The sequence below is a fragment of the Natronomonas sp. CBA1123 genome (assembly GCF_009741925.1).
Taxonomy (GTDB): Archaea; Halobacteriota; Halobacteria; order Halobacteriales; family Haloarculaceae; genus Natronomonas.
Genome location: NZ_WPCC01000024.1, coordinates 1 through 50,620, shown reverse-complemented (window position 1 = coordinate 50,620; position 50,620 = coordinate 1). Strand labels below are relative to the sequence as shown.

General features: G+C 65.2%; 56 protein-coding genes, 2 tRNA genes and 3 pseudogenes. 38 read left to right on the top strand and 23 right to left on the bottom strand.

The features are described 5' to 3' along the window. Positions 1–117: 117 nt before the first annotated feature. Both GJ631_RS11685 and GJ631_RS19260 read left to right on the top strand, forming a co-directional pair. The gene (locus GJ631_RS11685; protein ID WP_156709323.1) at positions 118–3,267 is read left to right on the top strand and encodes an adenosylcobalamin-dependent ribonucleoside-diphosphate reductase; all 3,150 of its coding nucleotides are present in this window, start codon (positions 118–120) and stop codon (positions 3,265–3,267) included. Between the two features lie 47 nt (positions 3,268–3,314). Then, entirely contained in the window at positions 3,315–3,440 is a 126-nt protein-coding gene (locus GJ631_RS19260; RefSeq protein WP_255453945.1) for an HVO_2523 family zinc finger protein, read from the top strand. Here GJ631_RS19260 and GJ631_RS11680 read toward each other — a convergent pair. Next, complete coding sequence (locus tag GJ631_RS11680; RefSeq protein WP_370518649.1) at positions 3,437–4,090, bottom strand: TVP38/TMEM64 family protein; 654 nt, start codon at positions 4,088–4,090, stop codon at positions 3,437–3,439. The genes GJ631_RS19260 and GJ631_RS11680 overlap by 4 nt on opposite strands. Before the next feature lie 84 nt (positions 4,091–4,174). Here GJ631_RS11680 and GJ631_RS11675 point away from each other — a divergent pair, with 84 nt between their 5' ends. Beyond that, positions 4,175–4,537: a DUF5830 family protein gene (locus tag GJ631_RS11675; protein ID WP_370518648.1), complete on the top strand. Its 363-nt coding sequence runs from the start codon at positions 4,175–4,177 to the stop codon at positions 4,535–4,537. A gap of 44 nt (positions 4,538–4,581) precedes the next feature. Further along, the gene (locus GJ631_RS11670) at positions 4,582–4,986 is read left to right on the top strand and encodes a hypothetical protein (protein ID WP_156709322.1); all 405 of its coding nucleotides are present in this window, start codon (positions 4,582–4,584) and stop codon (positions 4,984–4,986) included. 33 nt (positions 4,987–5,019) lie between these two features. Here the strand turns inward: GJ631_RS11670 and GJ631_RS11665 are convergent, their stop codons facing one another. Next, positions 5,020–5,991 carry a hypothetical protein gene (locus GJ631_RS11665; protein ID WP_156709321.1) on the bottom strand — a complete coding sequence of 324 codons (972 nt, stop codon included), beginning with the start codon at positions 5,989–5,991 and terminating at the stop codon, positions 5,020–5,022. A gap of 117 nt (positions 5,992–6,108) precedes the next feature. Here GJ631_RS11665 and GJ631_RS11660 point away from each other — a divergent pair. From GJ631_RS11660 to GJ631_RS11650, 3 genes are all read left to right on the top strand, one after another. Then, positions 6,109–6,241: transfer RNA gene (locus tag GJ631_RS11660), tRNA-Met, on the top strand. Between the two features lie 212 nt (positions 6,242–6,453). Then, positions 6,454–6,885, top strand: a complete 432-nt coding sequence (locus GJ631_RS11655) for a DoxX-like family protein (RefSeq protein WP_231753965.1) — start codon at positions 6,454–6,456, stop codon at positions 6,883–6,885. Positions 6,886–6,973: 88 nt separating this feature from the next. Then, positions 6,974–7,744 (top strand): hypothetical protein, encoded by a 771-nt coding sequence (locus tag GJ631_RS11650; RefSeq protein ID WP_156709320.1) that lies wholly within the window; start codon positions 6,974–6,976, stop codon positions 7,742–7,744. Between the two features lie 14 nt (positions 7,745–7,758). Here GJ631_RS11650 and GJ631_RS11645 read toward each other — a convergent pair whose 3' ends face one another. Continuing rightward, positions 7,759–7,974, bottom strand: coding sequence for a hypothetical protein (locus GJ631_RS11645; protein WP_156709319.1), 216 nt, complete (start codon positions 7,972–7,974; stop codon positions 7,759–7,761). A gap of 85 nt (positions 7,975–8,059) precedes the next feature. Between GJ631_RS11645 and GJ631_RS11640 the strand changes: the two genes are divergently transcribed. Continuing rightward, a complete protein-coding gene (locus GJ631_RS11640) occupies positions 8,060–8,470 on the top strand; it encodes a thioesterase family protein (RefSeq protein WP_156709318.1) in 411 nt (136 codons plus the stop codon). Positions 8,471–8,476: 6 nt separating this feature from the next. Here GJ631_RS11640 and GJ631_RS11635 read toward each other — a convergent pair whose 3' ends face one another. Next, on the bottom strand, positions 8,477–9,076 hold the full coding sequence (locus tag GJ631_RS11635) for a hypothetical protein (protein ID WP_156709317.1): 600 nt from the start codon (positions 9,074–9,076) through the stop codon (positions 8,477–8,479). Between the two features lie 96 nt (positions 9,077–9,172). On the opposite strand from GJ631_RS11635, the gene GJ631_RS11630 reads away from it, so the two are divergent. Continuing rightward, positions 9,173–9,577: a hypothetical protein gene (locus tag GJ631_RS11630; protein WP_156709316.1), complete on the top strand. Its 405-nt coding sequence runs from the start codon at positions 9,173–9,175 to the stop codon at positions 9,575–9,577. On the opposite strand, the gene GJ631_RS11625 is transcribed toward GJ631_RS11630, so the two are convergent. Beyond that, positions 9,569–9,781 carry a hypothetical protein gene (locus GJ631_RS11625; RefSeq protein WP_156709315.1) on the bottom strand — a complete coding sequence of 71 codons (213 nt, stop codon included), beginning with the start codon at positions 9,779–9,781 and terminating at the stop codon, positions 9,569–9,571. The two genes, GJ631_RS11630 and GJ631_RS11625, sit on opposite strands and share 9 nt — an antisense overlap. Before the next feature lie 71 nt (positions 9,782–9,852). Here GJ631_RS11625 and GJ631_RS11620 point away from each other — a divergent pair, with 71 nt between their 5' ends. Both GJ631_RS11620 and GJ631_RS11615 read left to right on the top strand, forming a co-directional pair. After that, the gene (locus tag GJ631_RS11620) at positions 9,853–10,278 is read left to right on the top strand and encodes a hypothetical protein (protein ID WP_197425006.1); all 426 of its coding nucleotides are present in this window, start codon (positions 9,853–9,855) and stop codon (positions 10,276–10,278) included. Positions 10,279–10,425: 147 nt separating this feature from the next. Beyond that, entirely contained in the window at positions 10,426–10,659 is a 234-nt protein-coding gene (locus GJ631_RS11615; protein WP_156709314.1) for a hypothetical protein, read from the top strand. Positions 10,660–10,674: 15 nt separating this feature from the next. Here the strand turns inward: GJ631_RS11615 and GJ631_RS11610 are convergent, their stop codons facing one another. Further along, positions 10,675–11,592 (bottom strand): DMT family transporter, encoded by a 918-nt coding sequence (locus GJ631_RS11610; RefSeq protein WP_370518647.1) that lies wholly within the window; start codon positions 11,590–11,592, stop codon positions 10,675–10,677. A gap of 78 nt (positions 11,593–11,670) precedes the next feature. On the opposite strand from GJ631_RS11610, the gene GJ631_RS11605 reads away from it, so the two are divergent. Next, positions 11,671–12,087: a type IV pilin gene (locus GJ631_RS11605; protein ID WP_156709313.1), complete on the top strand. Its 417-nt coding sequence runs from the start codon at positions 11,671–11,673 to the stop codon at positions 12,085–12,087. On the opposite strand, the gene GJ631_RS11600 is transcribed toward GJ631_RS11605, so the two are convergent. From GJ631_RS11600 to GJ631_RS11580, 5 genes and pseudogenes are all read right to left on the bottom strand, one after another. Continuing rightward, entirely contained in the window at positions 12,074–12,274 is a 201-nt protein-coding gene (locus GJ631_RS11600) for a hypothetical protein (protein ID WP_156709312.1), read from the bottom strand. The genes GJ631_RS11605 and GJ631_RS11600 overlap by 14 nt on opposite strands. A gap of 7 nt (positions 12,275–12,281) precedes the next feature. Further along, positions 12,282–12,773 (bottom strand): HPP family protein, encoded by a 492-nt coding sequence (locus GJ631_RS11595; protein WP_156709311.1) that lies wholly within the window; start codon positions 12,771–12,773, stop codon positions 12,282–12,284. A 48-nt stretch (positions 12,774–12,821) separates the two neighbouring features. Then, a complete protein-coding gene (locus tag GJ631_RS11590; protein WP_156709310.1) occupies positions 12,822–13,847 on the bottom strand; it encodes a metal ABC transporter permease in 1,026 nt (341 codons plus the stop codon). Next, the gene (locus tag GJ631_RS11585) at positions 13,844–14,590 is read right to left on the bottom strand and encodes a metal ABC transporter ATP-binding protein (RefSeq protein ID WP_156709309.1); all 747 of its coding nucleotides are present in this window, start codon (positions 14,588–14,590) and stop codon (positions 13,844–13,846) included. Before GJ631_RS11585 ends, GJ631_RS11590 begins: the two co-directional genes overlap by 4 nt. Continuing rightward, positions 14,587–15,652, bottom strand: a pseudogene (locus tag GJ631_RS11580) (metal ABC transporter substrate-binding protein). Before GJ631_RS11580 ends, GJ631_RS11585 begins: the two are co-directional and overlap by 4 nt. A gap of 121 nt (positions 15,653–15,773) precedes the next feature. Between GJ631_RS11580 and GJ631_RS11575 the strand changes: the two are divergent. Continuing rightward, positions 15,774–16,439: a ribonuclease HI gene (locus tag GJ631_RS11575; RefSeq protein WP_156709308.1), complete on the top strand. Its 666-nt coding sequence runs from the start codon at positions 15,774–15,776 to the stop codon at positions 16,437–16,439. A 378-nt stretch (positions 16,440–16,817) separates the two neighbouring features. Here GJ631_RS11575 and hemA read toward each other — a convergent pair whose 3' ends face one another. The 3 genes from hemA to GJ631_RS11560 are packed head-to-tail and all read right to left on the bottom strand — an operon-like array spanning position 16,818 to position 19,882. Continuing rightward, entirely contained in the window at positions 16,818–18,170 is a 1,353-nt protein-coding gene (hemA, locus tag GJ631_RS11570; protein WP_370518646.1) for a glutamyl-tRNA reductase, read from the bottom strand. Then, on the bottom strand, positions 18,167–18,814 hold the full coding sequence (locus tag GJ631_RS11565) for a bifunctional precorrin-2 dehydrogenase/sirohydrochlorin ferrochelatase (RefSeq protein ID WP_156709307.1): 648 nt from the start codon (positions 18,812–18,814) through the stop codon (positions 18,167–18,169). The genes hemA and GJ631_RS11565 overlap by 4 nt, the downstream gene beginning before the upstream one ends. A gap of 9 nt (positions 18,815–18,823) precedes the next feature. Next, positions 18,824–19,882, bottom strand: a complete 1,059-nt coding sequence (locus GJ631_RS11560) for an Lrp/AsnC family transcriptional regulator (RefSeq protein WP_156709306.1) — start codon at positions 19,880–19,882, stop codon at positions 18,824–18,826. Between the two features lie 126 nt (positions 19,883–20,008). Here GJ631_RS11560 and GJ631_RS11555 point away from each other — a divergent pair, with 126 nt between their 5' ends. The 5 genes from GJ631_RS11555 (at position 20,009) to cofG (ending at position 24,781) form a co-directional block, all read left to right on the top strand. Beyond that, positions 20,009–21,022: a complex I NDUFA9 subunit family protein gene (locus tag GJ631_RS11555; protein WP_156709305.1), complete on the top strand. Its 1,014-nt coding sequence runs from the start codon at positions 20,009–20,011 to the stop codon at positions 21,020–21,022. A gap of 92 nt (positions 21,023–21,114) precedes the next feature. Then, on the top strand, positions 21,115–22,284 hold the full coding sequence (locus GJ631_RS11550; RefSeq protein WP_156709304.1) for a tubulin/FtsZ family protein: 1,170 nt from the start codon (positions 21,115–21,117) through the stop codon (positions 22,282–22,284). After that, a complete protein-coding gene (locus tag GJ631_RS11545) occupies positions 22,274–23,032 on the top strand; it encodes a hypothetical protein (protein WP_156709303.1) in 759 nt (252 codons plus the stop codon). The genes GJ631_RS11550 and GJ631_RS11545 overlap by 11 nt, the downstream gene beginning before the upstream one ends. Beyond that, positions 23,033–23,638, top strand: coding sequence for a 2-phospho-L-lactate guanylyltransferase (gene cofC, locus GJ631_RS11540; RefSeq protein ID WP_156709302.1), 606 nt, complete (start codon positions 23,033–23,035; stop codon positions 23,636–23,638). Positions 23,639–23,698: 60 nt separating this feature from the next. Continuing rightward, positions 23,699–24,781, top strand: coding sequence for a 7,8-didemethyl-8-hydroxy-5-deazariboflavin synthase subunit CofG (gene cofG / locus GJ631_RS11535; protein ID WP_370518645.1), 1,083 nt, complete (start codon positions 23,699–23,701; stop codon positions 24,779–24,781). On the opposite strand, the gene cofH is transcribed toward cofG, so the two are convergent. Next, the gene (gene cofH, locus GJ631_RS11530) at positions 24,778–26,133 is read right to left on the bottom strand and encodes a 7,8-didemethyl-8-hydroxy-5-deazariboflavin synthase subunit CofH (RefSeq protein ID WP_156709301.1); all 1,356 of its coding nucleotides are present in this window, start codon (positions 26,131–26,133) and stop codon (positions 24,778–24,780) included. The genes cofG and cofH overlap by 4 nt on opposite strands. A 120-nt stretch (positions 26,134–26,253) precedes the next feature. Between cofH and tmk the strand changes: the two genes are divergently transcribed. Then, entirely contained in the window at positions 26,254–26,835 is a 582-nt protein-coding gene (gene tmk / locus GJ631_RS11525) for a dTMP kinase (RefSeq protein WP_156709300.1), read from the top strand. Here the strand turns inward: tmk and GJ631_RS11520 are convergent. Both GJ631_RS11520 and GJ631_RS11515 read right to left on the bottom strand, forming a co-directional pair. Next, a complete protein-coding gene (locus tag GJ631_RS11520; protein ID WP_156709299.1) occupies positions 26,832–27,143 on the bottom strand; it encodes a hypothetical protein in 312 nt (103 codons plus the stop codon). The genes tmk and GJ631_RS11520 overlap by 4 nt on opposite strands. A gap of 171 nt (positions 27,144–27,314) precedes the next feature. Then, the gene (locus GJ631_RS11515; protein ID WP_156709298.1) at positions 27,315–27,545 is read right to left on the bottom strand and encodes an Lrp/AsnC family transcriptional regulator; all 231 of its coding nucleotides are present in this window, start codon (positions 27,543–27,545) and stop codon (positions 27,315–27,317) included. A 116-nt stretch (positions 27,546–27,661) separates the two neighbouring features. On the opposite strand from GJ631_RS11515, the gene GJ631_RS11510 reads away from it, so the two are divergent. The 3 genes from GJ631_RS11510 (at position 27,662) to GJ631_RS11500 (ending at position 28,992) form a co-directional block, all read left to right on the top strand. After that, positions 27,662–28,348, top strand: coding sequence for a TrkA family potassium uptake protein (locus GJ631_RS11510; RefSeq protein ID WP_156709297.1), 687 nt, complete (start codon positions 27,662–27,664; stop codon positions 28,346–28,348). 2 nt (positions 28,349–28,350) lie between these two features. After that, complete coding sequence (locus GJ631_RS11505) at positions 28,351–28,581, top strand: Lrp/AsnC family transcriptional regulator (RefSeq protein ID WP_156709296.1); 231 nt, start codon at positions 28,351–28,353, stop codon at positions 28,579–28,581. Positions 28,582–28,644: 63 nt separating this feature from the next. Further along, positions 28,645–28,992, top strand: a complete 348-nt coding sequence (locus GJ631_RS11500; protein ID WP_156709295.1) for a hypothetical protein — start codon at positions 28,645–28,647, stop codon at positions 28,990–28,992. Here the strand turns inward: GJ631_RS11500 and GJ631_RS11495 are convergent. Together GJ631_RS11495 and GJ631_RS11490 are read right to left on the bottom strand one after the other, a co-directional pair. Next, a complete protein-coding gene (locus tag GJ631_RS11495) occupies positions 28,989–30,233 on the bottom strand; it encodes a DNA double-strand break repair nuclease NurA (protein WP_156709294.1) in 1,245 nt (414 codons plus the stop codon). The genes GJ631_RS11500 and GJ631_RS11495 overlap by 4 nt on opposite strands. Positions 30,234–30,284: 51 nt before the next feature. Beyond that, on the bottom strand, positions 30,285–31,454 hold the full coding sequence (locus GJ631_RS11490) for an NAD-binding protein (protein WP_156709293.1): 1,170 nt from the start codon (positions 31,452–31,454) through the stop codon (positions 30,285–30,287). Positions 31,455–31,561: 107 nt separating this feature from the next. Between GJ631_RS11490 and GJ631_RS11485 the strand changes: the two genes are divergently transcribed. The 14 genes from GJ631_RS11485 to GJ631_RS11415 all read left to right on the top strand — a co-directional run bounded on the left by GJ631_RS11485 (position 31,562) and on the right by GJ631_RS11415 (position 44,903). Next, positions 31,562–32,764 (top strand): TrkA C-terminal domain-containing protein, encoded by a 1,203-nt coding sequence (locus GJ631_RS11485; protein ID WP_156709292.1) that lies wholly within the window; start codon positions 31,562–31,564, stop codon positions 32,762–32,764. Then, positions 32,761–33,924, top strand: a complete 1,164-nt coding sequence (locus GJ631_RS11480; protein WP_156709291.1) for a potassium transporter TrkA — start codon at positions 32,761–32,763, stop codon at positions 33,922–33,924. Before GJ631_RS11485 ends, GJ631_RS11480 begins: the two co-directional genes overlap by 4 nt. Before the next feature lie 37 nt (positions 33,925–33,961). Continuing rightward, positions 33,962–34,297, top strand: coding sequence for a ferredoxin (locus GJ631_RS11475; RefSeq protein WP_156709290.1), 336 nt, complete (start codon positions 33,962–33,964; stop codon positions 34,295–34,297). A gap of 197 nt (positions 34,298–34,494) precedes the next feature. Then, complete coding sequence (locus GJ631_RS11465; protein ID WP_156709289.1) at positions 34,495–36,252, top strand: ABC transporter substrate-binding protein; 1,758 nt, start codon at positions 34,495–34,497, stop codon at positions 36,250–36,252. A gap of 27 nt (positions 36,253–36,279) precedes the next feature. Continuing rightward, complete coding sequence (locus GJ631_RS11460; RefSeq protein WP_156709288.1) at positions 36,280–37,230, top strand: ABC transporter permease; 951 nt, start codon at positions 36,280–36,282, stop codon at positions 37,228–37,230. Positions 37,231–37,233: 3 nt separating this feature from the next. Next, complete coding sequence (locus GJ631_RS11455) at positions 37,234–38,268, top strand: ABC transporter permease (RefSeq protein ID WP_156709287.1); 1,035 nt, start codon at positions 37,234–37,236, stop codon at positions 38,266–38,268. Then, a complete protein-coding gene (locus GJ631_RS11450) occupies positions 38,268–39,635 on the top strand; it encodes an ABC transporter ATP-binding protein (RefSeq protein WP_156709286.1) in 1,368 nt (455 codons plus the stop codon). Before GJ631_RS11455 ends, GJ631_RS11450 begins: the two co-directional genes overlap by 1 nt. After that, positions 39,632–40,978 (top strand): ABC transporter ATP-binding protein, encoded by a 1,347-nt coding sequence (locus GJ631_RS11445; RefSeq protein ID WP_156709285.1) that lies wholly within the window; start codon positions 39,632–39,634, stop codon positions 40,976–40,978. The genes GJ631_RS11450 and GJ631_RS11445 overlap by 4 nt, the downstream gene beginning before the upstream one ends. Positions 40,979–41,023: 45 nt before the next feature. Next, positions 41,024–41,674, top strand: a complete 651-nt coding sequence (locus GJ631_RS11440; RefSeq protein WP_197425004.1) for a hypothetical protein — start codon at positions 41,024–41,026, stop codon at positions 41,672–41,674. Next, positions 41,636–41,720 (top strand) — tRNA-Leu (locus tag GJ631_RS11435). Before GJ631_RS11440 ends, GJ631_RS11435 begins: the two co-directional genes overlap by 39 nt. A gap of 117 nt (positions 41,721–41,837) precedes the next feature. Then, positions 41,838–41,987: a hypothetical protein gene (locus GJ631_RS11430; protein WP_156709284.1), complete on the top strand. Its 150-nt coding sequence runs from the start codon at positions 41,838–41,840 to the stop codon at positions 41,985–41,987. Between the two features lie 85 nt (positions 41,988–42,072). Further along, complete coding sequence (locus tag GJ631_RS11425) at positions 42,073–42,594, top strand: DUF5813 family protein (RefSeq protein ID WP_156709283.1); 522 nt, start codon at positions 42,073–42,075, stop codon at positions 42,592–42,594. A gap of 81 nt (positions 42,595–42,675) precedes the next feature. Continuing rightward, a complete protein-coding gene (locus tag GJ631_RS11420) occupies positions 42,676–44,454 on the top strand; it encodes an ATP-binding protein (RefSeq protein WP_156709282.1) in 1,779 nt (592 codons plus the stop codon). Positions 44,455–44,486: 32 nt separating this feature from the next. Further along, entirely contained in the window at positions 44,487–44,903 is a 417-nt protein-coding gene (locus tag GJ631_RS11415; protein ID WP_156709281.1) for a universal stress protein, read from the top strand. A gap of 153 nt (positions 44,904–45,056) precedes the next feature. On the opposite strand, the gene GJ631_RS11410 is transcribed toward GJ631_RS11415, so the two are convergent. Next, on the bottom strand, positions 45,057–45,890 hold the full coding sequence (locus tag GJ631_RS11410) for a KaiC domain-containing protein (RefSeq protein ID WP_156709280.1): 834 nt from the start codon (positions 45,888–45,890) through the stop codon (positions 45,057–45,059). Between the two features lie 114 nt (positions 45,891–46,004). Between GJ631_RS11410 and GJ631_RS11405 the strand changes: the two are divergent. Together GJ631_RS11405 and mptA are read left to right on the top strand one after the other, a co-directional pair. Beyond that, positions 46,005–46,818: pseudogene (locus GJ631_RS11405) on the top strand (NAD(+)/NADH kinase). A 62-nt stretch (positions 46,819–46,880) separates the two neighbouring features. After that, positions 46,881–47,813, top strand: a complete 933-nt coding sequence (gene mptA / locus GJ631_RS11400; RefSeq protein ID WP_156709279.1) for a GTP cyclohydrolase MptA — start codon at positions 46,881–46,883, stop codon at positions 47,811–47,813. 2 nt (positions 47,814–47,815) lie between these two features. Here mptA and GJ631_RS11395 read toward each other — a convergent pair whose 3' ends face one another. The 3 genes and pseudogenes from GJ631_RS11395 to GJ631_RS18600 all read right to left on the bottom strand — a co-directional run. Beyond that, positions 47,816–49,210: a PAS domain S-box protein gene (locus tag GJ631_RS11395; RefSeq protein ID WP_156709278.1), complete on the bottom strand. Its 1,395-nt coding sequence runs from the start codon at positions 49,208–49,210 to the stop codon at positions 47,816–47,818. Positions 49,211–49,295: 85 nt separating this feature from the next. Beyond that, complete coding sequence (locus GJ631_RS11390; RefSeq protein WP_156709277.1) at positions 49,296–50,102, bottom strand: TrmB family transcriptional regulator; 807 nt, start codon at positions 50,100–50,102, stop codon at positions 49,296–49,298. A gap of 97 nt (positions 50,103–50,199) precedes the next feature. Further along, positions 50,200–50,620 (bottom strand): annotated as a pseudogene (locus GJ631_RS18600) (thioredoxin domain-containing protein); the annotation flags it as partial.

The following is a 50,620-nucleotide window of genomic DNA, read 5'->3' as shown; positions in this document are numbered from 1 at the left end:
CGCCGGGTCATATGGCATTCAGCACGAACACGCTACCATGACGATTTGCACCACCCATCTCGCTGCTGACGGAACTGTAAGGGGAACCGACCTACTTTCACCACGGGGGGCCGAGTGATGTCCGGGGCGGGACCTCTCTCCGCGGACGAACTGACGCTTCCGGTGAAGCGAACCGAAGGCGACACGCTCGAGGAGCGCCTCACCGGCAACGCCTATCACAACATCCTGCCGGCGCGCTATCTCCGGAAGGACGCCAACGGCGACCCCGTCGAACAGCAGGAGGACCTCTTCGAGCGGGTCGGCAAGAACATCGCCCTCGCCGAGGCCGTCTTCGAGGCCGAGAAACGCGATGTCGAGGTGACGGTCACGCCGGAGCAACTCAAACCCGACCACCCGCGCCGCGACGAACTCGCCGAGGAAGTGTTCGGCAAGGGCGTTTCGGTCGGTGACGAAGCCGAGACGGAGCTCTCCATCTACAACGTCAACAAGTTCGCCTACGAGACGCTGGTCCCCGAACTCCCCGAAGACATCCGGAGCCACGTCGAGGAGAAAGCCGCGGAGTTCCAAGAGGCCATGGAGATGCTCTCCTTCATGCCGAACTCCCCGACCCTGATGAACGCCGGCGACGAACTCCAGCAGCTCTCGGCGTGTTTCGTCGACTCCCCGGAGGACGACATCGACGATATCCACCAGACCGCAAAGGAGGCCGCACAGGTGTTCCAGAGCGGCGGTGGCATGGGGTATGCCTTCTGGCGGCTTCGACCCTACGGCGACGCCGTCGGCTCCACTGGCGGCATCGCCAGCGGCCCGATTACGTTCATGCGAACGTACGACCAGATGTGTGAGACCATCGCGCAGGGTGGTGCCCGCCGAGGCGCCCAGATGGGCGTCATGCGCGTCTCACACCCCGACGTAATTCAGTTCCTCCACGCGAAGAACAAGGACGTCTCCCTCGCCGAGACGCTCCGGCTCAACGACCCCGACGACTTCACGCACAACTCCTTCGCCGAAGCGCTCGAAGAGGCCCGCGAACTCATCGACGACGAGGGTCGTGTCCCCAAACACCTCCGCAACGCCGTCGAAGGCCACCTCTCGAACTTCAACATCTCCGTCGGCATCACCGACGAGTTCATGGACTGTGTGAAAAACGGCGAGGAGTTCACGTTCACGAACCCCCGAACCGGCGAACCCCACGTCGCCACCCCCGAGACGAAGGAACTGTACGACATGTTCGGTCTGGGCGAACACGTCGAGGTCGGCGAGGTGCTGTCGGTCCCCGCCGAGAAACTGTGGAACCACATCGTCGAGGGTGCCCACGAGAACGGTGAACCGGGCGTCATCTACCTCGAACGGGTGAACAAACAGCACTCCTTCGACGTGGAGAAACACCCCGACCACCGCATCCTCGCGACGAACCCCTGTGGCGAACAGCCGCTCGAGGAGTACGAGGCCTGTAACCTCGGTCACATCAACCTCTCGACGCTAGCGGACCTCGAGACGCCCGACTGGCGCGTCTGGCACGCCGAACACGCCGACGAGTACGACTCGACGGAGGCCGCCGTCGAGGCGTTCCTCGAGGAGGCCATCGACTTCGAGGAGTTCGACCGGCGCATCGAACTCGGGACGCGGTTCCTCGAGAACGTCGTCACGATGTCGGACTTCCCGGTGCCGAAAATCGAGGAGAAAGTCCGCGAGATGCGGAAAATCGGCCTCGGCATCATGGGGCTGGCGCAGTTGTACATCCAACTCGGCATCCGCTACGGGAGCGAGGAGGGCAACGAGGTCGCCCGCCAGTTGATGACTCACATCAACCACGGCTCGAAGTGGGCCTCCCACGAACTGGCCGAACAGCGCGGTGCCTTCGACGAGTGGGACAACTCCAAGTACGCCAACCCCACCGAGTACCGCGAGTGGTTCGAGAAACAGACCGGGCTCGACGCCGACGAGTGGGAAGACGGCTTCGCCATCCGCAACCACAACACGACGACCATCGCGCCGACCGGCACGACGTCGATGATTGGCAACACGACCGGCGGCTGTGAGCCGATTTACAACGTCGCCTTCTACAAGAACGTCTCCGACGACGTCCAGGGCGACGAGATGCTCGTGGAGTTCGACGACTACTTCCTCCGCGTGCTGGAGGAGAACGACATCGACGTCGACGCCGTCAAGCAGGAGGCCCAAGAGCAGATGGCGAACAACGCCTTCGACGGCGTCGACGGGCTCTCGACGGTTCCCGACGCGGTCGGCGAACTGTTCGTGACGACCGGCGCCCTCTCGGCGAAGGAACACGCCGGCGTGCAGGTCGCCTGTCAGAAGGGCGTCGACTCGGCCATCTCGAAGACGGTCAACGCGCCCAACGACTCCACGGTCGAGGACGCGAAGGAAGTGTTCGAGTACATCTACGAACACGGCGGGAAGGGCGTCACCTACTACCGCGACGGCACCCGCTCGAAGCAGGTGTTGACGACCCGTGCGAAGAACGCCGAGTTCTCCGACTTGAACGAAGACGAGGCCGCGGCGGCCATCGTCGAGAACATCGAGGAACTGTTCGGCGGCATCGAGGGCTTCCTCGACAACGAAGAGGTCCGTACGGCACTCGAGTCCGACGTGGAGTCGCTAATCGACATCGAGTCGGGCGAGTTCGGCGAGAAACAGCCGCGTCCCGACGTGCTCCACGGCGTCACCCAGCGCATCGACACCGGTTACGGCAAACTGTACGTCAACATCAACGAGGACCCCGCTCGCGAGCGGCCGTTCGAACTGTTCGCCAACATCGGCAACTCCGGTGGCTTCACCGCCTCCTTCACCGAGGCGCTGGCGAAGACCATCTCGACGGCGCTGCGCTCGGGCGTCGACCCCGAAGAAATCGCCGACGAACTGCAGGGCATTCGGTCGCCGAAGGTCGCCTGGGACAAAGGCGAGCAGATTAACTCCATCCCCGACGCCATCGGGACGGCGATGCGCCGGTATCTCGACGGCGACGTGGACAAGGCCTATCCCGACCAGGCCACGCTCGACCAGACGGCCCAGCAGGCCGAAGAGCAGGCCGAGCGAGAACCGCGCGAAGCGCCGGAAACCGACGGCGGTGCGGCGAGTGCCGCCCCCGAGATGGAGTCGAAGGCCTCGCCGAACGACGACGCCTCCGACACGCAGTCGCTCATCGACGCCGGAGAATCCCCCGAGTGTCCCGAGTGCAGCAGTATGACGCTGTACTACTCCGAGGGCTGCAAGACGTGTGAGTCCTGTGGCTGGTCGGAGTGCTGACGTAGACGCTACGGAGCCTTTTTGAGGATATCGCTCCCCGTCCTCGTATGGACGGGGAGCGAAGCGGTCGACGGTGTCCGATGTGTGAGACGCCGATGTACAAGCGTCACTGCAAGTACGTCTGCCCGCAACACGGCGTCGTCGTCGACTGCTCGGACCCCTTCACGTTCTAGAACGCCGTTCCGTCCGAGAGGCGCCTGTAGGCCGGCCCGGAAAGCGCGAGCAGTGCCGCAAGCGCGACGGCGGTGACGACGACGAGCGGGTCGGCGGCGCTTCCGGCGGCGGTTAACTCGCCGGCGGAAGCGCCGAGCAAGACGGCGGCGACGACCCACGGCGCCTCGCCGATGGCCGTTCCCAGAATGTAGGGGCGCAGCGGCACCTCGGCCAGTCCCGCGCCGTAGGAGACGGGGTCGGTCGGCAGCGGCGCGAGTCGAACCGCGATGACGCCGCGGAGGTCGCCGGCGGTCTTCCGGACGGCGCCGCCGGCGTCGCCGACGCGGGCCAGCAGGCCGGCGTCGTGGCCGAGATACCCCGCCAGTCCGTAGGCGGGTAGCGTCGTCACGACCGCACCGGCGAGGGCGACCGGAATCGCCGTCGGCCCGTAGAGGTAGCCGAGGAGTATCGACAGCGCGCTGATGGGCCACGCCAACAGCGGTCGAACGAGATACAGCACGAGGAGCGCGACGCCGAGAACCACGGGTCGTGAGGCGAGCGCCTCGGCGTGGACGAACAGCCGTTCCGGGGGAACCGTCAGCGCGGCGGTGGCGGCGACGACACAGACGACGGCGATGCCAGCCACCTGACGGGCGGTCGCGCGCTTCACGTCGGCGGGAAGCCACCGGGTGGACAAACCTCTTGTGGTCGGATTACCCGGTCGTTTTTATTCCGACGCCGCTGAGGGGTCTCCGTGAGCCGCGACGACGACCCCGTCGAACTCGGGGTGCAGTTGCTCGCCCGCCTCGAACACGAGGAGTTGTCGCTGGCCGAACTCATCGACCGCATCGAGACGATTACCACCCATCCCGAGACGACGCGGGCCATCCTCGAGGAGGCCGAAACGCGGGGCCACATCACCCGCGACGGCGACACGGTGAAACCCACCGCCGGCCGGTTCCTCAGTTTCGAGAGCGAAGTCGTCTCTCGGGAGGGCGACTTCGACTGCCAGCGCTGTGGGGCGTCCATCTCGACAGGCTACTTCATGAAGTTACAGGCCGGCGAACACGGCCCGTTCGGGTCGTCGTGCATCCGGAAAGTGACCGGCCGGGAGTGACGCCGACCCCAATTGATTCGACGCTGGGACTGCTATCCCCTGTTATGTCCGCCCTCCCCTTCCAGCGCAACTCGTGGCTCGGTGCGACCGTCGACGTACTGCTCGCGAGCGCTACCCTCGGTGTGCTGTGGTATCCGGCGATTTCGGTCGGCAACGAGGTACTCGGGTCACCACTCACGGCCTCGAGTGTGACGCTGTTCGCCGGAACGCTCGCCATCGGAAGCGCCTACCCGTTCGTGGCGGGGCCGTGGTCGCTGGGGCGGCTCGGCGAGTTCTGCTTCGTCTTCGTCATCGCAGTTTTCGCTCTCGGTGTCGTCGGTGCGGCAGTCGTCGTCGTCTCGGGCTTGGAGCTTTCGGGCAGCAACCCCCTCCCGAGTGCGGTGCTGTTGGCGGCCGCTTACCTCGTCGCTCTCGTGGCCGATATCTGGGGACCGCAGTTGCTCGAGTAACCGAACGTCTCGGAGACCGGTTGAACCGACCGCTCACCGCCCACGTCGGAGTTCGTCGACGAGCTGTTCGATGGTTTCCCCCTGAGCTTCGAGCAGTTCCGTCTGGTACTCGACGGTCTCCCTGAGCGCCTCGACCTCGTCTGCGAGTTCCTCGGTATCGACTTCGGTTGTCTCCGGCTGGGTGTCGTCGGGCGAGTCGTCCTCGTTGCCCGATTCTGCGGTATCCATCCCTCGACTGCCGGTCACGTCCTGGTCGGCCGGTGGCGACCAGTCGGCGGAGACGAAGCCACCTTCCGACGCGTCGTCGGCTCCCTCGTCTTCGTTCGGGTCGGTCGCTTCGTCGCGGTCGGTCTCGTCGTCGGCTCCGTCCTCGAGGGCGGCCCGAAGCCCGCCGAGCGAGGAGACGCCGTGGAACTCGAAGACGGCGCTCTGTACGTCCTCGCGGACGCGGCCGGCGTGTTCGTTCGGCACCTTGACCCGCTGTTTTCGGCCATCGGCCTCGACGACGACTTGCGTGGCGACGCTTCCTTCCTCGAAGTCGAGGTCGGCGAGGTTCTCGTAGCGGAACGCCTCGAACTCCTCGTCCCAGACCGCGCTGCCGACGTGTTTCAGCAGTTGTCTGTCGGTGACGACGAGGGTGAGTTCGCTGAATCGGAACGTCGCGTCGACGGTTTCCGCTTCGGCGACGACGCCGGTCGCTCTGAGAACGCCTTCGAGGACGGCCTCGATGACGCCGTCGGCGACGCTTCCCGGGACGGTGAAGCTTCGCTCGCCGTCGATGCCGTCGAGTCGAATCGTCGATTTGCGCCGGCCGGCGTCGACGGCGAAGCGTTCGACGTCGTGGTCGTAGCCCTCGAGTGATTCGTCGGACAGCAGTCCCTCGGAACGATACACGTGCGTCGCCTCGGGGGTGACGACGACGGCGTCTCCACCGCCGACGTCGACGGTTTCGATGACCGCCGCATCGCCGACGGCCTCGGTTACCAGTGCCGGAAGCTCGTCCATGCGTGTGGTGTCCCCGCACGGTAGCTTAAAACCGCTGGCTGACTACGCCACTGACCCGCACAACCACCCGACGGAGATAGGAAGGTTGAAGGGCGAAAGCGGGCAACGAGGAAGTGAGCCCGGGTGGCTTAGCTGGACATAGCGCCGCACTCATAGGGTTACGAGGCGGTACCCGCGATGTCCTGAGACGGTGCCTACGTCTCGTTCCTGGGACATGCGGAGATCGAGGGTTCGGAGCCCTCCCCGGGCACTTTCCAAGGAGTCACGACCGATAGGGAGTGGCGACGCCGTGAAATGCCCCGGGGCTCCGAAGTAGACGAGGCGCGCACAGCGAAGCGAGCACGTCTCGGCGTAGTTCGAGCCCTCCCCGGGCACTCCTATCTCGAGAGCTCACGTCGAACAGCCGCCGCTTTGCGCACCGAGACGGTAGCGTTAACTCGACAACCCGATTACATACGCGGAATGAGCGACGGACGCGATTTGTTAGGTGCGCTTCGGCGACTGAAACGGCCGCTTCTGTACGTGATGGGCCCTGCCTACATCGTCGCGGGGATACTGCACTTCGTCGTTCCGGAGTTGTACGTCCAAATCGTGCCGCCCTTCCTCCCGTTTCGGCTCGAACTCGTCTATCTCTCCGGCGTCGCCGAAATCCTCGTCGGCGTCGGTGTGTTGGTTCCACGAACGCGCCGCATCGCGGCGTGGGGGACCGTCGCGCTACTCGTGGCAATCTTCCCCGCGAACATCTATATGGCGACCCACGGCGTGGTCATCGAGGGTGCACCCGGCGGCGGCGACCCCTCCCAACTCGTCCGATGGGGTCGACTCCCGTTGCAGGCCGTCCTCATCGCGTGGGCGTGGTGGTACACGCAGTCGCCGCCAGAGGAAGCGTTATAGGACTCGTCACGGGCTGCCGAAGTCCATACCGAACCGGATTCGGTGACCGGCGATTTTTTTTAGGTAAGCAATAGTGAATAGTTAGTGTATGAAACGCACTGCCCTCCTCGTCGTGCTGTGTCTATCGGTCTCCATCTCGGGGTGTTCGATAATTCCTGGGGAACGGTCGGACACGGAGTCGGCGCAAGTCGCTCCGGGCGTCACCGAGTCCGGAATCGAGGACAGCGACGCAATGATACGGGCTCACGGTGACTACCTCGAAAACCACTCGTTCACCGTCCGTCGGACCGAAACGGTTACCACCGAAAACGGGACGGTCATCGAAGAGCGACGGACCCGAACCGCGGTGGCAGAGGGATTCAGTGCGTACCGCTTCGAACTGAACCACTCGCGTGGAAACGAATCCCTACTCGATGTCACATACTACTTCGACGGGGAGCGCGGATGGCAAGCCAGTTGGACCGACAACGGGCGGGAGGTAGAGTCGTTCTCCGCGGAGAATCGGCTCAGTGAGTTCGTGACTCGGTCGACACAGACCGATAGGCTCCGTCCGATTCTGGAGTCCTTCACCACGACTGTCAGCGGCAGTACCGAACTGAACGGGAAGACGCTCTACTACGTTCGGTCGACGGATTTCCACAACCGATACGGGTTCCTTGGCCCGAGACAACCCGTGGCGGAACTCCAGTACGCCGAATTCAGTGCCTCCGTCGATTCTGAGAGGTTCGTCCACGAGTATCGTCTCCTCCAGCGTGGACCCGGAAACGCGACGGGTGAGACGCTGACCGTCGAACGACGGGTTCGATACACCGACGTCGGCGAGACGACCGTCGAACGGCCGGAATGGGCCGAGGAATGATATCGATGTGTGGGTTAGATGAGCGCCCGCATCACCAACAGTAGGAACATGACGCCGAGGATGGTGAGGGCGGCGGTGGCGACTATCCAGAGGTTGCTGCCCGCGGCGGCGGCCGCAAACGGCGCCGGGAGAACCGTGGGCGCGACGAAGGCGACGGCCGCCAGTAGCGTCGCCACGACGCAGGCGACGATGAGGAGGCCGTACAGCGAATCCCGCAGAAGCCGGGCCATAGACGTGTTGGTCGGTCGAACACAATGAGCGTACCGGCGCCGGCGGAAGCGAAACGCCCTTCGGCGACACGGACGGGGCGTGCGTATGGACCAGGAGTTCCCGTTTCACGTCGAGTTGCCCGTCAGATACAGAGACCTCGACACGCTCGAACACGTCAACAACGCCGTCTACGGGACGTACCTCGAACAGGCGCGCATCGAGTACTTCGAGGCGGTTCTCGGCGTCGCCTTCGACGAGTTGGGGATGGTGTTGGCGTCCATCGAGATGGATTTTCGGCGGGCAATCGTCCTCGACGACGAGTCGGTTCGCATCGACTGTGGCGTCACCGACATCGGGGAGTCCAGTTTCCGGATGGGCTATCGGGTGTACGCCAGCGGAGCCGACGACCCCGCGGCGACCGGCGAGACGACGCTTGTGGTCGTCGACGAGGCGGGGACGAAACCGGTTCCCGAGTCCTGGCGAGAAGCGTTCCGCGAGTTCGAACCCGAACTCTGAGGTGTCTCAGCGACGCTTGACTTCCCAACCCGAATCGGTGTGGCGGGCAATCGCCTGAAACGTCGAGGTAATGGTCGAGACGGTCTGTTTGTCCTGGGTGTCGGGGTCGAGATGGAAGTGTGCGCGGGCGTCAGCACCGGAGATGCGTGTCGTGATGAGGTGGAGAAACCGGTAGATGCTGTGGGTCTCGCCGTACTGCAACAGCGTCGTCAGCGAGTCGAAACAGACGGCCATCTCCCGGTCAGCTTCGTGCCAGCGTTCGAGGTACTTACTGACGACCATCCCGATTCCCGTGAGGTCGCCGGGACTGGAGAGGTACTCGACGGTCACGGGGTCGGGGAGGTCGTCTTCGGTCTCTCCCGGTTGGGTGAAGGCGTCGCTCGTCGTGACGACGACGAGTTCCTCGGGGAGGTCGCCGACGCGTTCGACCCAGCCATCGACCCACTGTTTGGGTGACAGCATGAAACTCACGACGAGTACCGCCTCCTCATCGCCGGCCGTCAGGAGGCGCTTACAGCCCGTATCGACGGATTCGTCGACGCTCGGCCCGAGAACGAGCACGTTCGACACGTCGCCGATGTCGTCGAGTGCTCCCGCTGATGACATGCTGGCCCTCGGTCGCCATCGAATAAAAACGATTGGGCCGACACGGATGCGGGTCGTCAACCAACCGTTTTAGTCGGTCGCTATCGAGTGGCACCCATGGCACTGACGGGCGATTCGGAGTTGGCGGAGTTCGACGCCGTGGCCGCACTCCAACGGGCGCGAGACGTCTGTGGCGACGGCGTCCAGTCGTTTATGGAGTTCTCACAGAACGAGTACAACATCCTCTACGTCCACGACGACATCGTCGAGATGTATCGCGACGAAGAGCACCTCCGGGAGCACTACGCACGCGTGTTGGACCACCTGCACATGGACTTCATGGAGCGTGACACCTACGAGAACACGCTGTTGCCGAACGCCGGCCACGTCACCTCGCTGGTGACACACACCGAGGAGTTGACCCTGCTCAGACTGCTTGGCGAGACGACCGGGCTGTACATCGCCTTGGACCCCGACTGCTCTGCGGAGGCTGTCTCCGAGGCCATCGGGCCGCTACGCTGAGCGCCACTCCTCGGCTTGACGCTCGGCCGCCTCCCGTTCCTCGAAGGTCTCGTGGCGGTACGTCTCCCCGTCGGGGGCCTGCTCCAGTCGGTCGAGGGTCACCGCCCACCGGTCGTCGGCGGTGTGCCGAAGGCGGACGAAGGCGTTGCGGTCGCTTCGACTCCAGACGGCGCCGTCGTCTCGCTCCTCGTGCGTCCAGTCCATGCGACCGAATCGACCGCCGGCGGAGAAAAGTCCGCCGACACGCTCATTGGCGCCCGGGTCCGTTCTCCGCCGTGGCGACTGACGACCCGACATCGATACGTACGCTCGCGGTGACGACCGACGACGTGGTGGCCGCACTCGAGGCCAACGAGCGCCGCGACGCCGGAGCGGTTCTCCGGGTGACGCCGCCGTTCAGCGGTCGGATGCGCGCCCGACTGCACCTCGCGGGCGCCGAACGGGAGTACGACGACCCGGCGCCGCTTCACTTGCCGCCGGAGATGTTCGTCGACTCCGTACCCGCGTTCCCGACGGCCGACCGAACCGAAGACGCCCTCCGCTCACACCCCGAGCGAACGTACGCCCCCGAGATACACCGCGAGTACCACGAACGGGCGGTGGCGGCGTGGCGACGCGCCGTCCGCGATCGCCTCCGCGAGGCGACGACCATCCGAACACCGGAGGGCCCCCACGAGGTCGACCTCGCGATGCTCGGATAGCGGACCGGACGGTCCGTGACCGCTTCAGCAGCGCGGATAAAATCTCTCGCCCGCGCTGGCGTGTCCGTGAAAGGTCACGGAGGCTGTGAAACGTGTGAAATGTTCGCGTGGTTATTAGTGGGTTTCGCGTGTGTTGTCGGATAGACGATGAGTCCCTCCACGTTCCCCGACGACTCCCTGATTGGGGTGGTCAAGTCGGCACGGTCGTACCTCGGTGGGCCACTGGAGGCCCTCGCCTTCTGGAGTGCGGTGTTCCTGCCGTTCTGTCTGCTCGGGCTCTTCGCCAGCGGATTCGACGGCCCGACGGATTATTTCGTGTTCACTGCCTTGGTCGTCGCCAACGTCGCCGCGGTCGTCATCGGCCACGACTACCGACAGTAACGGGTCGTTGCCCGGTCACAGATGTCGGTTCAGTTCGGCACGGATTTCCCGCCGTTTGATGAGCAGAAAGCCGACGAGGATGACGAGGAAGCCGAGGACCGTCGGCCCGTCGATGACCTCCTGGAGGAAGAGGAAGCCGGCGACGGCGGCGAAGACGGGGGCGACGTAGGAGACGAGGTTGATTTCGATGGGGCCGAGGCGTTCGAGCAAGTCGAAGTAGATGAGAAAGCCCGCCGCACTGGCGACGACGGCGAGATACACCAGCGCGACTGTCGCACGTAGCGGTGGGAGTCCCGAAACGGATTCGCCGAGGCCGACGCTGAGGGCGTGCATCAACGCGGCACCGCCGACCATCGACCACGCCTCCATCGTCTCGATGGGAAGGTCGGTGTCGAGTCGGCGCGTGAGGACGCTCCCGAGGGCGAAACACAGCGTGGCACCGAAGACGAGCGCCTCAAACCGCGACCCGACGAGGTTCGCCGGGTCGGGCCGGGCGAGAATCGCGACGCCGACGAGACCGAGGACCATCCCCACCAACCCGACGACGGTGAGTCGTTCCTGAGGGAGGAGGGCGCGGGCGAAGGCCGTCGTGAGGACGGGCGACAGCGAGACGATGACGGCCGCCGCGGCGCTCGTCGTCCCGCGTTCGCCGATGAACAACAGCGCGTGATACCCGGCGATGAGAAACACCGCCCCGACGGCGACGAGGAGCCACTCCGAGCGGCCGCGCGGCCGCCAGCGGTCGACGGCCCACGCGGCGTACCCGAGCATCAGAATGCCGGCGATGTCGTAGCGAACGGCGGCGAACAGCACCGGCGCGTCGAAAAAGTACGCCGGGTTCCCGGGTTCGCCCAGCCCCGCTTTGATGGCCATGAACGCCGACCCCCACGCGGCGGCGAGCGCACAGAACAACAGGAGGTTTCGATAGCGCACGACGGAACGGCGTCGGCCGTCGGCCTCAAGTTTTCGGGATGGAGTAAGAGGTAAGTTCGTCGCCCGACGGGAAGTGATATGGAGAGGGAGGTGGGCGGTGGGACCCCGAAAATACGACTCGTTGCCGCTGGCGCCATGGTCGTCCTCATCGTGGTGGTCGGTGCCTACGCTGGTTCGATGCTCGTCGGCGATTTGACCGACCCGATGCCGAACGCGTCGTTCACCCACGAGTACGACGACGGCACCGTGACGGTGACACACGCCGGCGGCGATTCGTTCACGACCGCGGAGACCGCACGACTCGAGGTGTCGTCGCCAGAGGCCGAAGTGACGACGACGTGGGCCGCTGCCGACGAGGCGTTCCCCGTCGAGGAGGGAGACACCGTCCGCTTGACGGGCGTCGAACCGGGCGTGACGGTCCGCATCATCTGGACCGGTACCGGCGAGGAGCCGTCGTTTCGGGTGCTCGAAGCCTTCGAAATCAGCGACGAGTGAGGGTCACGAGCAGGACGGCCCCCAGCAGCAATCCCAGCGCACCGACGACCGGCGACCCGGCTTCGACGCCGACGGCGAGTAGCCCGAACACCGCGAGGACGGCGATGGCCACACCGAGCAGTTCCAATCCACGGGTGATACGGCGTTGCCAGTCGGTCGGCTCTCGGCTCCCGCCGGTCGAATCCATCGCTTTCTCAGGCGTCCCGTTCGTCCCGGAGCGCCCGAAGCAAGTCCTCCCGGGTGACGACACCGAGGAGGGCGTTGGCCTCGTCGACGACCGGGAGCCGGTTGATGTCGCGGTCCTCGTCTGCGAGGAGGGCGAGCAGTTCGTCGAGGTCGGCCTTCGGGCCGACGGTTACGACCTCGGTCGTCATAACCTCGCTAATCGGGCGACCGGCGTTCCGAAGCATGTCGACGCCGACGTCGAAGTCGTCCCACGAGATGTCGATAGCGTAGGTGAGCGATTCGAGAAACGGCGGGAAGCCGACGGGAATCCACAGCGTCCGGTCGGAGGGCTGGAACAAATCGACCAAATCGCCCTGCGTGACGATGCCGACGACGATGCCGTCCTCGGTGACGGGGAAGCCGTTGAAATCGGCGCGAGCGAGTCGCGTCAACACCTCGCTCACGTCGTCCTCCGGGGAGACCGTCTCCACGTCACGCGTCATGATGTCGCGGGCCTGCATGTGCCGACGTACAGCCCCCCCGTCCGATGTGTGTTCCGGTCGTCGGAGTCAGTCGGTCGTCGGTTCGGCCTTCGAGTCGGCGCCGCTGGCGTCGATGCGTGCGGTCTCCGCCGCCGACTCCTCTCCGAGCGCGGTTCGAAGGCGTCCGAGAACGATACAGGCGACGTAGATGGCGACGGCGACGAGGACGATGACGCCGCCTGCGGTCGCCTCGCCGTAGTACGACAGCCCGATACCGACGACGACGGCCAACTCCGCGAGGACGACCGACGAGAGCAGCGACCCGGTGAAACTCCGGGAGACCTGTGCGGCCCCCGCGACGGGGACGACCAGCATCGCCGCGACGAGGATGACGCCCATTATCTGCATCGCGCCGACGACGACGAGCGCCGTGAGGACGACCATCGTCCGGTTGTACCAGTTGACGGGAATGCCCGCCACTTCGGCTGCGGTTTCGTCGAAGGTGACGTACAGCAGTTGATTTCGGGTGAGTGCGATGGTGCCGACGATGACGGCGAACAACACGAGCAGTATCGCCGCGTTCTCACGGGAGACGGTCGCGAGGTTGCCGAAGAGGTACTGGTCGATGCCGACCGACAGGCCGCCGGCGTTGAGGCTGATGAGCGTCGTCCCCAGCGCGAACCCCGTCGAGAGGACGATGGCCATCGACACGTCGTTGTAGGCGTCGGTCACCTCCGAGATGAGTTCGATACTCAACGCCGCTATCATCGCGACGATGATGGCAGTGAGGTACGGGGAGACGCCGAAATCCAACACGGCGTTCAGGAACAGACCGACGGCGACGCCGGCGAAGGCGGTGTGGGCCAGGGCGTCACCGATGAGCGCCAGTTGACGGTGGACGAGGAACGTCCCGATGAGCGGCGCCATTACGCCGATACACAGTCCGACGAGTACCGCCCGGTGCATGTACTGGTACTGCAGGAGTCCCAGTCCGGTCCACCGGGCCACATCGAACATGAACTCCGACCACTGCGCCAACAGCCAGTAGACGGGCGCGAGGACGGCGTCGAGTGGGCTCGACTGTGCGACGATGAACGCGAGACTCTTCGTCATCCGCTCTCACCAACGGCGCTGACGGCCGTTCCGAACGTCTCCGCGAGGGCGTCGCTGTCGACGAACTCCTCGGTCGGGCCGTCGAAGCGGAGCCGGCGGTTCAGACAGACCACCCGTTCGGCGTGGTCGGTGACCGCACGCAGGTCGTGTTCGACCAACAGGACGGTGATGCCGTCGTCGTTGAGCGTTTCGAGCAGTGCGTAGAAGGCGTCGACGGATTCGGCGTCGACGCCGACGGTCGGTTCGTCGAGGACGAGCAGGTCGGCTTCACCGGCCAGCGCTCGTGCGATGAAGGCGCGCTGTCGCTGGCCGCCGGAGAGTTGGGTCACGGGGCGGTCGGCGAAGGCACTCATTCCGACGACGTCGAGCGCGCGGTCGACGACCTCCCAGTCCGACGCCGACAGCAGGCCGTAGCCGACGTGGGGGAACCGGCCCATCTTCACGACTTCTCGGACGGTGATGGGCATCTCCTTGGAGGCGCTGGCCTGCTGGGCGACGTAGCCCACTCGGGACCCCTCGTCGAAGCGATGGGCGGGTTCGCCGAACAGCCGGGCCGAACCGCTGTCTGGTTCGAGCAGGCCGAGGATGAGACGCATCAGCGTCGACTTCCCGGAGCCGTTCGGTCCGACGATTGCGGCGTACTCGCCCTGTTCGATGCGAAGGGAGATGTCCTCAACGACCGGCGTCGTGGTGTAGCCGAACGTCACGTCGTCGAGTTCAGCGACGGGTCCCTCGGTCGTCATTCGAAGTTCCTCCACTCCTCGGCCCAGCCGTCGGGGCCGGCGTCTTCGGGCGCTTTGTTTCCGAGGACGACTTCGAACGTCGGCATGTTGATGTTGTACGCGATTTCCTCGTAGCCCCAGTCGTTTTCGACCCACTCCTCGCGGACGCCGGCGTAGGGCGTCACCGGGAAGTACGCCGATACGTCCGTCTCGGCGATGAGCTGTTTGGCGGGTCGACGGGTCTCGAAGACGCCGGCGCCGACGTACTCGATGTCGTTTTCCTCGATAACGCGTTTGGCCTCCCTGATGTCGGTGGGTTTCACGTCGCCGCTGGCTGCGAGATTGACGACGAGCGGCCGCATCTCGACGCCGTAGCGCGTCCCGATGTACTGGAAGGCGTTGTGTGCGGCCAACTGGACCACGTCCCGGGTCGCGGCGTCGAATATCGCCTCGTAGTCGCCGTCGATGCGGTCGAGTACGTCGCTCTTGTAGGTCTCGGCGTTGTCGCGAAGCGTCGCCTCGTGGTCGGGAGCGAGTTCGACGAACCCCTCGGTGATGTTGTCGACGGACTGCTTGGCTCGCTGGGGGTCGAGCCAGAAGTGGGGGTCCTTGCCGCGGTTCTCGCCGACGCCTTCCTCGTCGCGGTCGAGACTCGCCGCGAGGTCGACCAACTCGACGCCCTCCCGGACGTTGATGAGCTGCGTGTCGATGCCGTCGTCTTTCAGCGTCTGAATCGTCCGGTCGGCCCACGGCTGGAACTCCTCTCCGACGTGGACGAACGCGTCCGCCTCGATGACCTCTCGGGTGATACTGGAGTTCGGCTGCCAGCCGTGGCCGTGGAGGCCGGTCGGAATCAGGTTGCGGACCTCTATCGGCGTCTCGCGGGCGATTTTCCGGCCGAAATCGTAGAAACTGAAGAACGACGCGACCGCGACCGGCCCGTCGTCGCTGGTGCCCCCCCGGTGCGCTCGCCTCGCCGAGGCAGCCGGCGAGGCCGGCGGCTAACAGTCCGCCGCCGCCGGCGACCGCCTGCCGACGGGTGAGGACCGGCCGGTCGCTGTCGCCGGTTTCGTGATACGTCATTACGAGGACTTAGTCACCAGTTCATATTTAGGACTTATGGTCTAATATAGAATTTAGACTAGTCTAAACATCGGTGCTGGGCGCCCGTGGATTTATGTACTGTGCGGGGCGAAACTCCTGTATGGCCGCGCACTGCCGGCCGGTATTGCGGAACCTGTTCGACGACTCACCGACCCCCCACATCGCGCATCCGCCGCGCACCCATCGCCGAGACTTCTACCTCGCTACCGACGGGTCCTACCGCGCGGACGGTGCTGGCGGGTTGGGTGTCGTCATCGAAACGCGCGACGGCGAGCGTGTCGCTCGCCTCTCGGTGCCCGACGCGGTACCGGACAACAACGTCGCCGAGTATCGGGCCCTCCATCTCGGTCTCGACGTGTTGGCGGCACGAGCGCCCCGAAACGCCCGCGTGGGTGTCCTCATCGACCACGACGACCTCGCGGCGAACGTCAACCGAGCGACGCTCGCCACGCGGGGCCCCGACGGCCGGCCACCGCATCCGTTCCGCGTTCCCACCGAAAGCGCCACCCACTGGCGGGGCATCCGCGCCCGTGTCGCCGGCTTCGGCGAACTCCGTGCCGCCCGCATCGACAGCGGCGACAACCCCGCTCATCCGCTCGCGAACACACCCGACCAGTACGCCCACGTCAACCGCGAACCCGACCGCTGTGTCCTCCCGCGCGACGAGCGCTGGCGAGCGCCCGACGACGACCGGTACCCGCCGCCGTCCCGTGCCGACCGCGACCGCTCCAACAACTTCGTCGGCGGCGGGTCGGCTAGCGATTAAGAACCCAGCTTTCTACACCCACTTTTTACACGAGAACGCGGGTCGCGCGCCGAACGGCGCGCGACACCGGTTCTCGGCAAAAACTTGGGGAAAAATAGCACGTACTCCTTCCGCTCGCTTCGCTCGCGTCAGTCCGTGCGCGCTACCGATGCCTCACGCCTTCGGCGTTCGGCATCGGGGAAACGCCTCGCTTCGCTCGGCGTACACTACCCAGTCCTGTGCGTCCAGCATCCGTGAGCGACCATAGGGAGCGAGCGGTTCGCCGACGCCGAGCGTAGCGAGGCGTCGGGTCGTTTTTCCCCAAGTTTTTGCGACTGAGTGGTGCCCGTAGCGAGCGAAGCGAGCGAGGACACCCGAGGGAGTAAAAAGTGGGTGTTTCTAGTCGTCGTCGACCGTCAACTGCTCTAGGACGGCGTCGGGCATCTGTCGCCGCATCTCGTCGGGAATCCCGTCGGGGGCCTCCGGAACCTCGGCGGGTTCGGGTTTCAGCCCGGGGCCGAACAACTGGAGGGCGGTGTTGATGGTCGTCCAGTCGTCGTTCTCGGCGGCGTCCCGGAGGCTCTGTGTCGGCGCGGAGAGAATCTGTCCGACGAGCGCGTCGGCCATCGATTCGAGGATTTCCTGCTGTTCGTCGGTGAGGCCGTCGTCTGATTCGGCTTCGAGTTTCGAGACGGCGGTTCGGAGTTCACGGGCCTTGATGCGTTCGGCGCCCTCGTACATCGCCCCGATGACCTGGTCGGCGCGCTTGCGCTTGTACTGGGCGATAAGGTGGTCGAACTCCTCGTCTATCATCGCCTCGACGGTTTCGGCGGCTTCGCGCCGCTGACTCCGGGTCTCGTCGGTGACCGACTGCAGCGAATCGAGGTCGTGGAGTTCGACCTCATCGACGGTTCGCGCCGCCGGCGTCACGTCACGCGGCTGGGCGATGTCGATGATGAGCGTCTCGCCGACCTCCTCGAGCGTATCGCTGTCGAGGACGTGGTTGTCGCTGCCCGTCGCCGTGACGACGATGTCGGCCTCTTCGACGGCAATCGGGAGGGCAGCGAGACCGACGGCGGCGGCATCGGTGTCGAGTTCCTCGACGATGTGTTCGGCGTGTGGGAGCGTCCTGTTGGCGACGACGACGCGGTCGACGGCGTCGTCGAGTGCGCGGGCCGCCAGCGTCGCCATCTTCCCGGCACCGACGACGAGCGCGGTCGCGTCGGCGATGTCCCGCTCGCTTTCGGCGAGTTCGACGGCGGCCGACCCCAGCGAGACGACGCCCTCGTTGATTGCGGTCTCGCTGCGGGCGCGCTCGCCGACGTGGAGCGCCTTGAGGACGGCATCGTCGAGCGTCGACCCGATGCCGCCGGCGCCCCGAGCGGCCTCATAGGCTTCACGCACCTGTCCGATAATCTGGTCTTCGCCGATGACGAGCGATTCGAGGCCACAGGCGACCCGCATCAGGTGTCGGAGACTCTCTTCGTGGCCCAACTCGCGGGTCGCATCCGGGTCGACGCCGACGAGGTACTCGTCGAGCGCCTCGCGGGCGGTTTCGGCCTCGTCGGCGACGACGTACGCCTCCGCGCGATTGCACGTCTGGAGGACGAACGCCTCCGAGACGCCGGGACGCTTCAGAAGCGCCTCGACGGCCTCGCGTTCGGAGGTCTCGCAGGCGGCTTCGATTTGCTCGACGCTCGCGTGGCTGTATGAGACGCTGACCCCAGCGATGATTCCGGTTCCGATGTTCACTCCTTGTCACCCAACGCCGATTCGACGACGGCGTCTACTGTTCGTCGTGGCTTAGCCCCGCCTGTACCTAAAACCTTCCAAACACGCGGCGATTGCACGACGGCTCGGACCGCGTCCCGACGAGCACTCGCGTCGATACCCCGTTGTTTCAGTTCCTCGCGCACCTCGCCGGTCAGTCTCGCCAACTCACCCGCGCCGTCGATGTCCGATTGGATGCGCGTTCGGAGTTCCTTCGACAGCGCGGGACTCGCTCCACTGGTCGAGATAGAGACGACCACGTCGCCGTCCCGAACCGTCGCTGGGACGACCACGCTGCCCACGTCGCGGTCCCCGGAGCGGTCGGCGCGGTTGAGGAGCACCGACCGCTCCCGTGCGGCCGCCTCGACGGCGTCGTTGACCGCCTCGTCGTCTGTCGCCGCCACCACGAGCGCCGGGTCGACTCGGTCGACCCACGCCGACACGTCCTCGGCGGTCGGCGCCGCTCGCACGTGTTCGGCCCCGCCGTAGTCGTCGGCCGGGAACTCGGGGCTGACGACGACGACGCGTGCCTCGCGGGCGAACCGTCTGGCCTTCCGGGCCCCGACCGGCCCGCCGCCGACGACGAGCACCGTTTCGTCCGTAAAGTCGTGATACAGCGGTATCATCGGGTTTGGCTACTCCGTGTTCGCGTCTGCGCGTTCGTCCAGTCGGATACCGGTCTTTTTCAGTATTTGTGTCGAGAACAGCGTGTCCCAGTCGTCGTCTGCGACGTCCCAGAAGGACTCCATCGTCTCTTTGACCTGCTGGATGCGCTGTTGGCTCTCTGCTTCGCTTCGGCCGTGTGTCATCGCGAAGAAGTTGTACGGCCAGACGCCCTCGTGACGGGGTCGGCGGTAGCAGTGCGTGACGAAATCCAACGAGGCGACTTCGGGGCCGACCTCCGAGACGAGGTCGTCGGGGACGTTCCAGACGGTCATCCCGTTTTCCGTGTAGCCGAGACTGTAGTGGTTCGGAATCACGCCGACGCGGCGGACTTTCCCTTCCTCGTTGAATCGCTTGATGGTGCTCGTGACCCACTCGGTGTCGACGCCGAGTTCCGCGGCCACGTCGGCGTACGGCGTCGCGGTGACAGGTAGGCCACCCTGAATCTCGACGACGAGGTCCCGCTCTTGAGGGGTGAGCGTGTCCCGCTCGACGGGGTCGATGGCTGGACCGAGGTCCGAGCAATCGAGGTCGCCGTCGGGAATCGGGCCGTCGAGGAGGAACTTCGCCTCGACGCGGAACTCCTCGCGCTTCGGGAGGTTGTACGTCTCCTGTCCGGTTTCGGATTCGATGTTGCCGAGGACGTCCTCGACGGCGTCGGGGTCGGCCACCGAGACGACGAACCACATGTTGAGATGGGGGTGTTCCCGTTCGTAGTTGTGGGCGACCTCTCTGTGGGCGTTGACCTGCTCGGCCACCTCCTCGAAGCGCTCCTCGGGGGCGTGCATCGCCACGAGCGTCGCCGCACCACCGATTTCCTGGGCGTTGATGAGCGCGCCGAAGCGCGTCAACACGCCGTCGTCGTCGAGCCGTTGGACCCGTTCGAGGAGTTCCGCTCCGGTCACGTCGATGCCGCGCGCTCGAAGCGCCTCGGCGGCCGGCTCGAAGGGCTCCTCGACGACGGGGAAGCCGCCCTGGAAGGCGTTGATGACGGCCCGGTCGATGCGGTCCAGTCCGGCGGTAGCGCTCATTATCGGTACTCGGGGTTTCGGCGCAATAACGGCGTCGGCTAGCGACGGTTTCGGGGGCGTTCGGGAACCTGCGGTGGTTGCCTCGCCACGACCCTTTATACGGTCTCCGCGAGTACGAAACAGTGTATGCGCATCCTTGTCGTCGGCGGTACGGGCTTCATCGGCGAGAACCTGTGTCGAGAGTTGCACCGGCGGGGACACGACGTGACGGCGCTGTCACGCTCCCCGAACGAGGCCGACCTGCCGAACGGCGTCGAAACCGCCATGGGCGACGTGGCGGCGTACGACTCCATCGAAGCCGCCTTCGAGGGGCAGGACGCCGTCATCAATCTCGTCGCGTTGTCGCCGCTGTTCCGCCCGAAGGGCGGCAACGACAAACACTTCGAAGTCCATCGGGACGGCACCGAAAACGTCGTCCGCGCGGCCGAGGAACACGGCGTCGGAAAACTGGTCCAGATGAGCGCCCTCGGCGCCGACCCCGACGGGAACACGGCCTACATCCAATCGAAGGGCCTCGCCGAGGCCATCGTCAAGGAGTCCGACCTCGATTGGGTCATCTTCCGACCCTCCGTCGTCTTCGGCGACGGCGGCGAGTTCGTCTCCTTTACGAAGAAACTCGCCCCGCCGTATCTCACCCCGCTTCCGGGCGGTGGGAAGACACGGTTTCAGCCCATCTGGGTCGGCGACGTCGTCCCGATGCTCGCCGATGCACTGGAGGGCGTCGAACCCACCGACGAAGCCGAGAGCGATGACGAAAGCGACGAAGACGGACCGACGCCGGCCATCCGTCGTGTCGACGACACCGAGGACGGGGATGCCGAAGGCCAAGAGCCACACGTCGGCGAGACCTACGACATCGGCGGTCCGGAGGTGTTGACGCTGGCGGAAGTCGCGAAGTTGGCCCACGCGGCCGACGACAAGCCCGTCGACGTGGTGCCGGTTCCGATGGCGCTGACGAAAATCGGGTTGCGACTCGCCGATTTCGTCCCCGGCGCCCCGATGGGGTCGGACCAGTACCGCTCGCTGCAGTTCGACAACACCACCGACGACAACGACATCGACGCATTCGGTCTCACCACCGAAGACCTGACGACGCTGGCCGACTATCTCGGCGTCGACCCCGAGACGTTGGACGACTGATACGTAGCGGGCGACCGAATCGTCATCTCAGCGTCTGACTCTGGCCGAAAGCTTATCCTTCCCGTGGGACGCTATCCGGGACAAGTGACGTTATGAAACTCGCAATGATCGGCTTCGGGCAGGCCGGCGGGAAAGTTCTCGACCGGTTCCTCGAATACGACTCTACCCGTGGGACGGGTATCATCGGCCACGCCGTCGCCGTCAACACGGCGAAGGCGGACTTGATGGGCCTGGACTACGTACCGAACGAGAACCGGGTACTCATCGGCCAATCGGTCGTGAAAGGCCACGGCGCCGGCACCGAACCGGAGCTGGGCGAGCGGTGTGCTCGCGAGGACATGGAGGAGATTCAGACGGCCATCGACACCATGACGAGCAGCGAAATCGACGCGTTCCTCATCATGGCCGGTCTCGGCGGCGGCACCGGCAGCGGCGGTGCGCCCATCCTGGCCGAACACCTCCAGCGACTGTACGTCGAACCCGTCTACGGGCTCGGTATTCTCCCCGCCCGCGACGAGGGGGGCATCTACAATCGCAACGCCGCCCGGTCGTTCCAAGAGTTCGCCGAGAGCGTCGACAATCTGCTCACCTTCGACAACGACGCGTTCAAAACCGGCGGCGAGAGTCTCGGCGAGGGCTACGCCGAAATCAATCAGGAAATCGTCGCTCGCTTCGGCGCGCTGTTCTCCGCGGGCGAGGTCGAGGCGATGGGCGACGACGTGGCCGAAAGCGTCGTCGACGCCTCCGAAATCATCAACACGCTCGGCGACCACGGCATCACGTCCATCGGCTACGCCAGCGAGGAGGTCGAATCGGAGAACAAGGGACTGCTCGACAGGTTCCGCGGCAACAACGACGGCGACGGCCTCGAAAGCTCCGGCGACGCGACGAACCGCATCACCTCTCTCGTCCGCCGAGCGACGCTCGGGAAACTCACCCTGCAGTGTGAAGTCGACAGCACCGAGCGGGCGCTGTTGCTCGTCTCCGGGCCGCCGAAGGCGCTCAATCGGAAGGGCATAGACAAAGCGCGGAAGTGGCTCGAGGAGACCACCGGCTGTATGGAGGTGCGGGCCGGCGACTACCCGCTCCCCAACGAGAGCCGGGTGGCGGCAATCGTCGTCCTCTCGGGGGTGACCGACGTTCCGCGCGTCAAGGAGATGCAGCGGATGGCCATCGAGGCCGAGGAGAACGTCGAACAGCTCCGAGCGAAGAGCAAGGAGGACCTAGACGACCTCATAGAGTACGGCGACGATGAGGAGTAGCCAGTTCATCGCGGGCCTGTTCGCCTGCCTGCTCGTCGGTGCGCTTTTCGTCGCACCGGCGGCGGCCGTCGACAGCAGCAGCGACGACATGCCCGAGGAGGCCGAAGTCGGAACCACCGTCGAGGCGACCGTCGAACTCACGCAGTTGTTCGACGAGTTCGAACAGTGGACGCTGCGCGGTGAGACGAACATGACGAACGTGACGTGGACGGTCCGGCAGTTCGACCAGGCGGGCAATCAGGTCGACCAGACGTCCGCCGACGGCCAGTCCGTCGAGACGCAGGTCGACATCGAGGACGGAACGAACCGAATCGAGGTCGAAATTCGTGGGACTGCGCCCGAAATCGAGAACCTGAGCTACGACCCGCCACAGCAGTTCCGGTTCGCCGAGTTCACGCAGGTCCGCGAGGGCGGCACGACCAACGCCATCGACAGCTACGAGGTCCACCACTACACGACCGACAGCAAGGAGGCCCGCGAGGCCATCGACAGCGCCCGCGAGGCCACCGGAAGTTCGGGCTCCGGCGACGCCCAAGAATCTCTCGACAGCGCTATCGACGCCTACGAGGCCGGGAACTTCGACAACGCGATTCGAAACGCCGAGCGCGCCGAGAACGAGGCCTCCCAGAGCGCGACGCTCCGGACCGGTCTCATCGTCGGTGCGGTCGTCGTCGTCGCATTGCTTCTGGTCGGCGGGGGCTACTACCTGTATAAGTCCCGCCAGCAGGGTCCGAGCAGACTGCGGTAGATGAACGTCTACGTCCCGTTCGCGGCGCGGGAGCCGAAGACGCGACTCGCCGACGCCTTCGAACCGGACGAACGGGCCGCCTTCGCCCGCGCGTTGCTTCTCGACGTGTGCGATGCGATTTCTCGAACCGGCCGAGAGCCGACCGTTCTAGCGACCGACTCGGTCGACTGCCCGTACCCGGTCGTCGTCGACGACCGGCCGCTCACCGACGCGGTGAACGCGCGTCTCGACCCGCCGGTCGCCGTCGTGATGGCCGACCTCGGGTTGGCGAACGCCGTGGCGCTGGAACGGCTCTTCGAGGCCGACGGCGACGTCGTCATCGCCCCGGGACTCGGCGGCGGGACGAACGCCCTCGTCGTCCGACACCCCGACTTCGAAGTCGACTACCACGGCGCCTCGGTTCGGGACCACCGTCGTATCGCCCGCCGAATCGGCACGGAGGCGACGATGGTCGACTCCTTCCGGCTGGCCGTCGACATCGACGAACCACGCGACCTCGTCGAACTGCTCCTCCACGGCGAGGGACGGGCCCGCGAGTGGCTCGAAGACGCCGGGTTCGCCGTCCAGCGCCGCGACGGGCGGGTGGGTATCGGCCGGGGCGCCTGAGGCCGACGCCGTCCCGCCGCAGGCGAGCCTTTTAATGTGCTCTCCCTCCGACCGAGGAGTGTGTTCGGCGCAGGCGACTACGGCATCGAGGTAACCGTCGAGGAGGCGGCCGTCGAGCGACTGCTCGATACCACGCCCGCCGACGTTTCGGCCGCCCCGGAGTTGACCTTCGCGCGCAACGTGTTCGTCCCGCTGACGACCGCCTGCCGCTATACCTGTACCTACTGCACCTACTACGACCCGCCGGGACAGGCGTCGCTGCTCTCGCCCGAGGAAATCCGCGACATCTGCGAGCGCGGTGCCGACGCGGGGTGTACGGAGGCGCTGTTCACCTTCGGCGACGACCCCGACGACCGGTATACGGCGATTCACGACCAACTCGAGGAGTGGGGCCACGACTCGATTCACGCCTACCTCCGGGAGGCCTGCGAAATCGCCCTCGACGAGGGACTCCTCCCCCACGCCAACCCCGGCGACCAGACTCGCGAGCAGATGGAACTGGTCGCCGACGTGAACGCCTCGATGGGCGTGATGTTGGAGACCACCGCCGAGGTGCAGGCTCACGGCGGCCCACGGGCGAAAGAGCCGGGACAGCGACTCGCCACCCTCGCTACCGCGGGGGAACTCGGCGTCCCGTTCACCACCGGCATCCTCGTCGGTATCGGCGAGTCCTGGCAGGACCGCGCCGAGAGCATCCTCGCGATTCGGGACCTCCAGGAGCGCTACGGCCACATCCAGGAGGTCATCGTTCAACCCGTCGTGAACAACGAACGCTGGCAGAGCGGGTCCCCGGACGTCGAAACGATGCGCCGGGTGACGGCGATGGCTCGCGTCGGCCTCCCGGAGGAGGTGAGCGTCCAGTCGCCGCCGAACCTCGCACCCGTCCGCGAGCTGCTCGACTGCGGCATCGACGATTTGGGCGGGGTCTCGCCGGTCACCGACGACCACATCAACCCCGAGTACGCCTGGCCGCAGCTGCGGGAACTGGAGTCGATTGCCGAGGAGGCGGGCGTTCCGCTGAACGAGCGCCTGCCCGTCTACGAGCGGTACGTCGAGGAGGGATGGCTCTCCGAGCGCATCGAGTCGGCCATCGAGGCCGAAAGCGACGCCGGGGAACGTTACCGAGCGTTGCTGGCGGATTAACGCGGCACCAGCGGCGTGCCGTCGGCTTTCGGTCCCAACTCCGGCCCGTGTGGGCCGTCGTCGGGGTCGATACGGCGGCGTTTCTCGTAGTCCGTCGAGCGCTCGACGGGAACGCGTCCGATGGCCGAAATCATGTCGACGTACTCCTGGAACGAGCGGAACTCCCCGTACTCGCCGCCGGCCCGTTTCGTGATTTCCTCGGAGAGGATGGTGCCCATAAAATCGTCGGCGCCACAGGAGAGCATCTTCAGCCCCTGTGTGTCGCCGTACTTCACCCACGACGATTGGATGTGCTCGACGTTGTCGAGATACAGTCTGGAGACCGCTATCATCAGTTCGTCCTCGTGGACTGTCGCCCCCGAATCCACCATCCCGCGTTCGGCCAGTGGGGTGTCGCGGTGGACGAAGGACAGCGGGACGAACTCGGTGATGTTCCCGGTTCGGTCCTGTAGCTCCCGGATTCGGTCGAGGTGCAGCGCGCGGTGGGCCTCGTTGTCGACGTGGCCGTACATGATGGTCGCGGTGGTGTCCAACCCGACTTCGGCGGCGGCTTCCATCGCGTCGAGCCACTCGCCGGTGTCGATTTTCGCCGGGCAGATGACGTCCCGAACTTCGTCGACGAGGATTTCGGCGGCGGTCCCCGGCACGGAGTCGAGGCCGGCATCTTTCAGGCGGCGGAACACCTCCTCGTAGGACCAGTCGGTGCCGCGGCGGGCGTGGTAGGCCTCTTCGGGCGTCATCGAGTGGACGTGGACGCCGTCGACGGCCATCGCCCGAATCTGTTCGACGTACGTTCGGGGGTCGACCTCGTACTCTTCGGGTGGGCGGTAGTTGAGGTCGCCGCGGTCGCTCGATTCGAGCAGCTCGCGGTGTTCGTCGTCGAGCGCGAAGGCGGGATGAAGGCCGGATACCGAGGTCACCTCGTAGATGCCGCGCTCGACGGCGCCACGGACGATTTCGCGGGACTCGTCGGGCGTTTTTGTGAAGCCGCCGTGGTCGTCTTGGTACGTCGTGCGGAACTGCTCGGAGCGGTCCTTGAAGTTACAGAACAGACACCCCGTGTTGCAGGCGGTCGTGACGTTGTTGTTGAGGTTGGCGACGAACGTGACTTCCTCGCCGACGACCTCGGCGCGACGGCGGTCGGCGGCCTCCAGCACTCGCTCTTTGCGTTCGAGGTCGATGCCGTCCCGCTCGCTTCCAGTGGTTAGCAACTCGATGGCGTCGTCGACGTTGAGTCGGTCGCCGCTCCGTGCCTTCGCGAGGGCGTTCTCGAAGGATTGCTCCGTTTCGGGGCGGTGTTCGAACTCGAAGGAACCCCGCGGGACGTTCGCCGACGCCTCGAACGCGTCCATACCCCACCTCTCCACTCGAACGTCAAAACCCCACCGGGTAGCGGCAGTCCGGTCAGTTGTCGGCGAGCCGTCGTCGGAGAGACCGCCCAACTGATATGCGCCGGCGCCGACGGGCCGGGTATGCTCATCACGCTCGAAGGTATCGACGGCAGCGGGAAGACGACCGTCCGGGAGGCGCTGGCCGACAGCCACCCCGAGGCGGTGTTCACCCGCGAACCGACCGAGTCGTGGTACGGCGAGGCCGTCAATCGCTCCATCAACGACGACGCCGCCGACCCGATGGCGGAGTTGTTCCTCTACACCGCCGACCACGCCGACCACCTCTCCCGTGTTGTTCGCCCGGCGCTGAACGAGGGGAAAACAGTCATTTCCGACCGGTACTCGGACTCCCGGTACGCCTATCAGGGGGCGACGCTGTCGGGCATCGTCAAACAGCCGATGGCGTACATCAAGGGCGTCCACGAGCCGTTCACCCGGAAACCCGACGCGACGCTGTACTTCGACGTGCCGCCGAAGACGGGTGCCGAGCGCGCGGGCGCGACGAACAAGTTCGAGGCCGCCGACTACCTCGAACGGGTCCAGCAGAACTACGAACGGCTCATCGACGCCGAACCGAACCGGTTCGTCCGCATCGACGCCACCCAGTCCCCAGAGGAGGTCATCGCGTCGGCGGAGGGCGTCGTCGCCGACCTCCTCGATTAGAGCGTATCCGGAACCTCGACCTCGTCGGGCGAGGGCATCCAGAAGTAATCGAAGGCGACGCCGAGCGTGAGCGGCAGGAGGATGGCGACGCCGACGACCGTCGTCGTCGACCCGAGGTTCGGGCCGAGGGCCTGCCCCAACACGAGCGTGAGGACGACCAACGCCAGCGGCGTTAGCAACAGCGTGTACAGCGCTCCGCCCCACCGGGTGTTCAGTCGGACGCGGAACACGCGTGTGAGGACGGCGGCGACGAGCGTGTTGACGCCGATGAGGACGAGCAATCCCACGGCTTCGAACACCGAGACCATACCATCGGTAGGCGGTCGAGCCTCTTCCCTCTGTCTCTCCGTCGTTACCTCTTTGCTCGCCGCCCGCGGAGGGGGCCGGTCAGATTTGACACAGAGCGCGGTGACCCGAGCGCGTGGCTCGACGCCCACGGCGCCCCCGACGAGAACGAGTAACCGACGGCGAGTGGGTCGTCACTCCAGACAGACGTAGGTCTTCGTGTCGTCGACGTTGTCGAGTTCTCGAACCTTCGTCGCCACGCCGTTGATGACGTCGTACACTTCCTCGGCCTCGGCCTCGACGATGAGGTCGAAATCGCCGGCCACGACGTTCGCGTCGGCGACGTGGTTCAGTCCGCGAATCGTCCCCAAGAGCGACTCGGCGTGTCCCGAACCTGCCTTCACCATGATGAACGCACGGACCATGGTACCGATTCGCAGGGACTGGCGAAAAATCTTTCCCGCCGCTGTGTTCCACGAGCGGTGAGTCACCTCCGTGGTACGGAGTAACATTATTGGGGCCGGTCGGCGTACGGTACGCCATGAGATTCGTTATCGTTGGTGCCGGTCGGGTCGGAATGCGGACCGCCCGGGTGCTGCGCGAGGAAGACCACGACGTCGTCATCATCGAACCCGACGAGACGAAGGTGAGCAGACTCGACGACGAGGGGTTCGACGTCGTGCAGGGCGACGGCAGCGACGAGGAGACGCTGTTGGCGGTCGGCCTCGAGGACGCCGACGGCATTGCCGGCCTCTCCGGTGACCTCGTCGTCAACTTCGTCGCCTGCATGATAGGGAAGGCCCACGACTGTCGGACGGTCCTCCGGGTCGACGACGACTACCGCGAGTACGTCGTCCAGAAGTACGCCTCCGACGTCGACGAGGTCATCTACCCCGAGCGACTCGGCGCCATCGCCGCGAAGAACGCCCTCGTCGGCGGCAACATCCGTGCTGTCGCCGACATCGCCCAGAACCTCCAGTTGGTCCAGTTGACCATCACGCCGGAGTCGCCGATGCGTGGCTACTCGTTGACGGAACTCGAACTGCCGGCCGACTCCCGACTGCTCGCCTTCGGGAAAGCCGACGGCAGGCTCGAACTCCCCGGCCCCGACGACTCACTGGAGGCTGGCGACCGGGTCGTCATCATCGCCGACTTCAGCGTCCTTCGCGACGTCGAACAGATTATCGTGGGTGAGACGAGCCACGTCACGGCGACGGGGGGTGCCTGACCATGGTCGTCGCCTACGTGATGGTGAAAGCCCACACCGGTGAGGCCGACCGCCTGAAAAACGACATCGAGGCCATCGACGGCGTCGTCTCCGCCCACATCGTCGCTGGCGACGTGGACATCATCGCCAAAGTCGAGGTCGACTCCCCAGCCGACGTGAAGGATATCGCGGCCACCACGATTCAGAACCTCGACGGCGTCGAGGACACGCGGACGTACGTGGCGATGGAGTGACGGGGGGTCCGAAGCTATCCCCGCCGCCGCACGCTTTTTACCCGTCCCTATCGTAGTGTGTGTATGATTCACATTCGGGGGTCGGCACGGGGGACCGATTTGACCGGAACGCTGTTCGAGCGCGGCGAGGACCCACCGGAGTTCCGGGGGGCGCCCGACGACGACGCGCCGTACGTCTGGGTGTGTGACGCCTTCTACCAGGTCGACAGCGGCGGGACGACCCAGGAACTCGGTGGGGAGGAGGTCCAAATCGCCTTCGAGTCGCCGATGCCGCGGGGATTCGAGACGCGCGAGGACGCAATCGAGGCCGGGAAGGAGCACGTTCGGACGCAGTTCGCCCGCCTCGGCGTTCCCGAAGAGGAGGTGACCGTCGAGGTCATCGAAGTCGCAGATGAGGTCGCGGGCACCTAAGCGACCAGTCCCCAGCGTTCGTCGTCGTAACTGCGGTCGCGTTCGGCGTCGAAGCGCTCCTCGATGGCGCGGCCGAGTGCGGCCTTCTCCTCGCGGCTGATACGGGCGAGTTCGTCGGCCTTGGCGACGGCGAGCGGCGGGCCGCGTTCGTGGGCCACGTCCCGGAGCAACTGCATCGTAATCGCCTCCCGAGTCGTTTCGTCGCGGGTGAACACCGCGGGGGCCTCCACGCGGAACAGGAGCTCGTCACGGGGGTCGTAGATGCAGAAGAAGGTCACTTCATAGTCCTCTGGGTCGCGTTCGCGTTCGACCCCCACGGCGTCGCCGTCGGCCGACAGCGGTTCGTCGACGCCACATCGGGAGACGAACCAGTTGGTGAACGTGAGACAATCGGTCCGGGTCTCACCGTCGTCGTCGGTCCGGCGGAGCGCCCGCTCGAAAAAGGCGCCATCGTCGACCCACGGCGCGCGCTCCTTGTTGCGGACGGCGCGAGTGATGGCCTTCGAGGCGCTGTTTTTGACGAAGCCGACAAGTGGGACACCGCGGTCGGCGAACGTCTCGACTAACTCAACGTACCCCTCGATTACGTCCCGCGGGCGTTCGTCCTCGACGAGCAAGTCGGCGAGTTCCGGGTGTCGGTCGGCCCACGCGAGCAGTCCTTTCGGGTAGATGGGGCCGTCGAGGATGAGCAAGTCGTCGACCACCTCCGACTGCGTTCGGGCGTGGGTCACCTCCGCGAGATACAACGACAGCGCGTGGACGACGGCCTCCTCGTAGCGGTTGACGTGGGGTGCCTGCAGGATGCGACCACGGGAGTAACCGCCGTCGAAGACGGTCCAGTCGTCCTCGCCGCAGTCGACGGTTGCGTCGTTGGAGTGGACCGTCGCGACGACCGACCGGGCGCGATGGAGGTCGAGGTCGGAAGGGACGGCGGCCATCGCCGCCTGTGCCACGTCTAAAACGAGGCCGTTCGTGAACGTCGTGGGGTTGATGGTGCCGGAGTCGAGGCCGTGTTGGGTCGGAAACGGAGCCTCCTGGAGGGCGGCGTCTTCGGCGTCGATGCGGCGGCGCCGCAACTCACCCACGGGTTCGATGACGCGCCGGCCGTCGTACCACAGCGGGTCGAGGAACTCCTCGAACACCGTCTCGGCGAAGGAGTCGTGGTCCGTGGCGTCGACCTGCTGGCTGATGCGCCCCGCCAGCTGGGCGATGCCGTCGAAGTGGACCGGGTCGAGGGTCATGGGCTATCTGCGTCGCTTTCGGTGTTAAATGGTCGGTGAACGGGCGTTCACTCAGTCGCCGAGGTCGAGTATCTGTCCCAGCGTGCGCTCGGGGTCGTCGTTGCCGAGCGCCGACTCGACGAGGAGCCGCCCGCCGAGAACGGAGGGGCTCAACACCACGTCGGCGCCCGCCCGGCGGAGTTTCCGGACGTTCTCGCGGTCGGTGGCCGCGGCGACGATTCGGAGGTCGGGATTGAGTTCCCGCGCGGTCAGAATCGACAGCGCGTCCTGTGCGTCGTCGTTCGTCGCGGCGATGAGCGCCTTTGCCCGCTCGACGTGGACGCGCTGGAGCGGCTCCTCGTCGCTGGGGTTGCCGGTGACGACCTCGAACCCGTGGTCTCGGAGTTGTTTGGCCTTCTCGGTGTCTCGAGTGACGACCACCGAGGCGTCGCGGTCGAGGTTTTCGAGAATCGGTTCTGTCAGTTCGCCGTATCCGAGGACGATGTAGTGGTCGTCCAACAGGTCGAGTTGTTTGTCGCTCATGTTTCCGAGTGCGGTCGCGAGGCGGGCTTCGATGAGCGGCCCCAGCAGGGTCCCGAGGGCGACACCGAAACTGGCGACGCCGGTGAGCAGCACCGACATCGAGAACAGCCGCCCGAACTGCGTCGTCGCCGTGATGTCGCCGTAGCCGACCGTCGAGGCGGTGACGAGCGTGAAGTAGAAGGCGTCGAGGACGGTGTTCACCTGCGGAAACTCATCGCGTAAGGCGTAGGTGCCGATAGTGCCGTAGGCCTGGACGCCGACGATGGCCGCCAGAGAAGCCAACTGCGTCGTGTTGAGGTCGACGCGTCGGTCGAAGTACCGGCGGTTGAGGAGGACGGCCGGAAGGGAAAGCACCGACAGGGCGACGAGCGGCAGCGAGAGGACGCTGGACTGGGCCAATCCCTGAAGCGCCGTGACGGGGAGCAGAACGACCGTCGACGACCACGCCACTCGGTAGCCGCGTCGGAGCCCGTAGACGCTGACCAGCATGGCGAACCCCGTCATCGTCCCGGTGAAGCCCGCCGTCCGAGCGACGGACTCCGGGACGACCGTAGCGAGCGGTCCGGAAATCGTCGTCGCACCGATGTTGACGAGCCCGGTGACGACCGATAGCACGGCGACGACGGTCGTCGACAGCACTGCGGCTCGCGTCCGCAACAACGTCGGCCGCTCGTGCCGCTTCTCCGATTCGGCCGCCATACTGTCGTCTCAGCTACGGCCACGATAAAACCTCTCCGCTCTCGGACGGGGCGGAGCATCGCTGTCGGAGCGGTAGTAGTTTAACGCCGCGGGGATTCAGGGGGCCCATGGTTCAAGCGCTCCCCGTCGAGATTCTGCTGGGGATATATCTCGGCATCCTGACGGGAATCTTCCCGGCGCTCGTCGCGTGGGGGCTCGGCTTCATTTTCAAGTACTTCACCGGTGTCTCCATCCCCGCCTTCGGTGTCGTCGTTCTCTCCTTGGCTATCGCGGGTATCAACGGCGGACTGCTGGCACTGAACGACCCGGCGGTTCTCGCCTCCGGTCCTCGGGTCATCGTCGCTCTCGTCGTCGTGTTGATGGTCTCGATGTACGCTCACTCGAAGGGCGACCAGATGGGCGCGACGTTCCCGAAACGGCTGTCGCTGTCGAAGTTGCGGGAGCGGACGCTGTCGAGCGACGTGGTCGACCTCGTCGGCTCCCGCGGCGAAGTTCGCGTCGAGGTCATCGGCGAGGTCATCGACATGGAGGGGTATCCGCCGCTGTCCGAGGAGACACGGACGGCCATCAAGACCGGCGAGTGGCGACTTCCCGCTGACCTCCCGATTTCTGAACTCGAGACGCGGTTCGCCGACCGACTGAAGACGGAACTGGACCTCGCGGACGTCTCGGTGTCAATCGACGAGCGGGGGCGGGCGACGGTCATCGCCGCGCCGCCGCTGTCGGGCATCTCCAAGCGAGTCCCGACCGGCAAACGGGCCGTCTCCCTCGACGTGCTCGTCCCCACGGGGGTCGCTCGGGGTGACGAGGTGCTCGTCGTCGCGGATGGGCTCTCCGTCGAGGGGACCGTCGTCGCCGCCCGCTCCGGGACGAAAAAAGAGGAGTTGAAGACCGACGGCGGAACTGAGGAGGTCACACCCCCCGTCAACGCCCCGACGACGACGGGCGGGGACGGCCGTGTCACCGTCGCAGTCGCTCGCAGCGACGCCGAGAAACTGCTCTCGGCCCAGCGGCCGAAAATCGTCGTGACTGCCCGCGGAACCCGCCGGGAGTTCGAACTCATCTCGTTGCTTCGACAGGCTGGCAAACGCTTCCGGAAGCTCTCGGTCAAGCCGACCAGTTCCCTCGTGGGGTCGACGCTGGCCGGGGCCAATGTCCGTGATAATCACGATGTCGCGGTACTGGCGGTCAAGCGGCCCGACGGCTGGCTGGTCGCCCCGCGTGGAGCGACTGAGCTATCGGCCGGCGACGAACTGTTCGTCGTCGGAACACGCGAGGCGCTCGACGCTTTCGAGGAGGTGGTCGGATGACCCCTGCACAACTCGCCATCGTCGAGGGGTTCCTCGTCGACGTGGCGCGTGTCGCGGTGTTGGTGCTGCTCGCCGGGGTGTTAGGCGCCGCCGTCGGACTGGTTCACCGGTGGTACGCCAACGAACAGGTCCCGGACGGCCTGACGGTACTCATCGGGCTCAGCAGCGTCGCGCTGTATCTGAACACTGCCGGTGCGCTCGGCGAGGTCATCGGCGGTACCGGCGGCGACTTACTCGCCCTGGAGATGGTGGCTTACAACACCATCACGCTCTTCCTTTCGGGCGTCACGGCGAGTGCGGGTGGGCGAGTCGGCGACCGAGCCGGTATCAGCGTCTTCGCCGTCTCGGGACGGAAATCCGTCGAACAGGACGTGAGCCGCATCGTCAAGTCCGTCGGCCGAGTGACCACCGTCGAGGTACCGGACGATATCGATGACATCGACGGCTACGAACCCGTCGACGCGGCGACGAAGGAGAAACTCGCCGGTCAGACGCTGCTGTTTCCCCGGCGACTCACCGTCGAGGAGTTACAGACACGGTTCGTCGAGCGCCTCCGTGTCGACTACGACGTCGGGTACGTCGACGTGGAGTTCGCCGAGGACGCGAGCATCGAGTACATCGCGTTGGGACGGCGAGAATCGGGGCTCGGACCGACGCTACCGCCCGGAAGTGCTGCCGTCGCCGTCAGGGCGGACCCGCCGAACAACGCCAGTCCCGGCGACGCCGTTCAGGTCTGGACGACCGGCGACGGGGAGGAAGCCTCGCCACGCCGGGTGACGAACGCGGAGCTCCGGGGGACGGCCGAGGACGTGGTGACCCTGACGATGGACGAGCGGGACGCACGGCGCTTCGACACCGAGCGCCGATATCGGCTCGTCACCCTCCCCGTCGAGGCTCGAACCGACCGGGAGTTCGCCGCCCAGTTGCGCGCCGCCGAGGAGACGACGACTGCGGTCACGATCGAATCGGGAAGTCCCCTCGTCAACTCGAGTGTCGGCGCACTCGATATCGCCGTCGTCGCGGTCCGAACGTCTGCCGGCGATATCGAGGCGATTCCGCCGCGAAGGCGAGCACTCGCTCCCGGCGAGACGGTGTACGCTATCGCTCGTCCGGCACAACTCCGGCAACTGGAGGCGGCTGCCGCAGTGGACGGCCAGTAGTCGTTACAGACAAAACCGACGGCCCCTGAGTAGGGGTATGGCCGACGACCCGATAGACCCCAGCGACATCGGCGAAGGGGATGCCCCCCCAATCGAGGACGCACCGTACAAAATCATCTTCGAGGCGAACAAGTGTATTGCCGCGGGCAAGTGTGCGGAGGTGTCGACCAACTGGGAGATGGACATCACGACGGGTATCGCAAAACCGGACGTGTACTTCTTTGGTGAGAGCGACCTCGAGCACAACATTCGTGCTGCAGACGCCTGTCCAGCAAAGAAGGACCGCGGAGTCATCCACGTCGTCGACCGGCGAACGAACGAAGAAATCGCCCCGGACCCCCACGGTGACGGCACGCTATCGGTCGATTGGTAGCACGAATCGGCGGCCGAGTACCGCTGGAACCGAATACACGATTTGAAACCGAAGCCGAATTTATCTCGGTGTTCGTCCTACTCTCCGCCCGATTACCCGACAATGAACGCCGCAGATTAAGTGATTGGGTCGACACACCAACAACGAGGCACCCTGATTCCCCTATATATATATATTTGGAACGCAGGTAGGCAAGTATGGCGCGAAACGACAGCCAGGATAACGTTAATCAGAATCGGCGGCGGCTCCTCCAAGCGATGGGCGCTGCCGGTGCGGCTGGACTTGCCGGTTGTTCCGGTCTCGGTGGCAACGGCAACGGAAACGGTGACGGAGGCGGTCTTCCCGACGACCTCCAACAGCAACTCAGCGACGGATTCGAGGAGGCAGGCTTCGAGACCCCGTGGGAAGGCGAAATCATCACCAACGAGAACCCGGAGCGCGTCCAGTGGGCGCAGGTCATTCAGGAGGAACTCAACGCGACGGAGTTCTTCGATATCGAACTGAACCAGTTCGAGTGGACGACCTACGTCGGCCGTGTACTGGCCGAGGACTCCGCCGAAGACGAGGCGCTCGTCTGTCTCGGCTGGTCGGCTGGTTGGGACCCGGACGCCTACATCCGGAACCTGTTCCACAGCGACCAGCACACCCCTGCCTGTTGTAACGTCAACCACTTCACCGACGAGGAAATCGACAACCTCATCGACGATGGAACGTCGACGACCGATATCGACGAGCGAGCGGGCATCTACGAGGACGCCCAGGAGGCTATCGTGCAGGCCTCGCCGATGTCGTTCGTCCGCTACGGCGAGGAAATCGACGCCTTCCGGTCGGCGGCGGTCGAAGGCTGGCAGACCTACCCCATCAACGGCGGCAAGTACTACAGCGTCTATGCGCCGTGGGCGGGCGTCCACGCGGAGGTCACGGGCGACAACGCCGGCGAGGAGGGCGAACTCATCGCGACGTTCTCCGCCGACGTGGCCAACACCGACCCCACCGAGCAGAACGACACCACCTCGACTATGTCGACGAACCTCGTTTACGAGGGCCTGATGGGTGTCGATTACGACGGCGAACCGCAGATGGTGCTCGCCGAGGACCTCGAACAGGTCAGCGACACGGAGTACGTGTTCACACTCCGTGAAGGCGTCCAGTTCCACCCAAGCGAGGAGTTCGACTTCGACGGTCGCGAGATGACCGCCGAGGACGTGAAGTTCTCCTGGGAGCGGTATCTCGGAACGACGCGGGAGGCCGACGTCGGCGACTGGCTGGGCGTCCCCGACACGCCGGAAGGCGAGTCCGCCGACTCCTTCGAGGGAACCCTCACCGTCGAGGACGATTACACGCTGCGAGTCGAACTGCCCGAGGTGTACGCGCCGTTCCAGTTCACCGTCGGCGACGGTCTCATCGTTCCGCGGGAAGCCGGCGAGGACGGACCTCTCGACCTCTCGACGGAGCCCATCGGGACGGGTCCCTACCGCTTCGACGACTACGACCCCGACGAACTGTGGCGCCTGTCGGCGTTCGACGACCACTGGTACGACGGCTCCGGCGACGTGCCGGCCGACCAGCCCATCGAGACGGCGACGTTCCGAATCATCACCGAGAGCTCCGCTCGCGAGGCCGCACTCCGTGGCGGCGACGTTGACCTCGCCCAACCGCCGCAGGGCAGCGTCTCGGCGCTCCAAGAGGAGAGCGACTTCACGGTCACGAGCCGCATCGCCGGTGGCTTCGACATGTTCATCTACCCGATGAACGCCGAGACGCCGTTCCAGAGTCAGGACGTCCGCCTCGCGGTCAACCGACTCATCAACCGGCCCGGCATCGTCAGCGCCGTCTACGACGGCATCGGGACGCCGGCGTACTCGCCGATTTCGCCGCTGGCGGGGTCGTTCACCTCCGAAGAGTTCAACCAACGCATGGGTGACGAGTACTCGCGGTACTACGGCGCCGAATAACCCCGGAACCGCGATTACCACCCCTACATGTCCCTACGCAGGTACGTCCTCAAGCGACTGTTACTCACCATCCCGATACTGCTGGGTGTGACGGCCATCACGTTCGCGATGGTCCACCTCCAACCCGGTGACGTCATCGACGTGCTCGTCGGATTCAACGACGTAAGCGCCGAGACGGAACGGCAGTTACGGGAGCAGTACAACCTCGACGAGCCGATATACGTCCAGTACGTCCTGTGGCTCAGAGACGCCATGGTACTGGACTTCGGTCAGTCGTTCATCTCCGAGCGGAGCGTCGGCGAGGCTATCTCGACGCGCCTCCCCTACACCGTGCTGCTCGGCATCCTCGCGCTCGTCATCTCCATCGCCATCGGCGTTCCGGCCGGCATCGTCGCCGCGGTCAAGAAGGGCCAGCAGGCCGACGAAGTCAGCCGCGTCGCCGCCCTGCTCGGCGTCGCGACGCCGAACTTCTGGCTCGGACTGATGTTGCTGCTCGTCTTCAGCGTCCAATTGGGATGGTTCCGAACCATTCCGCCTTCGGACGTAGCGGTGTACGACCCGGCGCTGCTGAAGTTCATGGTCCTCCCCGCGATTACGCTGGGGACGGCCTCGGCGGCGCTGCTGATGCGCATCATGCGGTCGTCGATGCTCGAAGAACTGAACAAGGAGTACGTGAAGATGGCCCGCGCGAAGGGACTGCCCGAGCGGACCGTCATCACCAAACACGTCGTCCGAAACTCGCTGATTTCCGTCGTGACCGTCGCGGCGCTGCAAATCGCGTTCATCGTCGACGGCGCGGTCGTCATCGAGCAGGTGTTCTCGGTTCGGGGTATCGGACGCCTCCTGCTCGGAGCGATTCTCCAGCGCGACTTCCCCATTATCCAGGCGTCGGTCCTGATGATCGGGGTGACGATCGTCTTCGCCAACCTTGTGGCTGACATCATATACTCGTATCTCGACCCACGAATCCGCTACTAAACTATGGCTACGAGAGACAAGACTTCCGAACGCGGCCGAATTCAGGTGACTGGGTTCGACGCGTCGATAGTGACCGAACGCGACGACCTCGTCGACTGGGAGGCGGCCGAGGGGTCGAAAAGCGGCACCAGCAGACGCGCGAAGGCGTGGTATCGGTTCAAGCAGAACCGGTCGGCGTTCCTCGGTATCGGTATCCTCGCCTTCATGGTGCTCGTTGCGGTTTTCGCACGACCCATCGAGGTCGCCGTCGCCGGCCAATCGATTCCCATCCAACCGATTCAACTGGCCCCACACAGCACCGACACTAGCCTCGTTGCGAGCAACACCCCGCCGAACGCCGAACACCCCTTCGGCACGACCCAACTCGGTCGCGACATCCTCTCGCAAGTGATGGTCGGCGCACGCTTCAGCCTCTCTATCGGGGTCATCGCCGTCGGATTGGCCGTCCTCGTGGGCGTGCCGATGGGCGCCATCGCGGGCTACTACGGCGGCTGGACCGACGAGGCCATCATGCGCGTCGTCGACATCCTCTATGCGTTCCCCTTCCTCGTCCTCGCTATCGTCATCATCGCCATCCTGGGACAGGGCTTCTGGAAGATGATTCTCGCCTTGGTCATCGTCGGGTGGATCGGCTACGCGCGTCTCATCCGGGGTGAAATCCTCTCGGTGAAGGAAAACGAGTACGTGATGGCCGCGAAGGCACTCGGCGCACGGGACAGCTCCATCATCTTCAAACACATCGTCCCGAACGCGATGGCACCGGTCATCGTCCAGGCGACGCTCAACGTCGGCACCATCGTCCTCGCGGCCGCCGCACTCGGGTTCCTCGGGTTGGGACTCCAGCCCGGTTCTCCCGAGTGGGGGACCATCCTCTCGGGCGGCCGTGACGCCGTTATCGCCGGCCGATGGTGGGTTACCGTCTTCCCGGGACTCGCCATCGTCTTCTTCGTGCTCGCGGTCAACCTCGTCGGCGACGGCGTCCGCGACGCGATGGACCCACAGGACACCGGTGGCGACACCGGCGGAGGGTTCCGCTGATGACGCTTCTGGAAGTCGAAGACCTCCGGACGCAGTTCTACACCGAGGACGGCGTCGTCCGCGCCGTCGACGGACTCTCCTACAGCATCGACCGCGGCGAGAAGTTCGGCGTCGTCGGCGAATCCGGCGCCGGCAAGTCAGTCGCGTCGCTGTCGTTGATGCGGCTCATTGACGACCCCGGTCGCGTCGCCGGCGGGTCGATACGGTTCTACGAGGAGTCGACCGTCGAGCGCTTCGAACAGCAGTTCCCGAAGCGCGTCGTCGACGTGGCGGACCTCCGTGCGGAACACGACGTGACCGAACTCGTCGACCGACTGCTCGAGGAAGGCGTCGCGCCGTCGTCGATAGCCGACGACCGAGTCGACGCCGACGCCGACGCCGCGACGGTGGTCAGAGACGGTGATGTCGGCATGCGTGACTTGGTCGATAGTCGTTACGGCGTCGACCTCGGTATCGTCGACGAGGACGCCGTCGTCGTCCACGACGGCTCCGAACGCTACATCGAGATTACGCGCGCCGACGGCGAACCGTTGCGCCAACTCCGTGGGAACCACATCGCGATGATTTTCCAGGACCCACAGACGGCGCTCAACCCGGTGTACACCATCGGCGAGCAGATTTCCGAGGCCATCCGGACGCACATGGACCTCGATTCCGCCGCCGTCAAGGACCGCGCCATCGACATGCTCGACCAGGTCGGCATTCCCGACCCCGAGAGTCGATACGACAACTACCCCCACGAGTTCTCCGGCGGCATGCAGCAGCGGGCGGTCATCGCCGTCGCGCTGTCGTGTGACCCCGACCTCATCATCGCGGACGAGCCAACGACCGCACTGGACGTGACCATCGAGGCCCAGATTCTCGAGTTGCTCGACGACTTGACGACCGAGACGGGAACCGCGATTCAGATGATTACCCACGACCTCGGCGTCGTGGCGGGCGTCTGCGACCGCGTGGCGGTGATGTACGCGGGCAAGCCGGTCGAAATCGCACCGGTCGAAGAACTGTACTACGACCCGAAACATCCCTACACGGTCGGGTTGATGGGTTCGATTCCCCGAATCGGGGACAAACGTGAACGCCTCGATACGATTCCGGGAACGATGCCCGACCTCGTACAGGTCCCGCCGGGGTGTAGTTTCCACCCGCGATGTCCGTACGCCGAGGAGGCGTGTACGCGGAAGGAACCCAACCTCACCGACGTCGACAGCGGTGACCGTGCCGACCCCATCGACGACGACGACGCCCACGCCGCAGCGTGTCTGGAGTACACCGGCGACCTCCAACAGGGCCTCGACTACGAGGTCCACGTCGGGGAGGGCATCGAGACGGGTGCCGGCAGCGAGACGACGGAGGAGAAACGATGAGTGCTAACGACCCCCTGATTCGTACGGAGAACCTCACGAAGTACTACTCGACGGAGAGCGGCTTCCTCGACCGACTGCTCGGCGAGGACAAGGACGTGAAAGCCGTCGACGGCGTCGACATCGAAATCAAGGAGGGCGAGACCCTCGGCCTGGTCGGCGAATCGGGCTGTGGGAAGTCCTCCCTGGGTCGAACCCTGTTGCAACTGGAGGACGTCACCGCCGGGTCGGCGTACTACCGCGACGGCACCGAGGAGGTCGACCTCGCGGAGTTGTCCAACAGCGAGATGCGGGAGTACCGCAAGGACCTCCAGTTCATCTTCCAGAACCCGTTTGCGAGTTTGAACCCGCGGCTCACCATCGCCGACATCATCGGCGAACCGCTCGACGTGCACGGACTCGCCAGCGGCGACGAGCGACAGGAGCGCATCGAGGAACTGCTCGAAACCGTCGGCCTACAGGCGAGTCACGCCGGGCGATACCCCCACGAGTTCTCCGGCGGCCAACGGCAGCGAATCGGTATCGCTCGGGCGCTGGCGGTCGACCCCGACTTCATCGTCTGTGACGAACCCGTCTCCGCGCTGGACGTGAGCGTTCAGGCCCAGATTCTCAACCTCCTCATGGACCTCCAGGAGGAGTTCGGGCTGTCGTATCTGTTCATCGCTCACGACCTCAGCGTCGTCGAGCACATCGCCGACCGTATCGCGGTGATGTACCTCGGCGAAATCGTCGAGGTCGGCACGCCCGAGGAGGTGTTCACCGAACCGCATCATCCCTACACCGAGGCGCTGCTGTCGGCCATTCCCGAACCGGACCCGCTGTGGGAGAGCGACCGCGTCCTCCTGAAGGGGACGGTCCCCTCGCCGATGGACCCACCCTCCGGCTGTAAGTTCCACACTCGGTGCCCACGCGTGATTCCGCCCGAAGGAATGGACATCGGACAGGAAGAGTTCCGCTCCATCATGGATTTGCGGGTTCGAATCGCCGACCGCGAAGTCGGCGTCGAGTACGCGTGGGAGCAGGTCGAAGAGCGCAATCCGGGTGCGGACCGCGAGAACCTCCGCGAGGAGTTCATCGCGGAACTCCGCGGCCACGAACTCGACACCGAACCCGACGGGGTCCACCGCGAGCGGGTCGACGAGGCCATCGAACTCCTCGCTGACGAGGACTTCGAGGCCGCGGGCGACCTGCTCAGAGAGCACTACGAGAGCGTCTGTGAGACCCGAGAACCGACGCTCGGCGACGGCGAGAACCCCAAATCCTGTCACCTGTTCGACGCGGACGAAACCGGCGATATCCCCGAGGCCGAAGGTGACGCACGCGACAGTGCTGTCGGCGACGACTGACCGCGGTCCGTACGCTTTTGGTCGCTGCAGTGTTACTGCGAGTGGATGCGCCGCATCTACGAATCGCGGGCGCTGGAGTACGACGACGAAGACCCCTACGCTCCCAAGCGAACCTCCGACGACGAACGGTCGCGGAAACCCATCGATTGGGCATCGGCCAGCCACGCCTTCGTTCCGATGCGACTCCGACCGCGAGCGGTCGGCGTTTCGGTCGAAACTGACCGACAGCGATACGAGACTGACGAGCCGGTTCGCTTTCGCGTATCGTTCCGGAACCGGGTTCCGTTCCCCATCGCGCTGCGAACCGACTCGCCGGTCCGATGGACGTGGAGCATCGACGGCATCGACGAGGCCAGTCGCGTCACGAACCACCCCACTGAGGACAGCCTCTTTCGGTTTTCGCGCTCGGAGACGAAGACGTTCAAGCGGTCGTGGTCCCAACGGTTCCGAGAGTCTGCCCAACGCTGGGAGCCCGCAGCCCCCCGGAGAGTACGTACTGGCGGTTCGGGTCAACGTCCCGGACGCCGACGACAAGGGGCTGACCGCCGAAACGACGTTCACCATCGAGTAAAACGACCGAACGCCGTGGAGGCGTCCGCGAACTGTTCGTCTGCGGACCGAAACCGATTTTCCGGGGACGGTCGGAGGTACGAACGCGCGAGGGTGGCTGAGCCTGGCCAAAAGCGGCGGACTTAAGATCCGCTCCCGTAGGGGTCCGTGGGTTCGAATCCCTCCCCTCGCATAGCGAGGCGCGACCGCAGAGAGCGCCTCGGATAGTCGAACGGCGAGCGAAGCGAGCCGTGAGACCGTACTCCGTGAGGGCGAATTACTTATCCATCGGCAGTATCCAGTGGGAGATATGACGCCGATTGAACTGTTTGGCGCATCCGTCATTCTGTTCTTGATTGTCGCAGCGGGAACCTATCTGGGCGTCTTTCTGGCACTGCAAGCGTTTTTCGGGGAGTCGTCGTGGCAGGACCTCCCTGCCGCCGAAACCGACGGGGAGTGAGCTACACAGGTGTCAAACCGGAGTTTCGGACACGTCACGCCCTCTCACGACGCCCTTTTGAGGCACAACGCCGTACCCGTATTCAATGACCGACGAACTCCCCGAGCGCGCCGTTCGGGCCTTCGAGGGCCACGAGGCCTTCGAGCGGGACGGCGAGTGGTTCGACGTGACGACGACGCGATTCGACGGGCGGGCGACCGCCGCCGAAACCGACGACTGGGACCTCCGGTACACGATAGAGGTTCGTGCGCCGATGCTGTCGGCGGCGACGGAGGGACCGGTCGGGTCGGCCGTCGAAGATGGATGGTTCGAGACGTACGAACTCCGACTCGAAGACGCCGACATGGCGGTCCGACAGGACGTGGCCTTCGACGACCAGCGGGTCATCGAAGAATCCGGCGACGCCGTCGCGATTTTCGAGTTCGAGTGGGGCAACGCCGACCACGCACCAGCGATGGTGAAGGCGATGGTCGAGTACGTCGAGGGGACCTACATGGAGGGAATCGTCCCGGGCTACGACTACGTCCAGCCGGTTTCGGAGATGCTCTCACAAGCGCGGCAAGCCGACGGCGACGGTGGGCAGGGAAGCGGTCCGATGCCGCTCTGAGGCCGGCTTCCGGTCCGCGGTCCGTTTTACTTCCACTCCACCACCTGTGCCTTTTTAGCCGATGGCGGACACAGCTACGGTATGTCCGATTTGGGCGACTTCGCCGACCACGACCCCGACGACGCCGCCGGGGAGGAGCCGGCCACAGAGGAGGACGACTTCGAGGCCGTCTCGGTGACGCCGGTCGGGACCGACAGGGGCATCGGGACGCTGTCGGCCTCCGAGGGGCTGGTCATCAGCGAGGACGACGACGAGACGCGGCTCAGAGCCTACATCACGGTCGCGAACCGCTCTTCGGTCCGTATCGGCAGTTACCTCATCGCCGCCTATCCGGACGGCGAGCGACTGTTCTGCCGCATCGTCGCGCTCGAATACGCCCAAGAATTCCGTTCGGACGACGCCACCGAGATTCATGCTCGGCGAGCGATGCGCCGCGAAGAGGTCGACGAACAGGACTACAAGTTCATGGCGTCGCTCGAGCCGGTCGCGGTGCTGTACTCTGAGGGCGGCGAACTCAAACGTCGGATGACCGACCGGGTTCCGAAACCGGAGACGGTCGTCCGACAGGCCGAAGACGACGAGGAAATCAAGACGGGGCTGAAAATCCCCGCCGAGGGGGTCTTCCTCGGTCACCTCTCGGTCGGCGGCGAGAAGGTCCGCACTGCGGCCGAACCGCCGACCATCGACTACCGCCTGAAAGACGACTACGAGGCCGGCGACCCGCTCGTCTTCCGCCACACCCTCGTAGCGGGGGGAACTGGGTCGGGGAAGACCCACGCCGCGAAGAACGTTCTCCGGCAGTATCTCTCCGAGGACCGCCGCTACCCAATCGAGGACGGCCGCGACGTGGCGCCTGCCGTCGTTCAGTTCGACCCGCAAGACGAGTACGCCCAGATGCACGACGACAACCCCGCTATCGAAGCGGACTACGAGCGTCGACTCGAACGGGAGGGCGTTGCCCACGGCGGCGTCGACGACACGAAGGCGTTCGTCCCGAAGGTCGGTGACGCGACGTACGCCGCCTCCCACCACCACGCCGAACAGGTCGAGTTCACCATCCCATTCTCGATGGTCCGAAACCGGCCGTGGCTCATCGCCGGGTCGAAACTCAACGACAACCAGTACGGGGCGTTGCAGTACCTGCTGAAGCGCTTCTTCGACCAGCACGGCTCCGACGGCACGTACAGCCAGTTCATGTCGTTCCTCGACGACCCGGCGCTGAAGGAGGAACTCGACGAGTCCGGTCGCGTCCACGAGGCCACCTTCGATGCGGTCCGGCGGCGGGCGTTCGGGTTCGACAACGTGTTCGACCAAGACGCCCGCCCGATTACCGACCTCGTCCGGGAGTTCGTCCGTCCCGGTGGTCTGACGACGGTGCCGACCTACCACCTCAACGACTCGCGGGCGACCACGACGGTCGTCCTCGCCGTCGCCTCGCTGCTCGTCGACGAGAAACTGTCGAACGACCCCTCCTTCGAGCGCATCAAGGAGACGCCGCTCGTCTTGGGAATGGACGAGGCGCACAACTTCCTCACCGACGCCGACAGCGTCCAGGCCGACAAGGTCATCGGGAAGTTCTCCGAGGCCGCAAAGCAGGGCCGCAAGGAGCGACTCGGCCTGTTTCTCATCACGCAGGACCCCCAAGACATCGCCGACCCAATCTTCAAGCAGGTGAACACCACCGTCGTGCTCAATCTCGGTGACGAGGACGCCATCAAGGCAGTCAACATCCCTTCGAACCTCGAAGGGAAGGTGCCGTACATGGAGAAGGGCCAGATGGTGGTCTACTCGCCCGATAACTCCGAACCGGTCGAACTCATCGGGTTGCCGAGGTGTCTGACTCGACACGGACGAGACTGACCTTTATCACTGGTGCCGTCGTCGGTTCTCGTATGCGTGTCCTAGTGCCGATGGACGGTTCCGAGCAGTCGTGGCGAGCCTTCGAGTATGCGGCCGAGCAGTTCCCCGAGGAGACGCTCGTCTGTCTGCGGGTCATCGACCCGGTACAGGCGGGTTACGGCATCGGTGTCGGCGAGGCCGCGGCGGCCGGTGAGTGGCTCGACGCCCAACAGGAGGCCGCAGAGCGAATGTTCGAGGATGTCGAGGAACGCGCCGAGGAAGCGGGCGTCACCGTCGAGACGACGACCGAAACCGGCCGACCCGTCCGTTCTATCACAGAGGTCGCCGAGAACTGCGACCACGTCGTCATCGGCAGCCACGGTCGGGAAGGGGTCTCCCGAATCCTGCTCGGTAGCGTCGCCGAGAGCGTCGTTCGTCGGTCGCCGGTGCCGGTGACGGTCGTTCGGTAAGATAGAGCATCTGCGAGGCGCGCAACGCGCGCCGAAGCAGTTCACTGCGCGCTTTGCGAGCAGGACCGAGGCCCGACCGTAGGGAGGGCCGACGTGTCTTTTTCATGAACGTTTTTGCCGGGTCGGCTGTGCCGACCCGTGCAAAAAGGTTCGTTAGAAAATATTCGCCTGCTGATACACCGAAATCCCGTCGCTCGTGATTTCGTAGGGTTTCGTCTCACGGGAGTGGTTGGCGTTCCGTATCTTCTGAATCTCGACGGCGAGTCGGGTTTCGCGGAACTCCGAGCGGACGTACTGGAGGACGAACACGCCGTCGGTGAGGTACTCGATGATGCCGTGGCGGGAGGCGTAGGGATTGCCCTCGCTGGCCTCGCTCGTCAGCATCGTCGTGACGCCAGCCTTCTTCAGCGACCGGGTGAAGTCGAACACCTCGGTACGGCGCTCGGCTTGGTTGTCGTACATCATCTCCAAGAGCGACACGGAGTCGAGAACGAGTCGCTGGGCGTCGAACTCGTCGACGAGTCGGGGGAGGTCACCGCGGATGGAGGCGAGACTGTTGGCCATCTCGATGGGGTCCAAATCGACGATGGCGAGTTTGTCGTCCTCGATGTATTCGTCGAAAGGCCATCCCTTCTCGGTTGCCGCCTGGACGACGGCTTCCTTGTCTTCCTCAAGTGTGATGTAGATGGCTTTCTCGCCGTCTTCGATGCCGCGCTGGAGGAACTGGAGGCCGAACGTGGTTTTCCCGGTCCCGGCAGAACCCATGACGACGAGCAGCGACCGCTCTGGGACGCCGCCCTGAATCATGTCGTCGAGCCCCTCGATGCCGAGGTCGAGACGGGGAATCTCGGATTCGAACTCCTCCTCGAAGCCGTCGCCGTCGCCGCCTTCGAAGGCGGTCGCGAAGTCGTCTTCGAACAGTTCGTCGTCGCCGTCCTCGAACGGTTCGTCGCTGGCGCTCTCGAACCAGTCGTCCTCGTCGCTCATGTTCGCCCCCGCGACTCAGGCATACATCAGCGTGTTATTTCGCTACAACGTTAATGTTACCCGTCGAATCGCAGTCCGTGGGGCTTTTTGTCGTCGGGTGGCGAAGCACCGCCGATGCACGTCGGCGTCGTTGCCCAACAGGACAATCCACGGGCCGCAGAGCTCGCCGACCGGATACGCCGAAACGTCGACGCCTCGGTTTCGCTGGACGCGGCGACGGCGGCAAGCCTCGACCGCGATGGGATGGCCGTCGGCGAGTTCGTCGACTGCGACCTCGTCGTCTCCATCGGCGGCGACGGAACGTTCCTGTTTGCCGCCCGCGAGGTGACGCCGACGCCCGTCATGGGCGTCAATCTCGGCGAAGTCGGCTTCCTCAATGCGGTTTCGCCCGAAGAGGCTGTCGAGACCGTCAAGCGGGAGGTCGAACGATTCGAGAGCGGTGACCGAACGTACCAGGAACTGCCGCAAGTCCAGGCCGAAGGCGAGGGGGTGGTCGCTGCCGGCAGCGGTCAACGAGGTGTCGATTCTCGGGCCACAGCGCGGCCGGAACAACGGTGTCGGTATCGAGGTGCGCGTCGATGGACAGCTGTATTCGGGGAGCCGAGCCGACGGCGTGTTGGTGTCGACGCCGACCGGGTCGACGGCGTACAACCTCAGCGAAGGGGGGCCGCTCGTCCATCCCGACGTGGCGACGCTCGTCGTCACGGAGATGTGTGCGGAGGGGCCGATGCCGTCCCTCGCCGCGCCGCTGGACGCCGACATCGTCGTTCGCGTCGAGGAGGCCGACCACGCCTTCGTCGTCGCCGACGGCCGAACACGAGAGCGGGTCGACCCGCCGACGAACGTTCGACTGCGCCGGGCCGACGACCCCGTCAGAATCGCGGGCCCGCCGCTCGAGTTCTTCACCGCACTCGGGAAACTGGAGTAGCGGCAACCGACCGAATGCCCCTTTCGAAAGCCCTAACGGCGTCCCCGACGTTTTAAATACCAATGAGTCAGCAGCTGCCGGACGTACAGGCGTCGAGTCCCGACGTGAGCGTCGGTCTCAACCGCGTGGGCGTGACCGGTGTCGAGAAGCTCGTAAAGCTTCACCGCGAGGAGGACCGCCCCATCGTGTTGATGGCGGAGTTCGAGGTGTTCGTCGACCTACCGAGTTGGCGGAAAGGTGCCGACATGAGCCGGAACATGGAGGTCGTCGACGAGATGCTGGAGGAGGCCGTCTCCGAACCGGCGATGCGCGTCGAGGACGTCTGTGGCGACGTGGCCGAACGCCTGCTCGAAAAACACGACTACACGACGAAAGCCGAGGTGCGGATGGAAGCGGAGTACATGATTCGCGAGGAGACGCCGGCGACGAACCGCCCGACGCAGGCGACGGCGGACATCATCGCGTCGGCGACCGCCACCGAGGACGGCACCCGCGAGGAAATCGGCTGTCACGTCGTCGGCATGACCGTGTGTCCCTGCTCGCAGGGCATGAGCGAATCCCGCGCTCGCGACGTACTCGCCGACCTCGATGTCGACCGCGAAACCGTCGATGCGTTCCTCGAAGAGGTGCCGCAACCCGGCCACTCCCAGCGAGGCCACGCGACGCTGACCGTCGAAACCGCCGGCGAGCCGAGCGTCGACCTCAACCGACTCATCGAGGTGGCCCGAGATTCGATGAGCGCGCGCATCTACAACCTCGCGAAACGCCCCGACGAGGACTACATGACCTTCGATAGCCACAGTAACGCGAAGTTCGTCGAAGACTGTGTTCGCGCGATGGCTGAGGGCCTGGTCGAGGCGTATCCGGACCTCCCGGACGACGCCGTCATCTACATGGAACAGTCCAACGACGAGTCCATCCACCAGCACAACGCCCACGCCGAGCGAGTCGCCGAATTCGAGCAGTTGAAATCGGAAGTCACCGGGGACGACTGAACTCACTCCGCTCGAGGGAGTCGTACCGTCACGCAGTTGCCACAGTCGGGGACGTACTCGAAGTCGAGCGTGCCCTCCGAGAGGTCGACTATCCAGTAGACCAGCCACAGGCCGAGGCCGGTGCCGTGATACAGGTCACTGGGCTCTTCGTCGCCGAACAGCGGTTCGAACTCGTTTCGGGGAATCGGCGACGCGTTGTCACGGACGTTCAGGATGACGTCCTCCGATTCGACGTGGAGTTCGGCCTCGATATCCGGTGGACCGTCGGCGTGTCTGATGGCGTTTTCGAGCAACTCGTGGATGGCGCGGTCGATTTCCGGTAGCGAGACGACTTCGGCCGAGGCGGGCGTATCTGCGGTGATTGTGGCCTCCGGCGCCATCTCCGCTCCGAACTCCTCGATTTTGTCCCGGAGGGTCGAAGCGAGGTCGACGCGCCCCACGTCGCCGACCCCGACGAGCACGTCGACGATTTCCCGCTCCTTCTCGGCGGTTTCGAGCAGTTTCCACCCCGTCTCCAGTATCGTCTCCATCCCCTCCACGACCGTCCCGTCGGCCCGTTTCCGGGCCAACTCCGCGTGTCCGAGGATGACGTTCATGTCGTTTCGGAGGTTGTGCCGGAGGAGGTTGTCCATCACCTGTAGTTGCCGTTCACGGCGGCGGCGGTCGGTGACGTCCCGTGCGAAGCCGACGATGCGGGCGACCGAACCGTTCTCGGCGACGGGACGTGCCTGCACCCAGACCCACCGACGATACCCCTTTTCCGGGTTTACGCGGTACTCCATGGTCCTCGGTGTTCCGTTCGAGAGCTGGTGCATGGCCTCCAAAACCCGGTCCCTGTCGTCCGGATGGATGCCGTCGAGGAAGCTCGTCGGGTCTGCCTTGACGCGTTCGACCGGCATGCCCCAGAGGTCCTCGAAGGCGTCGTTGACGAACAGCAACTCGCTCCAGTCCTCGGAGAACGTCCACAGCACGTCGTCGGTGTTCGCCGCGAGTTCCTCGAGGCGAATCTCGGTCTCGCGCTGCCGGCGCTCGGCCCGCTTCCGGTCGGTAATGTCGCGAGAGCTGACGACGTAGCCACCGAGCGTCGAGTCGACGTGATTCTCGACGCGGCTCTCCAGCCACACCCACGAGCCGTCCTTGGCCTGGTGGCGGTATTCGATGGTTTCGATGTCGTCGACTGCCCCTTCGAGCAGTCGACCGAAGGCCTCCCGAACGTCCTCGCGGTCGTCGGGGTGCATGTATTCGAAGGTGTTGGTCCCGACGAACTCTTCGGTCGTGTACCCCAACAGCCGTTCGACGGCGGCGTTGACGTATCGATACACGCCGTTCTCGTCGATGACGACGATTTTGTCCTGGGCGTGGTCGAGTAAGGCCCGCAGTTTCTCGGGGTCGTCCATTCGGTCCTCTCCGATGGTTCGACACCGAGACGGAAGTTCGTTCCGGCTGTTTCGATTGGAAAGTTGTGGCTCTCGGCCGGAACGACTAGAACGCCAACTCCTCGGCTTTCTCCCACCGCGGTTCGAACTCGGTTCTGACGTTTCCGGCGAACTCGCGGTCCTTGAGGTCTATCATGGCGAACACCTCTTGGCTCTTCAGCGGGTGGGGCACCTCGATGACGACCTCGTTTTCGTCGACGAGGGTGAACGTTCCGGAGACGTTCTCGCTGGTCCGGACGGAGAAGGCGTCGTGTTCGGTCAGCGAACTCCGGTAGCGTTCGCCGATGGACTCCGGAAGGATGGGTACGAGGTCGGGCCGCATCAGCAACTGTACGTCGACGCCGCGGTCCAGCGCTTGGCTCAACTCGTCGACGATGAGCGTGCCGACCTTGTCGATGTCGAAGAACTGCTCGGTGTACGTCGACAGCACCATCACGACCCTCGAATCGGCCGCAGAGAGTCGTTCGACGAGGAGGTCGACGGTCTCCTCGGGGCCGACCGCGGCCGTCCAGAAGGTCTCCTCGACCGGTTCGGCGGTTTCGAGTTCGCCGGTGAGTTCGTCGACGATGTCCTCGTACTGGCTGGCCTTCTCGTTGAGTTCGCGTTTCTTGTCGTCCAAAAGGCGGTCGAGTGCGGTCGTCGGCTCGACGGCGACGTACTTCTTCGGCCGGGAAGCGGATTGGGAGCGGACGAGGTTGTACTGCTCGATGCTGTTGAGCACGTCGTAAATCCGACCCATCGGGACGTCGCTGACCCGTGACAACTCTTTGGCGGTTGTGGGTCCGGTTTTCAGCAGTGCTCGGTACGCCCGAGCCTCGTACTCGGACAACCCGAGGTCTCTGAGACTTGCCATTACCCGTCTCTCTCCCTCGGGGGATATAAACACATCGTAAGTTTAGGCACGGTTGGAGTTGTTGTTGGGGTAGTCACATGTCCTCACGGCACGCGGCTCAGGGACTCGGGCCCTCGGAAGCGCGCTCGAGGAGTTCGTCGGGCGTCTCAGCCGGTACCGTCTCGGTTCCGCTCCGAACGACGATTGCGTTTTCGCGGTCCTCGGGGACGACTACCTTCTCGTGGTCGGCGATGCGGAGGGCGGCCCTGTGGAGGTCCGTCCCTGCGGCGGGCGTCCGGACGACGAGGGGGTCGTAGTGGGCGCGGGCACAGGCGGCCGCGTAGCCGGCCACCTCGACGCCCATCCGGTCGTAGGCGCCGGCGAACGAGGCGAGCGCGTCGGCCGCGGCGGCACGGTAGCGGTCCTCGTCGGTCAGCGCCCACAAATCGAGGAGCGCGTCGGCCATCTCCGCGTTGGTCTCCAGCGGCCGGAGCGGTCGGTCGAGTAGTCCGGCCCCCTCCGCGTCGCCGTCGAGGAAC

Bases quoted from the DNA above. Each gene is read 5' to 3' on its own strand.
- GJ631_RS11685 (WP_156709323.1), top strand. From the start codon at position 118: ATGTCCGGGGCGGGACCTCTCTCCGCGGACGAACTGACGCTTCCGGTG.
- GJ631_RS19260 (WP_255453945.1), top strand. From the start codon at position 3,315: ATGGACGGGGAGCGAAGCGGTCGACGGTGTCCGATGTGTGAGACGCCG.
- GJ631_RS11670 (WP_156709322.1), top strand. From the start codon at position 4,582: ATGTCCGCCCTCCCCTTCCAGCGCAACTCGTGGCTCGGTGCGACCGTC.
- GJ631_RS11665 (WP_156709321.1), bottom strand. From the start codon at position 5,991: ATGGACGAGCTTCCGGCACTGGTAACCGAGGCCGTCGGCGATGCGGCG.
- GJ631_RS11655 (WP_231753965.1), top strand. From the start codon at position 6,454: ATGAGCGACGGACGCGATTTGTTAGGTGCGCTTCGGCGACTGAAACGG.
- GJ631_RS11650 (WP_156709320.1), top strand. From the start codon at position 6,974: ATGAAACGCACTGCCCTCCTCGTCGTGCTGTGTCTATCGGTCTCCATC.
- GJ631_RS11645 (WP_156709319.1), bottom strand. From the start codon at position 7,974: ATGGCCCGGCTTCTGCGGGATTCGCTGTACGGCCTCCTCATCGTCGCC.
- GJ631_RS11640 (WP_156709318.1), top strand. From the start codon at position 8,060: ATGGACCAGGAGTTCCCGTTTCACGTCGAGTTGCCCGTCAGATACAGA.
- GJ631_RS11635 (WP_156709317.1), bottom strand. From the start codon at position 9,076: ATGTCATCAGCGGGAGCACTCGACGACATCGGCGACGTGTCGAACGTG.
- GJ631_RS11630 (WP_156709316.1), top strand. From the start codon at position 9,173: ATGGCACTGACGGGCGATTCGGAGTTGGCGGAGTTCGACGCCGTGGCC.
- GJ631_RS11625 (WP_156709315.1), bottom strand. From the start codon at position 9,781: ATGGACTGGACGCACGAGGAGCGAGACGACGGCGCCGTCTGGAGTCGA.
- GJ631_RS11615 (WP_156709314.1), top strand. From the start codon at position 10,426: ATGAGTCCCTCCACGTTCCCCGACGACTCCCTGATTGGGGTGGTCAAG.
- GJ631_RS11605 (WP_156709313.1), top strand. From the start codon at position 11,671: ATGGAGAGGGAGGTGGGCGGTGGGACCCCGAAAATACGACTCGTTGCC.
- GJ631_RS11600 (WP_156709312.1), bottom strand. From the start codon at position 12,274: ATGGATTCGACCGGCGGGAGCCGAGAGCCGACCGACTGGCAACGCCGT.
- GJ631_RS11595 (WP_156709311.1), bottom strand. From the start codon at position 12,773: ATGCAGGCCCGCGACATCATGACGCGTGACGTGGAGACGGTCTCCCCG.
- GJ631_RS11590 (WP_156709310.1), bottom strand. From the start codon at position 13,847: ATGACGAAGAGTCTCGCGTTCATCGTCGCACAGTCGAGCCCACTCGAC.
- GJ631_RS11585 (WP_156709309.1), bottom strand. From the start codon at position 14,590: ATGACGACCGAGGGACCCGTCGCTGAACTCGACGACGTGACGTTCGGC.
- GJ631_RS11575 (WP_156709308.1), top strand. From the start codon at position 15,774: ATGGCCGCGCACTGCCGGCCGGTATTGCGGAACCTGTTCGACGACTCA.
- GJ631_RS11565 (WP_156709307.1), bottom strand. From the start codon at position 18,814: ATGATACCGCTGTATCACGACTTTACGGACGAAACGGTGCTCGTCGTC.
- GJ631_RS11560 (WP_156709306.1), bottom strand. From the start codon at position 19,882: ATGAGCGCTACCGCCGGACTGGACCGCATCGACCGGGCCGTCATCAAC.
- GJ631_RS11555 (WP_156709305.1), top strand. From the start codon at position 20,009: ATGCGCATCCTTGTCGTCGGCGGTACGGGCTTCATCGGCGAGAACCTG.
- GJ631_RS11550 (WP_156709304.1), top strand. From the start codon at position 21,115: ATGAAACTCGCAATGATCGGCTTCGGGCAGGCCGGCGGGAAAGTTCTC.
- GJ631_RS11545 (WP_156709303.1), top strand. From the start codon at position 22,274: ATGAGGAGTAGCCAGTTCATCGCGGGCCTGTTCGCCTGCCTGCTCGTC.
- cofC (WP_156709302.1), top strand. From the start codon at position 23,033: ATGAACGTCTACGTCCCGTTCGCGGCGCGGGAGCCGAAGACGCGACTC.
- cofH (WP_156709301.1), bottom strand. From the start codon at position 26,133: ATGGACGCGTTCGAGGCGTCGGCGAACGTCCCGCGGGGTTCCTTCGAG.
- tmk (WP_156709300.1), top strand. From the start codon at position 26,254: ATGCTCATCACGCTCGAAGGTATCGACGGCAGCGGGAAGACGACCGTC.
- GJ631_RS11520 (WP_156709299.1), bottom strand. From the start codon at position 27,143: ATGGTCTCGGTGTTCGAAGCCGTGGGATTGCTCGTCCTCATCGGCGTC.
- GJ631_RS11515 (WP_156709298.1), bottom strand. From the start codon at position 27,545: ATGGTCCGTGCGTTCATCATGGTGAAGGCAGGTTCGGGACACGCCGAG.
- GJ631_RS11510 (WP_156709297.1), top strand. From the start codon at position 27,662: ATGAGATTCGTTATCGTTGGTGCCGGTCGGGTCGGAATGCGGACCGCC.
- GJ631_RS11505 (WP_156709296.1), top strand. From the start codon at position 28,351: ATGGTCGTCGCCTACGTGATGGTGAAAGCCCACACCGGTGAGGCCGAC.
- GJ631_RS11500 (WP_156709295.1), top strand. From the start codon at position 28,645: ATGATTCACATTCGGGGGTCGGCACGGGGGACCGATTTGACCGGAACG.
- GJ631_RS11495 (WP_156709294.1), bottom strand. From the start codon at position 30,233: ATGACCCTCGACCCGGTCCACTTCGACGGCATCGCCCAGCTGGCGGGG.
- GJ631_RS11490 (WP_156709293.1), bottom strand. From the start codon at position 31,454: ATGGCGGCCGAATCGGAGAAGCGGCACGAGCGGCCGACGTTGTTGCGG.
- GJ631_RS11485 (WP_156709292.1), top strand. From the start codon at position 31,562: ATGGTTCAAGCGCTCCCCGTCGAGATTCTGCTGGGGATATATCTCGGC.
- GJ631_RS11480 (WP_156709291.1), top strand. From the start codon at position 32,761: ATGACCCCTGCACAACTCGCCATCGTCGAGGGGTTCCTCGTCGACGTG.
- GJ631_RS11475 (WP_156709290.1), top strand. From the start codon at position 33,962: ATGGCCGACGACCCGATAGACCCCAGCGACATCGGCGAAGGGGATGCC.
- GJ631_RS11465 (WP_156709289.1), top strand. From the start codon at position 34,495: ATGGCGCGAAACGACAGCCAGGATAACGTTAATCAGAATCGGCGGCGG.
- GJ631_RS11460 (WP_156709288.1), top strand. From the start codon at position 36,280: ATGTCCCTACGCAGGTACGTCCTCAAGCGACTGTTACTCACCATCCCG.
- GJ631_RS11455 (WP_156709287.1), top strand. From the start codon at position 37,234: ATGGCTACGAGAGACAAGACTTCCGAACGCGGCCGAATTCAGGTGACT.
- GJ631_RS11450 (WP_156709286.1), top strand. From the start codon at position 38,268: ATGACGCTTCTGGAAGTCGAAGACCTCCGGACGCAGTTCTACACCGAG.
- GJ631_RS11445 (WP_156709285.1), top strand. From the start codon at position 39,632: ATGAGTGCTAACGACCCCCTGATTCGTACGGAGAACCTCACGAAGTAC.
- GJ631_RS11440 (WP_197425004.1), top strand. From the start codon at position 41,024: ATGCGCCGCATCTACGAATCGCGGGCGCTGGAGTACGACGACGAAGAC.
- GJ631_RS11430 (WP_156709284.1), top strand. From the start codon at position 41,838: ATGACGCCGATTGAACTGTTTGGCGCATCCGTCATTCTGTTCTTGATT.
- GJ631_RS11425 (WP_156709283.1), top strand. From the start codon at position 42,073: ATGACCGACGAACTCCCCGAGCGCGCCGTTCGGGCCTTCGAGGGCCAC.
- GJ631_RS11420 (WP_156709282.1), top strand. From the start codon at position 42,676: ATGTCCGATTTGGGCGACTTCGCCGACCACGACCCCGACGACGCCGCC.
- GJ631_RS11415 (WP_156709281.1), top strand. From the start codon at position 44,487: ATGCGTGTCCTAGTGCCGATGGACGGTTCCGAGCAGTCGTGGCGAGCC.
- GJ631_RS11410 (WP_156709280.1), bottom strand. From the start codon at position 45,890: ATGAGCGACGAGGACGACTGGTTCGAGAGCGCCAGCGACGAACCGTTC.
- mptA (WP_156709279.1), top strand. From the start codon at position 46,881: ATGAGTCAGCAGCTGCCGGACGTACAGGCGTCGAGTCCCGACGTGAGC.
- GJ631_RS11395 (WP_156709278.1), bottom strand. From the start codon at position 49,210: ATGGACGACCCCGAGAAACTGCGGGCCTTACTCGACCACGCCCAGGAC.
- GJ631_RS11390 (WP_156709277.1), bottom strand. From the start codon at position 50,102: ATGGCAAGTCTCAGAGACCTCGGGTTGTCCGAGTACGAGGCTCGGGCG.